Genomic DNA, 57,671 nt, shown 5'->3' with positions numbered 1-57,671 from the left:
AAACCGCTTCCTGTGCCAAAGCTAAAGCAAGAGGGTCCTGAGCAAAAGAACGCGGCGTATCGCGATGAATATTACGCGAAAACTGATCGAGCACGATGATTTCTGCCAACCGACCTTCAGGATCTTCCCGCCAGTCGAAACACTCACAGATCGACGCCTGCTCTAATACCTCTCCAAAACGCGCCTCAATGGTGCGATCCAACTCATCACTCTTCGCAAAGCACTGCTTTAACGTGAGTTCCTCAAACCAGAATGTCAGCACCTTTCTGTACATCGTCTCTCTCCCTGTTCCCATTCATTCCTTGTTTTCAGCTTCATAGGGTATAGCGCACAACTTTCAGTACGACTGTCTCCAAGACCGGATTATTTGAGTTTACTTCAAAGAGTGCCTGTTACTTAAAGAAAACGATTCTTATAAGCCCCAGAACGAGCCTCCGAAAAATATCAGAAAGCATAAGCTACTCCATCCGGTCTATCGAATCGAGAGCAATAAATCCCATCAAATTGGGTAAATGAATAAGGATATAAAATGGAAGTTGTTACCAGCTGGGCATCCCGCGTGCTTGAAATCAGCGCAGCGCTATTCGTCTTTCTGATCGGGTGCGGTGTCCTTGCACTCATCTATATCTACATTCGGGACATCACCCAAACCAAACAAGCCATTCGCCGTAACTATCCGGTGGTCGGCCGTTTCCGCTATTGGTTTGAACACATGGGCGAGTTTTTCCGCCAATATTTCTTCGCACAAGATCGCGACGAACTTCCTTTCAACCGAGCCCAACGAAGCTGGGTCTACCGCGCGGCGAAAAATGTCGACAGTACCATTGCGTTTGGTTCAACACGGGCACTCAACCAGCCTGGCGATATCATTTTTCTCAACTGCCCTTTCCCAACACTTTCTGAGGATGCCGTGCCAGCCAGCGCTGTCACCATTGGAGAAGGGGTAGCAAGAACGCCGTTTACCACATCAAGTTTTTTCAATATCTCCGGCATGAGCTTTGGCGCTTTGAGTGTGCCTGCCGTGCTGTCGCTTTCTAAGGGCGCAAAGAAAGCGGGAGTCTGGATGAATACCGGCGAAGGTGGCCTTTCCCCTTACCACCTTGAAGGGGGCGCAGATATCGTATTCCAGATTGGTACCGCCAAATACGGTGTGCGGGACGAAAACGGCAATCTGAGCGATGAAAAGCTCAAACAAATCGCCGCCCATGAACAAGTGCGGATGTTTGAAATCAAAATGAGTCAGGGCGCGAAGCCGGGTAAAGGCGGTATTCTGCCGAGCAACAAAGTGAACGCAGAAATCGCGGCTATTCGCGGTATTCCCGAAGGGAAGGACTCCATCAGCCCAAATGGACACACGGACATTCAAAGCATTGACGACCTGTTGGACATGATCGCCAGAATCCGAGAAGTCACAGGTAAACCTGTGGGTTTCAAAATGGTGCTGGGCGCTTACGGTTGGCTGGATAACCTGATGGAGGCCATTCATGCCCGTGGCATAGAATCTGCGCCGGATTTCATCACGCTCGACTCTGCAGATGGCGGCACTGGTGCAGCACCTCAATCGCTGATGGATTTTATGGGTTTGCCCATCAAACGCAGCCTGCCGATGTTGGTAGATGTATTGGAACGCTATGGCTTGAAGCAAAGAGTGAAAGTGATTGTTTCAGGCAAACTGGTCAACCCGGCCGAAGTGGCGTGGGCCATGTGTATCGGTGCAGATTTCGTGGTTTCCGCCCGAGGCTTCATGTTCTCGTTAGGCTGTATTCAGGCACTTCAGTGTAATAAAAACACCTGCCCAACCGGCATCACCACTCATGACCCTAAACTACAAAAAGGGTTAGTGGTCACCGACAAAGCCGAGCGTGTTGCCCACTATGCCAAGAGCATGATGTATGAAGTCGGTGTGATTGCCCATTCCTGTGGCGTGACTGAACCACGCAGACTGCGTCGGTTCCATGCCCAAATAATCAATGATCATGGCCTACCAAAAGCACTGGATGAAATCCATCCCCCAGCGGAGGTGAAACCAGAGTATCGGACAAACTATTAGAACGGATGTTGAAGGTGATAGCCCCAGTAGAGAGCAGGAAAGTTTTCACCGTGAGGACATGACGGAAAGATAAGGTTTAAGCCCGAATCCTGCCGGGCTTACCTCTGACGCAATCAGACAGTTGAAGATGCCTGCATCAGCTGCTGAGTCTCAGATTACTGGTGTTGCTTGAAAAAGCGCTCTGCATTAGCAAACAGTTTTTCACACAACTTCTTTTGCTGGTCATATTCTTCAGAGCCCGCAGTCATGGCTTCCAGTACGGCTTTTTCTTTGTGGTATTCGCTTACCATCTGCTCAAATCTGGCTTCATTGCCATTTTTCCATGCTTGTTTCTGAAGGTTTGCTCTTTTCTTTCTCATTGCTAGTTCCTTTTTTGAAACCCATGAAACTTGAAGGTTCTCGTGAGGGATTTTCACTTTGAACGGCGGAAATCAGGCTCGTAGAGAAAGCTACTAAATGGTCGATTAAGAAGAAGAATTTACTGAAGACGCAATGAATCGAATGGAAACTGAGAAAATACTTGGACTAAATGTTTCATTCATAGCTCTGACTCGAGAGCTCGCGACACTATACAGGTTGTTTGAGGAATAGATAGGCATTTCTTTGTATGATTTATTTTCGCCAATTTATTCAGCAAGTTAATGGGGTATCATTAACCTCTTAATTGGCCTTTGTTGCCATCCTTCTATGCTATTGATTCGAAGTCCTTAAGCGTTCTACTTGATGATGTTTAAAAGCCTGGTTATCCTCTTTTTCATCGGGAGTCATGTCTTGTCCGGTTTAAAAGCGCCCAGAGCGCAAGCTTTTTTGCTCTTGGTGCTGGAGCGTTTTGAGCAGAAACACTCCAGAGCAAACACCTGACACGAGCTAAGACAACTCAATTAGGCTGCCCGCTTAGTGATTGTCTTTTCGTTGCTCACCGACTACCTGTGCCATACACCAAGATAGATTTCTCGATCACCAAATCGCTCAGCTTCGATATCGACGAGGTAATAACCTTCGCGATCAAGTTCAAGCCATTTATTCATTAGCGATGGCCAGCTAGAAAATTGGTACAGGGCGTTCCCTGAACCTTTTTCCCACACTCCTGTGTAGTAGAGGCTATTTCCCGCTTGATAGACTTCAATATCGATTAAGCGTTGGCCTTCGAGGTTTAGCGCCTTCCATTTGTCGGTCAATGAGCGCCAATTACCGAAACGATACAGCGCACCACTGGTCGCGTCACCTTGCCAAACACCAACAAATGTTGTGTTGTCACCCACACTACTGACTTCCAAATCAATGAGCTTTTGATGACTCAGTGCATTCCATTTATTAACGAATGACTGCCAGCTACCAAAGGAATAAAGCGCCCCGCTCGGCGCACCCAACTGCCAGCTACCGGTATACCAAGTGGTATTTCCGACCTTGGAGATATCAATATCAATCAAGCGTTGGTTATCAAGCTCATTCCATTGATCAACGAACTCCGCCCAACTCGGGTATCGGAAAAGAGCGCCCCCTTTGCCGTCTCCGAGTTTCCAAGCACCTATATACCGATATTCACCATCCGAGGTGAACTTGATGATTTTAAAATCAATGAGCTGACCATCCAGGTTTTTCCATCGGTCAACCAAATCTGCCCACGAGGCAAACGCTTGTAAGTCGGAGTGCCGTTTTCCTGAGCTGTCGTGCGTCGCATGGACGCTAGTGATTGAAAGTATCAGCAAGAATGCGCTAGCACCGATTGATGCTATTAGTTGGCTTGGGATCTTCATTTTACCCTCCTATTTGCTTTGCAAACCGGATTGAGAGACTGAAGATATCACCGTGATGTCTGGCACTTATTACACTGCCTAAACCGCGTAACTCCCTTCAATGAAACGTGTTTTGGCGAAGAAGTGAGGGCTTATCGCATCCGTTGACGCCCTTTTTAGAGATCACCGTCCACTCGATACCTATGGCTTTACTTACCAAGTATGTGTCTACCTGCAGTTAACGGGCTGTATCATCGGTGGAAAATGGGGGAATGGATCTACGAATAGAGCCTTCGCCCATTGCCCTCAAAACACACTGTCTTGACGACAATCCGTCACCACAAGCAAGTTGGCAGTTTCTAACGCTTCATCACTTACCGTATCCTGCTCATCATCCACATATTCGACAGTGACAGCGCCGGAGCCAAGTAGCGGAGACAGCTCGCTGCAGTCGTGCGGTTGTTCAATGGTGATGTAATCAAGGCCGGATTGAGCAAGCGAGCCCCAGTTGCTGGCTGTTACATAGGAAAACACCACCGAGGCCGTCATATCAGACAAATCACCAAAAGATTGAATAGTGCTGTCTTCCACCGTGATTTGGGACAGGTAAGTGGCGTTTGTCAGTGGTGCCAGAGATTCAATATCACCGCCACTGAGTATCACCATATCCAGATAAGGAAACTGAGCCAGATCGTCTAGGCGAACCTTTGCGTTTTTGGGCAAATCACAGATAAACATTGTTATGCCATTCACACGTTCAACCCCGCTCGCATCCGCAGATTGTTTCATACACTCCGCTATCTTTGGCTCTAAGAAGGTGAGCTCTGATATCAACGGGGACGAGTCGTCTTCGTCATAGCCGTCCTCCTCTTCAAAGAAAGCATCACCCTCGCCTCCATTGAGCATCTCTGGCGGCAAATCAAATTCCCCTTCTTCATTCAACATCGCTTGACCAATCAGCGCATTGACGATGGCTCCTTCCACTTCGCCAAACTGCTCAATGACAGGAGCGGCATCCTGCGCGATACACATGTTTTGTATGGCGAACAGAGAAGGCACCGCAGCGACTAACACGCTATTGGCGGATATCGCCATCATGGCTTCATAGGCTTCACCTTCATCGCTGACTGACGCGTAATCCGTCACTGAATCGGCAAAGTCACGAAGCTTGCTGACTTCGGTTTGGTACTCGTCGACCATATTCGGCGTATAGCAGGCCGAGTTTTTATCAAGCTCACCGAGGAAATCGCGGTATTCGGCGATGTATTTATCCCCTAAAGCGGCGTTGTCGTTCGCAATCACCGACAGCTTGCTGAGATCGATGCTGGATACCGCGGCCTTGGCACTTTGAGTTCGCTCCAGCACATCACCAATCCCCTCAACCAGATCTGAGTAGGCAACGCCATTGTTTTGGGAGGCTTCCAACAAGGGCTCAGTACGCTGGCTGAACGCTTCGATGGCTTGCAGATTTTTATCCAGATCCGTGTCTGCCTGCGCGTAGAAAGAAAGCGTGGCAGTCAGCAGGGAAATGGCAAACGCCCCCTGAATTGATAACTTTGACATGTTCATCCTGATACCTGGCTTTAGGGTCTGTTGAGGTGTTCAGAAAACATAATCGTGCAGGGTTTCTGGGTCGAGATGCCTAGTGTGTTATTCATTGGACTGGCCGTTAAATGAGAAAACACACCGTTCAAAAACAAAGCTTTTCGGGCACTTCGATGAAGAAATTAAATTAAAGATTTATAAAAAACGGAAATAATTCACCTTGTCTCACCAATGAAGCAATCACTGTTAAATAATCAATTTATTTCATGCCGAAGATATAGACATTTATAAAGACTTCATCGAATATTGCGCGCCTTTTATGCTCAGCAGACGAAATAAGCACCATTTTCCGATGTTGGGTTTATTTAGTTCCTTCCTCTTTCGGATCTAAAGACACATTTTTATGAAGTCGATTAAGCTAAAAATCAGTACGTTTACTGGTATTGCCACCCTTGCCGCGATCAGCGTGATGACGGCATTTTCGCTCTATTTCTCTACCCAGTTACAAACCCATTCAAACCAGCGTAACCAAACCTTGTTGTTGGAGATGTTCAACAATGGTCTGCAGGCAGAATTAAGCTCTGCCGCTGAAATGATCGCCGGCGAGCTATCGGACAGCTTCATTCAAACTTCCCTGATGGCAGAAAATTTCTCCCGCCAACAGAAAGCCAGCGATCAGGATACCCGCGATACCTTGCGCGCCAGCTTGAACCACCAACTGAAAGGGTTACTGGAAAGCAACCCTAACGCATTGGGTGTGTTCACGGCCTGGGAACCCAATGCTCTGGATAGTATGGATAGCCTTTACGCCAGCCAAACCGGTCATGACCGCAGCGGGCGCTTTATTCCTTATTGGAACCGTGATGCTGCTGGCCGTTTCCAACTGGAACCGCTGGCAGGCTATGCGGATGAAACCCGCACTGATGGCGGCGCGCGTGTCGGTGAATACTACCTTTGCTCCCGCGACAGTCGCCGAAATTGCCTGCTCGACCCTTACGTGTACCCCGTTAACGGCCAGAATGTGCTGCTGACTTCTGTGGTCTCCCCGGTCATGGTGGATGGTCAATTTGCAGGTATCACAGGTCTGGATATTTCACTGGCAGCCCTTTCGCACGTCGCGGAATCGCTCAGCCAACGTCTGTATCAAGGCCAAAGCCACGTCATGCTGGTGACGGATCGCGGCACCATTGCGGCAGACAGTGAAGACCGTTCGCTGGGTGACTCAGTCAAATCATTAGGTGGCGATGCAAATCTTTGGGCTAACCGTCTGGGCCGAGACGGCTATCAAAGCTTTACCAGTGCCGATGATCAACGCATCACGGCGATGATTCCGGTGAAGGCCAATGCCGATATCGCACCGTGGACACTGGTAGTGACACTCGACAAAGCCTTGGTGATAAAAAACGTTATCGCACTCCAGCAACAAGCACTGGAAGATCAGCGCGAACAAACCCTGATTTCCCTGCTAATGGGTGTGGTGGTATTGCTGGCAAACATTGCCCTGATTTGGGTGATTGCAGGCCGAATCGCTGCACCTATCCGCAGCACGTCTGAGTTTATGCTTCAGGTGGCCGACGGTGATTTTACCCGCCGTTTGGGCACTGAAGCAGACGCACCGGATGAAACCGGAGAGCTGGCGCGTGCTTGTAACACCTTCCTTGATCAGACTCAGGCGGTGATCAAGCAAGTGACTGCCACCAGCCATACGGTGTCTGACAACGCAGTGCAGTCTTCTGCGGTTTCCCAGCAAACGCTGGAAGGTGTCAGCCGCCAAATGCAGATGGTGAATCAAGTGGCGACAGCAGCTACCGAGATGAGCACCACCGCACAAACCGTGGCCCAACACGCAGAGAGCGCCGCGAACGCCGCAACATCGACCCAGAACGCCGCCGCTCGCGGTCAGCAAATGCTGAACGAGGTACAACAGGCGATCGAGAAGCTGGAAAGCGAAGTGTCGGAAGCGTCTAACGTCATTACCCGCCTTGGCGAAAACAGCCAGAACGTGCATGGCATTATTGATGTCATCAAAGGCATTGCAGACCAGACCAACCTGCTGGCTTTGAATGCCGCCATTGAAGCCGCCCGCGCTGGCGAATATGGCCGTGGTTTTGCCGTGGTGGCTGACGAAGTGCGGTCTCTTTCGCTTCGCACCCAATCTTCTACCCAACAAATCTACGATTTGATTAACCAGTTGCAGGTTGATGCGGAAAGCGCGGTCGAAGTGATGGATGCCGGCAGTCAGAGTGCGCAGGCTTGTGTTGAATTGGCAAACGATGCGGCTGCGCAGCTCACCCAGATGACAGATGAAGTGGACAACATTTCGATGCTGAATACTGAAGTCGCCAGTATCGCAATGCAGCAAAGCATGGTGTCAGAGCAAGTCAGTCAAGATCTAGTGGAGATCAGCCAGGTGGTGACCGAACTATCCAGCGCGGCAAGCCAATCACAAAGCAGTAGCCAACAGCTGAAAGAAACCGCCGAATCTCTCGATAAAATGGTCAGCCATTTCACCGTCTAACCTCGGATTAACAAAGTGCTGATGGGCAAGACATCTATCACCAAACTGGTTGAACAAGGTAATACAAGAATCGATGGTAACGTGAAAGCACTGACCGACATCGTGGGAATGCTGGATAACTTCTAATTTTGGTTCAATATTATCGAGCCAAGAGTTCAGAAGTGATCGTCACACACTGACATGCAAAAGAGCCTCAATTGAGGCTCTTTTTTTATTGAAATTCGCAACCCAATTGGCGGTGTGTTTCGGCTGGATTGTGCCCCAAAGTTTGTTAGGGGCTCTTTATGAAACAATATATTAATGGTCGCCAACATATTATTCGTTGGCGACCACTCAATAAGTTACGTCATCTATTTTAGTGTCGAGAATCTTGCCTGATAAGGCGTCAATTCATTCCCTTCCATCGTTAAGGGAGCGTATAAATTAGGTCTACGACCTCTGATCCAGCGTCTGCCTGTACACATATTTAGATCTTTCGCATTGAGATCAGCAATAACCATATCATTATCGACACAGTCAGTTTCAGCGATAATTTCGCCGTAGGGATTGAGCACCATCGCATTCCCCGTTCTAACTTCATCCATATCAACCCCAACACCGTTACTAAAGATCAGGAACATGCCATTATCATGGGCACGCGCGGGTAGCCAACGCATTAACCATTTTCTTCCTTTAGAACCTTGCATTTCAGAACGAATCGAATCTGGATTCTGTTTACGATTATACCAAAGCTCGGGATCAATCAACCCCATCGCATTGGGGCTGCGAGAGTTCGTGCCGCCTGTTTGATGAGGCGCGACTAGGATATCAGCCCCTTTTAATGCTGTTATTCGAACATTCTCGACTAAATTATTATCCCAGCAAATCAGGATCCCTACGCGGCATCCATGTGGCGTATCAAATACAGTGTATTCATTACCACTTCTCATGTGTTCGCTGACAAACGTATGCAGCTTTCTGTGTTTGGCTATCTGGCCATCAGGCATGGCCATTATGTAAGAATTATAGAAATTTCCGTCCTTGTCCTTTTCAATTAAACCTGCTCCTATGCTGAGTTGGTATTGTTCAGACATTTTTAGCAAGCGTTGAGATGTTTCCCCTTGTGGGATGAACTCGGACAAATCATTGATCTCTGATTTTTTAAGTTTCGAAACATGCCAATAACCAGTCACACACATTTCAGGGAATGCGATGATTTTTACCCCTTGTTTAGCCGCCTTTTCTACGTAACTTTGAATGACCGATAAGTTGTAGTTTTTATCGTTCGCATGGTGGTTAAATTGGACAGTCGCAACACGGATATCTTTCATAATTGTTCCCTTTACTTGGTGAATATCAACCATTTTAAAAAGGTCGTTTGATTCCGTATAATGAATAAAATTCCTATATTTAATGAGCTTATGGAATGGATTTTATCGATTTACGCGCATTCTGCCAGTTAGCGTTAGATGGTAACTATCGAGTAGCTTCAGAGCACTTACACATCACTCAGTCAGCTTTAACTAAGAAGATTCAGCGCCTTGAAGCTTTTTGTGGAGTAGTTTTATTTGAGAGAGGAAGACAAGGAGCCAGTCTTACTGCGGCAGGCGTAGCTCTTTTACCTGAAGCGCAACGAATTGTATCGAGTTTTGAATCTTATAAATCTCTAACTCAACGAGTCGCCAAGGGAATTGCAGGAACTCTTAATATAGGTTTTGGTATATCTTCCTACCACCTTGCACCAGATTACATAGCTAAGTTTAAAAAACACTACCCAGAGATCCACATTACACTTAACGATATACCATCTCAAAAGCAGTCAGAGTTCCTACTTCTGGGGGATCTTCATCTTAGCTTTAGTCGACTACCAGCTGTAGCTCCGCTGACGGGCGTGAAGCTCTGTACAGATCAATTAGTGCTTGCGATACATAGAAGCCAAATCATAGACAAAAACAAATTATGGTCTTCGTTAGATTCAATCGATTATTTACAGCTTAACCCTGAGCGAGGTAAGGGGCTAAGCCAACAAATTAACATGCTATTAGAGGAGCATGAGAAAAAACTTAATGTAGTTCAGGAGGCCGATGATATTCAAACATTGTTGGCACTAGTATCAGCAAATTTGGGCTTCACTATTGTTCCAGCAAGTGTAAAGCATATTGCGAATGAGCACGTCGTTTTTTGGGAACTGCCCGGGGAAAGTAGCTCATGGGATGTCGGCCTAATTTGGAATAAGCAGTTAGAGAGCTTTGCAAAAGATAATTTCATTCAATTTGTTGAGAAGATGCAAATTGAACGTAGTTGATTCTATAGGTGAATGGCCACCGAACTCGTAGGCTGTAGTAACCTAGATTTTCCCCTACCCCAGTTCATCTGATCTGTATGACTTAGAGTTCCGACTCTAAGCCATTTTTGTCCAAAACCAATTTAGCTCAAAGGCGTGGGGGCAAGACTCTTCCAATTCTGGTTCAACATCATCGAACAAAAAGTGCAGAAATAACCGTCACACACTGATATGCAATTGAGCCTCAATGGAGGCTCTTTTTTTCGACTCGTCTATCAATCCTTCTGACAAAACCCTTTCTAAATTCAATACCGCAATTTTTGTCAGATGCTCTCTTTTTGCTTGCGACACAATAAGTTGCAATAAATCACAGGGAGACGAGTTATGAAAAGAATACCTGCGCTCGATAGCCTGCGCGGTTTGCTGCTGGTTTTAATGACCATTAACCATCTGATATGGCTCAGTGGCGGTAGAAGCCTGCTCCAATATTTCACCCTTCAACCCCTTGGTCAGTTTGGTGCGGCGGAAGGCTTTGTGATGATTTCCGGGCTGCTGGCAGGCGCGGTTTATAGCCGCACTGAGCTTCCAGACAGGGAGGCCACAGGTAAAATCCTGCGACGTGCTTTTACCATCTACAAATACCATATGGTCAGCCTGCTTCTGGTAATGGTGTGGTTCTCTTACTGCGCGTTTGCGTTGCCTACCGTCGCGCAATCCCTCGGCAGCAGCTTTAACAATCTCGGGGAAGCGCCACTGGCCACCATTTTGTTGAGCGCCCTGCTGATCAACAAACCGGATTACCTTGAGATACTTCCTCTGTATGTCATTTTTATGCTGATTTTGCCCATCGCGCTATACGCGTTCCGTCGGGGGTTGATGTGGCTGGTGCTGGCAATCAGTGTCGGGGTTTGGGCAGTCAGCACACAGATTAACGCCAGCCTCCTTTCCTCACTGTTTGAGACAAATGTTCAGGTCGGCTACTTCGACCCGTTTGCGTGGCAGTTGCTGTTTATTGGTGGTGCAGCCATTGGCTTTTCCAATGCCAAAGGCAAGCTGCGTTGGTATCACCCGGCCGCTGCCACGGTGTGTCTGGCTATCGCTGCGTTGCTATTTGCTGCTCACCACGGCGCGTTTCTTTCCATGGGTATCCATCAGGGCGTGTTGTATTCCTTTGCTGATAAGCCCGAGCTGGGTTGGCTGCGCATGCTGAACCTGATGGTTTGGGTGTACCTTGTCGCGACAGTCATCCGTAAGTGGCCTTCAGCACTGGTTTTCCGCCCATTGAGCTACATTGGTAAAAACTCACTTCAGGTTTTCACTTGGCACGCTGTTCTGATTTACTTTACCGCACCTTTCCTGAGCGAAACCGTTCTCAGTGGTTATTTCACCCTGTTGGTGCTGCTTCTGACGGCGACATTGTGGATGTCATCCTGGCTTCAGGAGTGCCGTAAGCAGGCTGGCAAGACCTTGATTCCGGTTACGGCTCTGGCGTCTGTTTTTGTTGTGGTATTAAGTGCCAGTTTAATCAGCAAGCAGCCCAAAGAAGTTCCGACATTCGCACAGGGTGAATCCTATCCGCTGACGATTAAAATCACGGACATTCGTGTGGAAGAAGCGGGTGTGGTTGTGTTGGTTTACAGCGAAACAGACAACCTGATGGGAGGCGCGCCAACTGCTCATGCCAACCATTACACATCAGACGAAGCCCGCGAGGGCATCACATTGGAAGCTCTGCCATCAGGTTTTTACGGCATCATGGCTTATCAGGATGTGGATGGTAACAACACGCTGTCGTTCGGTGCGAATGGGATCCCTTCTGAAGGATTTGGTTTTTCAAACAACCCTGCGCCGCAAGGGCCGCCCTCTATGGCACTGATTAAGTTCGCCCACCATGAAGCACAAGACCAAACCATTCACTTATTGAACTTATATTGATTCCCAAACAGGCATTTCGGCTCAAGACTGAGTCGAAGTGCCTTATTTTCACCCTCTAATTTATACACCTCCGACCACAAACCATGTGAAAACGTGATAGAAATCACGCCGCGCTATAGATTCCATAAATATGAGACCACGGAAAAGTGATTATTTTTAACATTGATTCAGCCGGACATATCCATCCCTTGCTGAAAAACAACGCTTTCGACCAAGGCATTGCCCTTTACTTTAACGATGGAAAAACCAATCGCCGCGTAAAAAGCTGTCGTGAAATTCATGAAGATTTTGAGGGGAATGGCATGTTCACCAGTGTGTTCATGGGCTTTCGTCTTTCCTTTACTGACGGTCAGGAACTGCATATAGAGGCTGATACCAATCGACCAGCCCGACTGCTGGGCCAGCCTTATCAAGTGAACAACGTCAGATCAAAAGATCTAGTGGATTGGGTGGCAGGTTAAACACCCATTCCTACAAACAATCAGCAAAGCCACCAGAGCATTTATCTGGCGGCTTTTTCTTTTCATAAGCCAAGCAGATGAAGTGCTGACCTTGATTAAGAAGAAGTATTGAAAATTTGATTCCTTCTAATAAGTAATGCTTATTATCGACATCACCACACCTACTTAGAAAACCTGCCCTCCCCTCCGTAGACTTGCAGTCAAAGATAAGGAATCACAACGAGTTATACACTCGATGCAAGGATGCTCTCGCTGATTGAAACTTACTAAGAGAGCAAATTTATGAAAAAGACTGTAATCGCACTTTCGCTTGCTGGCCTGTTTTCTGCTGGCGCAATGGCAAACTCTATCAATATTGATATCGACAACAGCGTGCCTGGTGTATCTGACCGTCCTACGCCAGATTATTCGGTACCTGATCGCAATGGACCAACGGTTGACCGTCCAAGTCCAGACGCAAATGTACCAGACCGAAATGGTCCTACCGTTGACCGCCCAATGCCGGACAATACACCCGACCGTGATGGCCCAGTTGTTGACCGTCCAACACCAGATGGCACACCGGACCGTCCTGAGCCAGTAGATCCGGACTTTGGTTTTACTCCTGAAGCAGACGTGCCTGACCGTGAGCCTGTTGACCCGTCATTCGGTGTAACACCTACATCAGAGCGCGAACTCATTGCTGACCTTCAGCAACAAATGAACGAGCGCTTTGCCGAGATGGACGAACAAATGGATGGTGTTCGTGCTGGTATGCACGCTATTACTAACGCACGTCCATTTGTGACCGAAGGTGAATTTGCAATCGGTGCCGGTGTCGGCTTCTCCGGCAGCAAAGAGGCCCTGGCTATCGGTGGTGCTTATGGCTTCAACGAGAAGATCAGTGTTTCAGGCACCTTCCACTACGAGACATCTGGCAAGGTGTCTGGTTCAGAAGTTGCTGGCGGCGTCGGCATCCAATACAAGTTTTAAGTTCTCTCAGCGAACTTAGGCCCCGGAGACGGGGCCGCTTTGTTTTCAAAAACATCAGTCTATCTAACCTGATATTTTTGAATGAGTTCCCCGGTTTCGTTGCCCTCTCGATTACCATTCGCGTCAGTACGGATGTAGTCAAATACGTCATCTTGATTGATCGAGACTTCCATTCCTGCGCGCAGACTCTCGATAAAGTAAGGCTCATTTTTTAACAGACCTTTGATTTCAGAGTTAGACCAAGCCAAAACCTCCACCCACATCCATTCAACGCCCTCATCATCTGTATCGAATGGAGCCTTAAGTTGAATATATTCTCCTGGCGCTAGTCCTTCATTAAAATCCTTCTTAAGGGAGGGAAGCTTTTCCCGAGCTCTCTTGCTAGCTTCTTTGATGAGTTGGTTATGTCTAACATAAGCGATATCGTCTTCCCAACCAAAAAGTGCATGTACAAAGTTACTTTGTTTCTCTGAGAGAGAACTACCTTCAATATGGTCGAATGTAAGCTCAATAAGGTAATTGTTTGGATCACCAGACTCCCATTTACCTTCCCTGTAGCCAACATCAATTCTTTGAACAGCATTTTCCTTCAAAGAATTTTTCACCCTTGTTTTGAATTCACCATCACGCAATTTATCAATATCAACTCTTATGAAACTGTCAGTGACTTCTGTACCCTCAAATATCGACTGGGCCACCACGTTTATTACGCTCCCGACCTCTCCATTCAGCGACCATGAAAACTTGTCAACAACAATATCAGGAAGGCCAAACTTACTCATGCCAAGCGTTATTGCTCTTACACCTTCCCCGGCCTGATATGCATGGATCACTATTTGGTCTTCGATAACTGGAAAGCCTGACTTATCCCAGCTAGAAATACGCTTTTCCTTCCAGGCAATTGGAGAGAAGAGCTCTCTTGTTTCAGAATCCCAAATCAGCCCATGTTCCTGATTAGCGAATCGAAATACTGCATTATTCAAACCATATACATTTTTAATTGCTGTCGAGATTGGAAACATTGCATCAATAACAACTGCCAACTTTGATCCCTGAATGCTCTCAGCTTCTGCCTTAGTTACCCCCCTACCGAAGTAAGCGAGATAACTCATGTCTGGCACAGGATAACTTTCGTCAAAATTCTTGATGACTTCATAGGTATAAAGGGGGGTGTTGTTTTCTGTTTTCTCAGGAAACTCGCTGACGAAATCGAAGTCCTTAAATGCCAGCTTCAGCTCATCCTCTCCAACAATCCTGTCGTCAGGGTAGAAGTAAACAATCGACCGCCAGTAAATCGGAGGCTCATTTTCCGAGGAGTGAACTTTAGTACTAACAAGGAAAAGCAACATAGCCAGAAGCAGAATTAGAAATTGCAATTGGCCAAGTCCGAAACGAAATGTCCAAGAATAATCTCTTAGACTTTCAGGGTATTTGACGGTCAAAACTCATATCCTTAATCAGTATGATGACAGCAAGCTGGGTAATTGCCTGACTGGCACCCAGCGTTATACATTCCATCCCATGGTTTGTAGAGCAACTAGATGCTGTACTGCAGCATCTAGTTCTCTATATTTGCAAGCGTAACTCAGCGGACAAAATATTTATGTTTCATTAGTGAAGTGAATCTAAAGGGATAGGAAGTCTTTGATACTCTAATCACCGAAACACAGTTTCCACTTCCCTCAATTTTCACGCCATAATGCTAGCTTGACCCGACTATAAGATCAGGGTTCACGATGCCTGTTCTTTCAGCCAAACGGTGTGCTTATGTTAACGGTGACCCAACTTGCTCGGGAGTTTGATATCTCCCGCGCCACCATTCTTTATTACGAAAGAGAAGGCCTCCTAACGCCTGCCTGTCGAAGTGATAATGGCTATCGCTGGTACGGAAAAAAGGAAGTTGAAAAGTTAAGGAATATCGCGGCTTATCGTGCTTATGGGTTACCGGTTTCCAGCATTCGGACATTGCTTGAGCAGAAAGATAAGGATCAGGCTCAAATCCTCAAAGCGCATTTCCATGCACTTGAGAAAGAAATCCAGAGCCTGAAAGCACAGCAGAAAGCGATTGTCGCGCTGCTGCATGCACCCCATCTTTTGGAGGAAAACATCGTGAACAAAGAACGTTGGACGCAGATTATAGCCGCTGCCGGATTTTCAGAAAATGATATGGTCAAGTGGCATCAGAAATTCGAAGAAATGGAGCCAGCAGAACACCAGAAGTTTTTGGAATCACTTGGCATTGGGCCGGATGAAATAACCCGAATCCGCGCATTATAGGTGAATAACAAAACCCGCCTTGCTGGCGGGTTTTCATTTTACTCGGTATTCCGACCGGCATAAAAAACGAATTCAAGCGGAATGACCCTCGCCTTTTCACCGGCAGACCAAAAAGTTTCAATCTGCTCATAAGCAGCATCAAGAAATGCCTCGCCATGTTCCTCAATGCACCGTCGGGTGGCAGAGAACGTCTTAATAAAATCGAAGAATTGATCGAGGTCCCATTCAACCTTCATCTCAAATTTTGGTGAACTCAGTCCTTCAAAAGGAAACTCCACATCCTTGTAGTGACCGGTCAGAAGTGAATTTTGGGTCGCCCAGTAAGGCGCAATCACATTGAGAATTTGTTCGTGGAAAATTCTCTCTATTTCATCTGGTAACACTGGCCATGTATATCCCCAAGCAGCGAATACACCATCAGGCTTCAATACACGTTTAACTTCCGGCCAGAAAACGGGGAAATCGAACCAATGGACAGCCTGAGCCACACATACCAAATCAAAGCTATCGTCAGGGAAATCTGTACTTTCCGATGGCATAACACGGTAGATGACGTTGTCGAATGGCTTTGCATTCGCAATCTGCTGTTCGCTGACATCCGTCGCGATCACACCTTCAAAATAATGCGACAGCCCTTCTGACACCTGTCCGTTTCCACAAGCACAATCCCATGCTTTGAGATTCGATGGAGAGATACTTACCAGATACCGATAAATCTCATCGGGATAGACGGGCCTCGCTTTCTCGTAAAGATCTGACTTATCGTTAAACAGGCTGTGTATCTTCATTTCCCCACTCCTTTAGCGATAGATGTCCAAGTTGGTACCTTTCAATTCACTCGCTGCAACCACGGACTTCCGCTTCGCCAAATTCCTTAAATATCGACCTAAATGCTCAAAGCTCAACGGTGGTTTATCAAAATCGCTGGCCCAATGGGCGAACATGAACAGGAAGAAGTCGCACATACTGATTCGGTTTCCCGCCAGAAAGTTTTTGCCTTCCAGCTCACGATCAATCAAAGCAAACATGTCTGTCACGCGGGCTTCTTGGGCTCGTTTGATGGCTGTCGCTTCATCGGGGTTTTCTGTGTGGCGTTGCGGGTAGAAATAGACCATCAGCTCTGACTGTAACGACGAAGTCAGGTAGAACAGCCATTGAAAAAATATCGGCCTTTCAAGGCTTCCCATGTCGGGAATCAGGCCAGAATCAGGGTGATTTTCGCAAAGGTGGAGCCCAATAGCTGCGCTTTCATGAATGACCAATTCTCCATCAACAAGCACAGGAATACGGCCAGTGGGATTGAGTTTCAGATAGCTTTCGGATTTCTGGGCGTTGGACTTCCTGTCGACCAAAATCAGCTCGTGTCGCAGTCCCATTTCCACCATCATCATATGAGGTGCCCAACTTGCGTTGCGTGGGTAGTAAAACAGTTGATACAAGGCTATCTCCTCCGAATCCATTTCAACGGAATATTAGCATTAGGTCTTCAGGTAATAGCCGAATGGGCTTGGGAAGATTCGTCCGAATTCACAAACACAAAAGGCAGGTGCTGACACCTGCCTTTCTTTATTGATGATGATTACTCTACTGTTATTGCTATATAGTTGGTGACAAAAGGGACGATGTTCACTTCACCCGTCGCATAGTATTCTGTACGCGTATCGTCTGATTCAAACTTTGCGTAGTACTTTCCTGCAGCAATGGAGTAAGTTTTATCGTCATAAACAAGAATACTGTCTTCCACCAGCCAACCTTCAGCGGTCACTTCGAACATCCACCCTTCGCAATCGACAGAACCAATCCTTTGGTGAACACAACTTTCAACAAAAATTTCTGTTCTCCCTTTTGGATTTTTCTTTGTCTTAGCGACTTTAATCTCACCATAGTCTCGACGGGTTCTTTCAGGTCTATGAGGCCAGACTTCCTCTTCCTCAACACTGAATCCGCCATCGCTATTTTTGACTACGGTGCCATTCCCTACACCGACTGAACCAAGCACACCGTCGATAGCGCCGTTTACGCCGTCATTAACCACTTCGCCGAAGTCTTTGTTCGCACAACCTGATACCAATGCAGCCATTGCCAAAGCCATGATGAGTTTTTTCATTATTTGTCCCTTTTAGTGCTTTTATTTTCAAGCCATCTTTCGGGAGATTAACACCGCTATAACGATCGAAGATGTCTCAAAATAAAGCCTCAAGACCATCAGCCTCACGTCAGATCACAGAAGCCTCTTCTTGGCTGAGGGAAAACTAATCATTCATAAAGGGCACAAACAAAAAGAGCCACACAATGTGGCTCCTTTATCAAAGTCATTAGCATTAATGATGGCTACCATGCCCACAGCCAAACAATGAGAGTTCTGACATTTCCCAGCCATGCATCCAATGCGCATCAAATGCATAGGCGGTGCCCATCAAACCAAACAATACCAAAGCAGCAATCGCTAATTTTTTCATTGAGTTATTCCTTCTTATTCATGCTCAACAATACGCGCAAGTATCGTGATTTTTTCTGGAAAAAGAAGGCGCTTTACTTAGCTTTACCTTGCTTTACGCTTGGTCAAATTGAAGGAATTGCTTCGCCGTTTGGGAAGGCGCTTCAATCATCGGAAGATGCCCCATATCCTTCATCACGTGCACTTCCGACTGAGGGACTAATTTGCCAAGGATGTCTGCACCGGCAACATGCAGGACTCGGTCCTTATCACCCCAGGTAATCAGTGTTGGTCGCTCGAAGCCTTCGAGCACGGTATCCAGTGGCACAGTGAAATGGACTTGCCCGTCATTGAGGTGGTGGATCTGTTGGAAGATTTGGCTATTCAGCGGAAAGCTGGCTTCTGCCCGTTTAGCGAGTTCTTTGATCATCACCCCAGGGATAAATGGTGGTTTATGAAACGCAAACGCCAAAAGTTCTCTGTATTGTTCGGCATCGCCTACCAACACAGCGGGGCGTTCTTGCTGGCGTAACATGGCAAACATCTCGCTGTCTGGCGAGGTTGCGACGCCTAACGGGTTAAGAAGCCACAAACTTAACACTTGATCAGGGTGTTCCACCGCGTAATTTCCCGCAATGTAACCTCCCATAGAATTACCGCCAATGTGAAACTTCGACAAGCCAATAGACTCTGCAAAAGCTTTAAGGCGTGCCACCTGAGCAGGCACATCATAGTTTAAGTCAGGCTGTTTGAAGCTTTCTCCAAACCCCGGCAGGTCCGGCGCAATCACCCGGTACTTGCCAGTGAGGTGCTTCGCCATTCTCACCCAGTTGTCTTTGTCTGCACCGAAGCCGTGAAGCAACAGAAGTGGCGTCCCCGACCCACCTTCTAGATAGGCAATTTCGCCTTCTTCGATATTCGATGTCTTTAAGGTCAAACCCGATATTCTTCGCTCAGCAGAAATGCCAAGTTCGAACAGCTTTTCCGGTGGGGTCATTCGGTAAGCGACAAACCCAATCAGTATCAGTATTCCGATGAAATAAAGCATGGTGAACCCTTCCCTGTAGAGAGTGGCAGACCGGTATTTCCATCCCGATCTTATTTAAAGCCTGAAAATGAGGGCCAGCATCAAGCCAACCGATATGCAGGAAACAACAGTCCTGAACTGATTCCAACGGTTCCAGTTGGGTTCAAATGTCTCCCTTGCGTCGCGTAATTCGTTTGCTTCCATTGTGTCCAGATTTAGACGTTGAATCCGGTTGTTGAGAGGTATATTGAAACGGATTGTTGGTAGTTGAACACCGAGTAGATATAAGAGTGTGGCCGCCAAAAGCAATAGCTGGCTTAATCCCGACGTATTCCCTATTCCCAGAGCCAGAGTCGCCACAACTGCCAAAATAGAACCGACCCATACGAACATAAACAAGGGTTGGTTGTTTTGAATCACACCGTCCATCACCTTAAATGTACGCAGGAATTCTCTGTCTTCCAGTCGACGGATTCCAGGCATCACCACCACCGCAAAACCGAGTACCAAACCTGCAACGAGGGCGCAAAGCAAGGTTGCGGAAAAGAGAGAAAGTTGAAATAAAAACGGTGTGGTCATCCCTGCCTCAAGGTCAGTTTATTGTTGTGTTCCTCAGTCATAGTAAGTTGCAATGTACAACTTTTATACCGAGAAACCCGCAAAAACCAACGATAGTCAGGATAATCCACACCGATTTAGGAGGGGGTATTACTCGACTTGGTCTAAGTAATCTCCGAAGCCTTCAGCTTCCATTTCTGTTTTTGGAATGAAACGCAGGGAAGCGGAATTAATGCAGTAACGTAAGCCACCCTTATCTTTAGGACCGTCCGTAAAAACATGGCCTAGATGGCTGTCACCATGTTTCGAACGCACTTCTACACGTCGCATTCCGTGACTGGTATCGAAATGTTCTGTGACGTTATCTTTGACGATGGGTTTGGAGAAAGACGGCCATCCACAGCCAGAACTAAACTTTGCTGAGGACGAAAATAAAGGCTCACCAGACACAATATCTACATAAATGCCTGATTCAAAATGGCGATTGTACTCCCCTGTAAACGGGCGCTCCGTGCCGTTTTCTTGTGTGACACGATATTGTTCCTCGGTGAGGTTTTCTATCGCAGTCTGGTCTTTTGAGTAGGTCGTCATTTAAGCATCCAATAAATTAGCAAATTACGAATATGTTAATTATCAGATAAGTTCACATCACGCATCCAAATTGACAGAACTCTAACATTACTTGAGCCAATATGTGACGCCAGTGAGCATATCAGGCCTTTCCTGTCATAAATTTAACTCACTGATAACACATATTTTTTATGCGGCTTTTTGCAATAAGATCAACAATGAAAGACATCTATCATCAAGCTGTTATTTTTACCACTTCATGCCTAATTTCCTAGCGCTTTGTGCCGATTTTATGTTCACACTTCCTGAAAGACATTAGATGTCAGGCTCTTACTGGTTTTATCCCTGATATTTATCTGAATAGACGCGATTATTGCGTGTACCCATCAGTACGGGCGTTAAACCCGGAAGGACGGTATTTCGTTGAAGAAACGATTCAGGGACGGTTCAAAAAGACGGAGCTTTAGCGGCGAACCTTATAGGTTTTCAGCGCGCTCTCAATCTGACTTTCTGGCGTTGTTTCTGAAAATAGGAAATAGCTTGGGGCAAGGATTCTGGCGCTGGATGTTATCTTCACTTCAAAGATATTTTTGATAGGGTAGCGTTCATCTGCCAGCTTACGAAGTGCTGCTAAATAGCCCGTCCATTCTGTGCTTTCAGGTACAATCACTCGCGCTATTCCCTTCACTTTGAAACCTCGTTGCTCAAAGACTTCCACAAAGGAAACACACACCTTATTGTTCGACAGAATATTCTTTTCACTGACGGGGGAAGCGACGTTGGCAATCAGTAGCGTGTCATCATCAAGCACGGTAAAAAGCTCTTTGGGGGAAACATTCGGCACTAAATCTTCGTCAACTGTCGCCAGCCAGCAAAGCACGCTTTTCTCTGCGTATTCTTTCATCGTCATTTGAACCTCCTAATTCCTATCGCTGACATCCTATAAAGGTTTACCCTCTTTTCTACGACCATTCTCTTGCATGTACGGCTGAGAGAAACGCTCCATTTATTTGAATTAAATGAAAAAATTGTCATGGTGACAATTGGGCAGCGCACTATTGGACAGGGAGCTATTGGGCCCGAAACCGCTTAGGCGTGGTTCCCGAATGCTTTTTAAAGGTGAGCGTAAAAGCACGTTCTGATTCATAACCCACCTGCTCGGCAACCTCATAGATCGGCAACAGAGATTCGCGCAGTAACTCCTGTGCTTTTTGCATACGGAGGTTGGTGAGATAGCCAAACATAGGTTGACCGACTAACGAGGAAAAGCGGTTGGCAAATGCTGCGCGGGACATGCCGATTTGGCTGGCGACGGATTCCAACGTCCAGCTGAGCTCAGGGTTATCGTGAAGAAGCTGCAGCGCTCTGGAAATCCGCTTGTCGTTCAACGCATCCAAAAACGGGCTGGATTGCTCGCGCCCAAAGTTAATGCGGATAAGTTCAACCAGAATGATCTCCGTGAGCTTATTGACGATAAGTTCAGAACCCGGCCCTTGCGACATATATTCCGCGCTTAGCTGATCAAAAGTGCTGCGCAGCCAAGGGTGATTGGCAAAGTCTTTGTCGCGCACAATCGTCATGCGGGGGAACACATCCATCAGCGGTGTTGTCGCGGTACGTGAAAAACTGAATGAGCCGCATAGCAGCAAGGTGGTGTCATTCAGATCTGGCTTTCCGTTAACAGGAGACAGGCTAGAAAGTTCGTGATTTTGTCCCGGACCGAGGAAGATCAGATCCCCCGCTTCCAACATTTCAATCTGCCCATCAATGTTCGCCCAGCAGGCTCCACGACGAATCATGTGGAAGCTGGCGTAATCCAAATCCTGAAAGGTTTTCGTCCACGGCGCTTCTACCTGACTGCAGAAATACACACTGCCTACCACCCGAATGGCGCGGAGAATATCGCTCATCACTTCCACTGATAGCCCACCTATACGATCGATGTATTTAATCAAGATTATTATGCATAGATAGTCCCGACCGCAACACCTAAAGTAAAGCCATACACAAACACAACGGAGCACGACCATGCCGAAGATTGAAATTTACACCAAGAGCTATTGCCCACACTGCCGAGCAGCGAAAAAGGCACTGAGACTCAGAGGACTCGATTTTCTGGAAATTGAAGTCAGTGATGATGCTGCGCTGCTTGACGAAATGAAAACGCGCAGCCAACGCCGCACGGTGCCGCAGGTTTTTGTCGGAGACGTGCATGTCGGCGGTAATGACGACTTACAACGAGCCATCAGAAACGGGCAATTCGAAAAAATTCTGGAAAGCCAAACCAACGCGGTTTAATCCAAACAAATACGACGACATAAAAGTTTAAGGAGAAGCATCATGACGACGATTAACAATGTACACGGCCGAATCAACAACCAACGCGCTAGCTGGGTTTATACACTCGATAATATTGCGGACAACGCAGTGCGATTCTCTATCGTTATCGTGCTGGCATGGATTGGTGCCATGAAGTTTACCGGCTATGAAGCGGGCGCGATTCAAGGTCTTGTTGCATCAAGTCCACTTACAAGCTGGTTGTATAGTGTATTTAGCCTGCAAGGTGCTTCTAACCTGATTGGTACGGTTGAAATCGCTACGGCTGTTGCTCTGCTGCTGGCGCCGTTAAATCGCACTATTGCCATTGTGGGTGCAGTGGGTGCGACCGTGACATTCGCGGTAACCACCAGCTTCTTGTTCACCGCGCCGATCGCTGAAGCTAGCTTAGGTGGTTTCCCTGCTATCTCCGTGGTGCCAGGACAATTCCTGCTGAAAGATATCGTTTTGTTGTCAGCAGCGGTTTCCCTGCTTGCCAAAGCGCTGTTGAGGGATGAATAATCGCAAACGAGAGGAGAGGCTAGTTGCCTCTCCTTCCGTTTAGCGCTAGTTCAGATCAAAACGGATATTCCGCCGCTGGGAAACATCAACCAATATATTCTCAGACGCTTTATTGAGGTTTACCTTAAAACCAAGCACCTCTGCTTCGATGTAGCATCCACTTTTCCCTGCAACTAACTGGCTCTGATTTAGATTGAAAATCTCGGTCAGGCTCTTGTTGTAGACGCCATTTAGATCTCCCTCAGACGGATGACCACCTTTGACCTCTACCGTATTTCCGCTATAACAGAAAAACGTTGGACCCAGCAAAGTATATGAGTGGTCAGCCTCTGGAGACCATCTCAAGTCAATAACTTCATTAGAAAGCGTTCCCTGTAAAACAAAGGGCGTCGGAATATCATTTTGACTAAAAGTGAAAGCATTTGAGTAAGAGCCCTGTTCACGGACAAAGGTGAGTGTGTATTCAGGATAATTATCCCGAGACACTAACGAATAATATTCTCCACCAAACGACCCAGAGCCCTCGATAATTTCATCTTTTGTTAATTTTAGACTTTGCGTTTCATCGTTTGCTGTTAGTACAACACTGTCTCCCGCGCCGAGTGGAATAAAGCTTTCTCCGGTCGATGTATGGACATAGGCATTCACTTTTGCCGTACCGTCGCCCAGCACATTAAAACTGACGTTGACCCTTATCTGTTCAGCGGGAAAATCCGAAGAAACTTTCACCTGATTCGGTGTGGGATTATCTCCCCCACCACCTCCGCCACCGCATCCTGCCAGTAACATGGTGAGAGCGAAAAATGAGTACTTTTGCATACATCCGTGTCCTTACCGCTTCGTCCAAGACTTCCTTTCACCTACACATGGCAGGATAAGCAACTTATTGCACTTTACGATAAATGGACGCCTCTAAATCGACCCAACATTGAGACAGAAAGAGAGTTTGTATTTAACACCCGGGGCGGAAAGCCAAGCGTTTTAGCCCATCCCCAAACATTGCCCTTTTTCCGCCACAATTGATCATCAGTCTGCCCTCCTGTGAGTGACTTCCTTTGGTTTAATGGCATTCACTAAATCCATTAATACCTCACTCATTACCAAGGAAGCATCATGATTGAATTCTTCGCAGGGATAGTCATCCTCGTTATTCTCGCCGTATTCGGCTTTGGCGCTTTCGCGCTGATCAAAAGCGGAGTAAGCCGCTTTGGCGGCAATATTGAAAGTCCCGTTATAAAAGCCAAAAGTTCGCTGTTTCTCAAAGGCGTGCTCGCTGCCATTCTCTGTGTATTGATAATCGCGCCACTGACCCTGGTGCAGGATATGGCGTGGGAAAGAGAAAGCCTTTATCGCGACGTGGTCAATGAGATTGGTGAGTCCTGGGGCAGCGAACAATTACTGGCAGGCCCAGTGTTAGCATTGCCCTACAGTTACGTGGTGATCACCGAAGAAACCAACGATGACGGTGAACGAAAAGAGCGACGAACGGTGATGCAGGATGAGTTGATCATCCTCCCCAAAACCCTCGATATCAACGCCCAGCTCAACCACGATTTCCGTGACCGTGGCATTTACCACTCGCTTGTTTACCAAAGCACGATTGAAGGTCAAGCCTGGTTCGATTTCGAGCTTCCTAACATTAACAACGTAGAGCACGTCTATTTTGGTTCGGCGCGTCTGGTGTTCGGCCTTTCAGCAAATAAAGCGATTGATGGCGTTGATCGGTTTGAAGTGACAGGTGAAGGGTTGGAACCTCAAGCGAACCTGATGTCTGGCACTGGCGTGACCACAGAGGCACTTCGACGCGGCTTTCACCGCCCGGTGACTCTGGCTGACAACCCCGCTCCTTTCACACTGGATTTTAAAATCCGCCTGCGCGGATCGCAGGGTATCGGCTTTTTGCCTCTGGGCGAAACTTCCACCTTCAATCTCACAACAGATTGGCCACACCCAAGCTTCAGCGGCATGTTGCCCACAGAAAGAAACATCTCAGATTCAGGCTTTTCAGCGACCTGGGAAATCAGTCATCTCAGCCGCAACTACCCGCAAATTTTTAAGGAAACACGCGGCGCAAATCTGGTCGAAGCACAAGCCCACACCCAGCTTTTTGAGCCTGTGACCCATTATGGAAAAGTCGAACGCTCCCTCAAATATGGTCTGCTGTTTGTCGCGCTGACGTTTATTGTGCTGCTGATGTTCGAGCTCAGTCAGGGTCACAGCCTTTCAATGCTGCAATACGTGATGGTGGGCGCGGCAATGACCCTATTCTATCTGGTGTTGCTGGCACTTTCTGAACACTTGGGTTTCACGATGGCATATGGTGCGGCAGCTATTATGCCGATACTCAGCATCCCCGCATATGTCGGCAGCGCGACTGGAAGCCGACGTGCTGGATTGCTGATGTTCTCTATGTTGCTTGGCCTCTACATCCTGCTTTATTCCATCCTGCGTCTTGAGGACTATGCCTTGTTGATGGGAAGCGGATTACTGGTTGCCGTGCTGCTCACCCTGATGTTTTTAACCAGAAAGCAGGCGAGGAAAACTGAAGAAGTGTCGCCGCAATAGCGAGGTCACCACACAAAAAGAAAGGCGCTTTTCAGCGCCTTTCTCGTGCAGATTGGGTTGACGTTTTTCGTCGTGCCCGTGGTTTTCTTGCCCTTGGCTGCTCGTCCTCTAAGTAGGTTGGGAAATCTGCCAAGGTATCCAGCACAGCATCCGGCGCGGCATAGCGGATATCCACGCCATAGTTGTAGCCATAGCTGACACAAACCGCCCCGCAACCTGCTGCCCTTGCCGCGTTAACATCGTTAACACTGCCTCCCACCATCACTATCTGGTCAGGGTTGATGTGTAAGAGTAATGCTGCTTCCAGCAGACCATCAGGCGAGGGTTTCGGCTCTTGTAACGCATCTTTACCCAGCACCAACGCGAAGTGATTTCTGATCCCCAGTTGGGTCAATAAGTCATTAGCCAATGACGTTGCCTGATTGGTGACCACCACCATCGGCACTTTTTTTCTTGTTAGCTGACGCAAGCACGCTTCAACACCGGGGTAGAGTGCGGCGCTGGCATGGTTCCGTCTTTGGTAAGCTTTGAGGAAAAGCGCACTGCCGAGCCGGAAAACCGGATCTGGCACTGAGCCATCTATTTTTCGCGAAAGAATACGGTGAATGAGCTTGTCTGTGCCATCGCCCAACCAGTCGCTCACATGCTCGACGTTCAGGCTGGGGAGTTTAAGATCTGCCAGCATTTCTTCCGCTGCGTAACGGACATCTGCTGCTGTGTTCACCAAGGTACCATCTAATTCAAAAACGACTGCTTTTACCTCTGTTGCTGGCAACATAGGTCACTCCATGTTTTTCTTATGATAAGAGCCCGGTTATTGACTCCAGAGTTCGCCAGAGCCACTGCTGGCGCGCGTTTTTGGTGTCAGCCTTTTCAGTTCCATAAAGGCGGGGAGGATCGAGAATGCACTGTTCTTGTTTGCTAACCCTGACGACGTATGACTGCAAAATGGAAGGCGGCAGTGAGTACAAAATGACGTCGTATTTCTAATTTAGCAGAGTCGTGGGAAAAGCAAATCAGACTGCTTTTCCGTACGTTGTCTATGTTGTTGATCTTTGACAGCACAACAGAAAAAACCAACCTACCCACCTGTTTTTAAAAGAGATTAATTTTTTAAAAATTATTCAATTTGTCTCATTTCAGCGCATCATCCCACCAAGATCCCTAGATACCCAAACAACCCGAAGATGTTCGTATTCAGCGGTCACCAAAAAAAGAAGCCTGCTTACACAGGCCTAAGATAGAAGATCAAAGAGAAACAATGGCAGTGAAACAGAACGGACAGTTATTTGCGCAAAGGCCTCACCCTGCTGTTTTGAGCATCACCGGGGAAGCGTTCAACTGTGTTGGCTGAATTTAGGGTTTTGTTAGCTTGCTCTGCTTTGTTGGTTTGCTCTGCATAGATGTCACCGACATCTTTCCAATAGGTATCGCTTAAGGAAACCATGTAATACCGGTTGTTTTTGATATCAGCGATAAGGGCGCGGCCATAGTTCATCAATTCACAATGAACATCATGGATGAACTCACTGCGCACCGACTGACGGCTGGTGAGCTCTGTAATGTCGTTTCGTGTCAACCACACATTCGAATGGGATTCGAAGCGCTCCATCAACCATGCCGCGAACTCTTTGGCGCTTTTCATGGTGTCCTCCTTTGATTCGAGGAATTACACTTCCACTTATTTGAAGTGATATGTCTAAAGCCTAATTTGATCTTCATCACATCATGTATCGTTTATGCAACTTCACTTATAAAGCTCCACGACATCTACGTAATCAATTGATTAGCAAGCGCTAACATTTGCTATGGATTTCTCAGTCAGCACTCAGGCAGAAACCCATCTGTCTCTCTTGCTATCGTGATGTATTGACGTAAACTAGCCCGCTTTTTTGACGCTGGAGATCTCCGATGTTTATCGGCTTCGACTACGGAACTGCTAACTGTTCTGTCGCCATGATGGAAAACGGCACACCGCGCCTGTTAACCCTTGAAGGCAATAGCCCATTTATTCCTTCCACCCTCTGCGCGCCTACCCGTGAAGCAGTGAGTGAATACCTTTGGCGTCACTTCAACATCAAACCAACCGATCAGGTTGGCGAGCAACTCCTGCGTCGTGCGGTCAGTTTTAACCGCGAAGAAGGTATTGATGTCGAGCCGGGTGATCTCCGTTTTGGCCGATCAGCACTCGATACTTACCTCGAGGATCCGGAAGAGGTTTACTACGTTAAATCCCCCAAATCTTTCCTCGGTGCCACCGGACTGCGCGATGTGCAAATCAGCTTCTTTGAGGATCTGGTCTGCGCCATGATGGCGAACATCAAGCAGCAAGCCGAAGCCGAAACTCAGCAGGACATCTTGCAGACCGTTATCGGCCGCCCTGTTAATTTCCAGGGTATCGGCGGCGACAAAGCCAATGAGCAAGCTGAATCTATTCTTACCCGTGCAGCAAAACGCGCGGGCTTCAAAGACATCATTTTTCAGTTCGAACCGGTCGCCGCTGGCCTTGAATACGAAAGCACGCTGGAAAAAGACAGTACCGTGCTGGTTGTCGATATTGGCGGCGGTACGACCGACTGCAGCTTGATTGAAATGGGACCAAGCTGGCGAAACCAAGACGATCGTCGCGCGTCATTGCTGGCACACTCAGGCTGCCGTGTGGGAGGTAACGACCTCGACATCCATCTGGCATTCGAACAGCTGATGCCTATGTTTGGTAAAGACTCGACCCTGCAACGCGGTATTGCGATGCCAGTAACCCAGTTCTGGAACCCAATTGCTATCAACAACGTGGTCGCACAATCTGATTTCTACGCCTCCGCTAACCGCGCTGTGCTGGAGCAACTGATGCGTGACGCAAGTGAGCCAGAGAAAATTGCACGCTTGCTACGTGTTCACCGCGAGACACTGGGTTATCAGATTGTCCGCTGCGCGGAAGAGCTGAAAATCTGCCTCTCTGAGCACGATAGCGCACACATTGATCTTCCGATTGTTCAGGAAGTTCTGAGCGCGAATGCGACGTCACAACAGTTAGCTGAAGCCATCGCCAATCCAGTGGCTAAAGTCAGTGAACTGGTCAACGATGCCTTAGCGCAATCAGCGACCAAACCCGACGCTATCTTTATGACTGGCGGCAGTGCTCGTTCGCCTATTTTGCGCGCGCTGTTAGAAAGTACATTGCCTGGCGTGCCTATCGTTGCGGGTGACTTCTTTGGCTCAGTCACCTCTGGCCTGGCACGTTACGCTGAGAAATCGTTCCGCTAGCATCAGCTCACAGATACAGAGTAAGGCGGGCATCTAGATGACCGCCTTTTTCATTTCAGCTCGCTACCGCGAAAGCATCTTCAAACGCTGGCTCATAAAATCCTTCTTGCCCAAGGGCTCGCCAAACTGGTAATTCGACCACACCATCACGGTTCTTCGTCCATTTAACTCATTGGTCATGTCCAAATTCAGCGGACGCCATCGCCCGTTGTCCGGCAAGGTGTAATCGGTCAGCAATAAGGTTTTCTCATGAACGCCGCGCCGGTTATAGAAATCCACTTTTTGCGCTCTGAATTCGTCTGTATCCACCCAGATCACCCGTTTGGTATACCCAGAATTTTCGTTTTTCGGGTAGGTTTCGATCACTTCACAGGTCATGTCACTGCCGGGGCAGGATTCGGTGCGCAGCCATTTGTAGGTGTATTCATCCACTTCCTGCTTTGCTAAATCCTCATACGAAAATTCAGACGAGACAAACTTACCGGACACGTTGGAGCTGGAGATGCGCTTGGTTCGCGCAGCAGCAGGAAGGTAGAGCCACTGGTTATCATCTTCCGGTTCCGTTTTGGCATGGGTTAACAACGCAATCCCCCGCATGTCTCCGGGCGATTCAAACACCAGCACATTGTATTCGCTGGGAATGTTACCCAAGTCTTCCAGCGTTAAGCTTCGAAACGATCGTTTCACTTCCCGGTTGCCCAAATAGAGGATCATTTCCCCATCGGCGCGGGACGTGCCATATCCGCTGTAGGATTGATCCATCTTCTCTGCAATTTCCCGCCCTTTCTCGGCATCATTCGCCATCACGCTGACTGATAATGGCATGAGCACTGAGAGCAGCATCCAAGGTAGACATTTCACCATCTCAAACCTCCTGTACGGTGTGTTGTCGCGACTTTCGATCGGCGGTGATCAACAGCGCGGGAACAAAAAGGAAATCGTAAAGCAACGCGGTGATCACCACGCCAAACGCCAACAAACCCAAGTTAGCGTTGATGGCAAAGCTGGATGTCGCCATCACGGCGAAGCCAAGGGCAATAACGACCGTGGTCACCAGCAGCGCCAAACCCACACCGGAATACACATCAGTGACCGCTTGCTCAACCGTGCTGCCTTTCCGCCTCGATTCTTGATACTTGGTCAGGATATACACAGTGTCATCCACCACGATCCCCATCACCATGGCACCAACCACGGACACCGCCAGATTGATTTCGCCAACGAAATACCCCCAAAGACCGAATACAATCAAAATAGGCAGTAAGTTCGGAACCAGGCTGAATAACCCCATCCTCCAAGACCGCCATGCCAGAGAAAGCAGGAATGAAATGGTAATGATGGTCACCAAATTCCCCATCAACATCGACTGGCTGTTGCGCTCTGACACGTAAGCAAATGCCAGCGACAGTCCTGTGCCTGCGGTTCCCGAGAGTAGAGGGGCGTTTTCCAGCATCCATTCGTTGGCTGCTTTTTCAATGGCAATGGTTTCTGCTGAAGACAGGTTGTCTGTCATGATCGATAAGCGGGACGAGGCATAATCCGGCGTCACCCGATCGCTCAGGCTGTGTCCATAGGGCGCAGAGATCTCGTAGGTTGTCAGCAACTGAGCGCTCAGATAGGGGTCGTCGGGGATGATGGCGGAAGGCGTGTTGTTAAATGCCTGATGCAGTCTGGCAAGATGATCAGGCAGGGCAATCACGGCGTTGACATGAGGTTGCTCTCGCAGCCAATCCGCAAACGCATCGAGCTGTTTGAGATAATCCGGATCAGCGACCGTTTTTCCTTCCGGCGCGTCAAACGAATACTCAATCAAGCCCATGCCACCCCAGTGATTCTGCACAAGATCGGTCTGCACACGGAAGCTGTTCCTGTTATCAAAATACTCGACGAAATTGTCGTTGAACTGGATAAGCTGTAGCCCCAGCAACGCGGTGACAGCCAGCGTCGAAAAGATAAACAAAAGCCAACGCGCATGACCGATAACCTTTGCCGCCAGCTGCCCAAACTGGATTTTCGGCAGCTTTGGCAGTGGCTTTTTCCTGCGACCTAACCAGGACTTCAACACCAAAGGCGTGATAGTGAGGTTCACGACAAGACTGGTTAACACCCCCAAGGCTGCAATGGTACCCAACTCACCGAAGGGTTCTACGTCAGAGAAGTTAAGGCTCATAAACCCAACGAATGTGGTCAGGTTGGTCAAAGAAAGGGGAACCACGTTATAGGCCATGGCACCCAACACCACGTCGAGAGGTTTGGCATTGGGCATGTTTTGTCTGAGGTGATAGGTTTTCGAAATAATATGGACGACGTTCGCTACCGCCAGTACCAGTATGATCAGCGGGGCAGCGCCGGAGGCGGTATTCAGCTGAAAGCCCATCCAGGCGACAGCACCAATCGCACCGATAATGCTGAGCAGGATCACCATCAACACGGTAAGCGAAGGCACGACGGCGCGAAATAAAACGCCGATGAGCACCAACACCAGCACAATCATCGCGGGTACTAGAGAACCTGAATCCGCATCGCTGGCTTCATTCAGGGCGTAATCAAGCATGACCAAGCCCGTGAGGTAGATTTGATAGCCGGGATAAGCGTCGAGGTATTTTTGCTGCAACTCGCGGGCATGAAGCGCCACTTTCTTCACGGCCAATAGATCTTCACTGGACATGGCAACGGTCAGAAACACCGTAGTGACTTCTCCGTTTTTGTCCGTCAGATTACCTTTTACATCAGGCCGTTCCCTGAAAAATTTTGCCAAAGTTTCCTGAGTTTCGAGTTTGGCTTCGTCCCCCGCCAGCACCAGATCATCCACAATCATTCCGACGCCATCGGCATCAGCGACTGGGTCAATAAAATTCACCAACGAGGTGACTTTTCGCGCATAAGGGGCCAACCAGAGTTCGTCGGTCAAGTTTCTGATCAACGCCAGAGTCTCAGGGCTCGACGCCGACTCACCCTCTGGCGGCACCACCACGAACATGACATTTTCATCTTTGGAATAATTGGCTTCCAACTCATCCAACGCGATTTTTTCCGGCGATCCGACGGCGAGAAAAACCCGCGCTGAGTTGTTCACTTCCAGCTTTGCCAGTCCACCCGCCAGCAGCAGTAATGCACCCAGCACAAGCAGTAACGTCAGTTTTGGACGAGCCAGTGCTGAAGAAACCAAACGCATGAGCCACTGCTCCATGCCCTGCGTTTTAGTCTGGTAATTACTCATTAAACACGCGTCCTTTCTTCTCGTTATACAACGCCATAAAGTGCGACTGACAAATACGGATTGTTGGCAGTAGCGCTTCGGCAAAGTCGAGCCCTTCGGCTTTCATGACCGTGATACTGGGGCGATCAAACATCCAGTTACGGCTGGCGATCTCTAAATTGGTGCGACAAAACGCATTGAACGCCCGCACGCGAGGCGACAGGCCGCGATAGTCGAGCGCATCATTGGTGGGTGCCCATTCCAGCGAATCGGGATGGCCTATATCGTTGAAAAGCAATGCCCAGAGCGCTTCCATGGTTGGGGCGTGTGAGGAATCGGATGCCAGGTTGATGATCCGGCTATGCCAAGGTTTTCTGAGGGTGAAACGCATGACTGCAATGACTGCGTCCTGATGGACAAAATTCATTCTCGCCTGCGGGCAGGCAAGACGCATCACATCGATATGGCCGGGCAGTAATCGCTTGGCGCCATCCCACAGTTGGTAAATGCCATAGCGTTTTCCGGCATAGTGACCGGTACGGCTGTCACCAATCACCACAGAAGGGCGCACGATCAGATAGTCGAGCCCGGACGTGGCGACCAGTTGTTCGGCTTTCCGCTTAGTTTGGGTATAGAAGGTGGGGTCATCCCCTTCATCCCCATATATCCGCTCTTCAATTTTCCCGTTGCTCACGGCAGGTGCAAACGCGGTGGAAATGTAGATGTGCTTCTCGATGCCTTTCGCTTTGCACTGCGCCAATATCCAGTCCGTGAGCGTGATATTGACGGCATTGAGGTTTTCTTCATTGAAGTATTCCACCGACCCAATGCAATTGATCACCATCTCGACCCCTTCAAGTTCCGGGGCATCAAACAGGTCATCATTAAACTGAGCCGCGGTGAATCCCAGGGTCGCATCACCGTCAATCTGCGGCATAGGTTCACCTGAAGCCTCAAGGGTGTCGCAGGCCAGCTTTGTAATGTCCTGCTTCAGTTCCTCAAAAGTTTCTGGATCCCGCGAAGCAATCACCAGTTCATGATGGGCTTCCATTAGCACCGATGCCGCCACAAGACGGCCGACATATCCATTTGCCCCGAGCACGAGAATTCGCATAGGCATCCTTCCTTGTTGACGCCGGACGAAGTCTTCACATCGTCCGGCTTTTCACCTTAGTGACAGCAGCGGTTGCCTGAGAGATCCGCTTTGTCTTTTGGTTGCCATTTGGAGGAATCATCATCCACCAGCGAAGAGAGCAAAGGCGCGACACGGTTTGGATCCAAACCGATGCGATCGATTTTTTCCATGTAGGTGTCAATGGCATCAATCCGCAGCTGATCCAAATCTTGCTCAATCACACCCAGAGAAACGGTGGAGCATTTGATGCTGAGTTGGTCACAGAGGCTGAAGCAGTTGTAGTTCACCATGCTCATCATGGCGGGCATCACGGCCCTGTGTGCCAGCTCAAACGCGCGATGCACCTCTTCGGCATCGTTGTCGAGCATGCGGTGAATTTCATCGACGCCATGTTGAAGGTGCGCCACTTCCTCGGCATAGATACTGGCAGCGAGACTGGTGGTGTGCTTATCGGTGTTACGTTGCAGGGCGGTGTAGGCCACGGTAGCAAAGGTTTCCACCATGATGTCCTGCGCGATAATGCAGGAGGTTAAATCGCCTTCACGCGCACGGTCTTTGACGAAGCGACCGATCTCTTTCCATTGCGGTTCAACCATGGTTTTCATGGTGGGAAAGTTGATGTGCTGACCAAGTTTGGTCAGGGCATTGATGTGTCCGCCTTCGTCTCTCGCCTGTTTCACCACATGAATTTTTTCATCCACATCCTCGATAAGCGGCACCATGGTGGTGTAGTTGTTCACCGCCATGATTTCACCGGAAATGGTGTTGGTGACGACGTAGGCAAGCAGGTCTTTGTAAGCTTGGTTTTCAACACGTTGTGTTTCTGTCATTAAGTTTGACACGTCTTTTCTCCTTCATATCCACTGAACAGTGACGTTGATAGGGAAAGCCGGCGACAAAGAAGCAGAGACGGTGCAGTGCTTCTTGAAATTCCGTTCTATGGACGCGCGGTTCTGACTACTTAGGCCGCCTCCATCATTCGCCTTAATCGCCACATTAATTTCTTTGATCCTCGGGTAACCCTCTGGCCCCTTATAAACCGTGATTTGCGCATCGGTTACGATGCACTCCTGCTCTGTTTTGGCGCCATGAAAGCGCATGTGCTCCAGCAAAGAAGCTGACAGGCAATGCCCAACCGCGCTTCCCAGTAGCGCCGGGGTTGAAGGGCCGCTGTTGTTGCCAACAGGATCAGGTTCGTCACTCAAATAAGGCTCGCCCGCCTGATTGCCATGCTCACTGGCGACATTTTTAAACTGGTAGTCCGATTGGTAGGTCAGCTGCACATCGAACAGCCGGGTATCTTTCGATTTCAGTTCCATACGCTTTCATTCCTTGCCATGGAGGGGTTGAGAGCAACAGCATCCTGGTTCTCTGTCGCCGAGGGTAAGTGGTTACAAGCTTGAATCGCGGTGACGACGCCCTCTTTCATGTCCACTCTTGCGGTGCATGCTTCCAGACATCCATCCAAACGGTGGGATGCCATCAAGATTGTCGTGCCAGCCTGCTGACGTTCCAGCAGGATTTGATTCACCTTTTGAGCATTGGCTTCGTCGAGTGCTGACAAGGGTTCGTCCATCAGCAATAAATCCGGGTCGCCCACCAGCGCTCGGGCAATGGATACCCGCTGTTGCTGGCCACCGGACAGCTCCGGCGGATAACGATGGGCAAACTTGGCGATACCCAGCTCTTCCATCACCAACAACGCCTTCTGGTGCTTTTCGTGAAGGCAACGTTTCTCGCGGCACTCGAAGCCCATGCAGATGTTTTCCAGTGCGGTTAGCTGATCAAACAGAGCCGGCGTTTGGAACACAGTGCCTGTTCGGGTGCCGGGACAGCACTCCCATTTGCGGCACCAGCAATCGACAGGCACCCCAAATTTCAGCGCCTGTCCGCCGCTCAGTGGCGTGAGGTTATTGAGCACACTCAGCAAGGTAGATTTCCCGCAGCCGCTTGGCCCAACCAACATGTACCAGGCACCGGTAGGCACAGTCAGATTGACGCCATTGAGCACCGATACTGAGTCCTGACTGGATGATTGGCCGAACCAATCACCGAAAAAGCCGGATGTTTCACCAGACCCAACGTTGACCTTGGCTTCCTGAAGCACCAACGCGGGCAGCGAAAGGTTGGGCACTGGTGAGGGTTGGCGTGAAAACATATCTGTTTCTCCCATTAGCCTTGCGGCCAAACCTCAATGCGGTTTTCAAGCGGCATTGGGGTTTCGCTGTCCGGGCCAAACCAGCGGTTATAGATAGTGAGGTATTCGCCGCTTGATTCGATTTCCTGCAACGCGCGGTTCACGGCATCACGCATCTTGCTGTCGTTTTCAATCACCCCGAGACCGTCTTGTTTCATCCCGATGGCTTCACCGGTCAATACTGTGAGTTCGGGGTTAGGTTTGGCGTAACTGACCAAGACTTCCGCATCTTCCGCCCAACCGGCAATCTTGCCTGAGAGCACCGCATTCATGGCGATTTGCTTATTACCAAACTCGATGATGTCTTCTTCGTTGACCGGGTGGCCGTTTTTCTCTAGCCAATGCTTCCAGTTGCCAATCGAGTGACTACCACGGTTCATGCCCACCTTTTTACCCACCAGATCTTCCAGTGATTTGGCGCCGTCCTTTCTCACCAGAAAGGTTTGGGCCGACCAAAAGTAAGTCTGGGAAAAGTCCACAGCATCATCACGCTTCCAGGTATGGCTCATGGATGCTGCAGCCATGTCTATTTTGCCGTTTTGCAGGTAGGTGATGCGGGTAATTTCATCCACGGGAATGCGCTTCATTTTCACGCCAAGCTTATCGGCCACGGCGCTGGCGATATCGACATCAAACCCCACCCAATCACCCGCTTCATTGATGAAAGAGTGAGGAGGGTTATCCTGACGGATACCGACGACGAGCTCTCCACGTTCTTTCACCCTGTCGATCACAGAGCCTTTTTCATCTGCCTGGGCTGGGGAAAATACAAGGGTCATCCAAGCACAAATAAACAAACCCAATTTGCGGAACATAAACTCTCCTTAGTTGATGCTTCTTGTCATCCGGTGCGTTGACCGGAAAACAGTGTGGCGCAACCTGTCACCCACAAGGTTCAAGAGCTGCACGTTGAAGAAATACAGGGCAGAGCAAATAGCGAAGATGGTCAGCCAATCGGAAAGGCGGTAAGCCCGGCTAGCGAGCAAGTTGGTTAATGCACTCAGTTCAAGCAGCCCGATCAGGATGACGATACTGGTGTCCTTAAACAGTGAAACGAAGTGGGTGTGCATGGCAGGAAAGCTCTTTTTGAACACCCAATGCGCCCGAAGACGGGCATAACGTGCCAAAAGCCCTAACTTCAGCACGTTTTCCACCCGATCCAGATTTTCCGGGTACAGGTGGATGTATTTGGCAAAGATGGGAACCAGATGAGACATGGAGTACACCGTCAATGCCAGAATGCCTTTGGTAAAGGTTTCAAGTGGAAGAAAAAAGTCGATCGTAAAAATGATCACCAGCGGTGGAATCGCCCTCAACAGCGCAAAACTGGCCCCGGATGCCACCTGAAACCAATGGCGCTTGCTGCATAGGCATACCAAGAGATAAGAAAGGGGAACAGACAGGGCGATAGTGGTGACAAACAGGCACCAAGTCAGTACCAATCCACCCGGTTGCGCATGGGGCAAGCCAAATAACATCTTTTGCGCTAATGCTAAGCTGCCTTCCATCCACCGAAGCCTCCTGCCCCTGACCCAAATTCCACGATGTGATTCATCATGTTAAGAATTCCATACATTCATTATATCTAGATATACTGATATGTTGATATCAAATATGAGAAAAGTGGTAATGGTGCTTAACATCAATGGGTTATAGAACTGTGTGATTTTTGTGGCAGCATGTTAGTATTCACTTAGCCACACGTCCGATGTGTTGATAAAATTGAAAGCAACACCACGCATCGAACGTATGTAACTTATGGGGCCTGGATAGGGTCTGATTATTTTAAAAAACAAAACCCTATAACTATGAATTCTGAAGAATCCGCAAAAATATTTTCCGCACTAGCGCAGGAAACAAGATTGGACGTGTTTCGTCTCCTCATTAAGGCAGGAGATAAGGGACTCTCTTCAGGAGAGATCGCTGAAAGACTGAATATCCGTCAAAACACCATGTCTACCAACCTCTCCATTTTGCACAACGCAAAGCTGGTTCGCCGAAAGCGCGAAGGCAGAATGATCCATTACTCGGTCAATATGGAGACCATCGGACATCTTCTCACTTTCTTACTTGAGCATTGCTGTGGCGGCGAGAGTGATATGGTCAGTGAATTGGTCAGCAACCTGCAATCAGGCTTTAACCAGTCAAAGTAACCGTTTCACCAAGATCGGTCGGTCTGCGCTGCAATCGCTTCACCAAGCTATTCCCCATCATGTGAATGCAGGAGCCCAGGATCACAAACAACAGGGTGGCAACCACCAGATAAGGGATCACCAACGCAGTCTCGATGACCCCTGTCCTCATGGCAGCAAAAATACCAGTTATAGGGAACATGGAGATAAAGGCTGTGTTGTGAAGGTGATGAACCAAGCGCGCAGACACCGTTGGGATCAGCGCAGGCGCACATTCTAAAAAGGTCAGCTTGATTTTGAGCCATACACCGGGGTGTAAGGTTGACATGTAGTCCAGCGTGTCGAATTTGATCGTCGAGATTGCCGCTTCGATAATTTTCGCTAGATGCCCTGAACTGGAAAATGCCAGGCCAACAACAATAAACGTTGCCGCGACACTGAAACCCCACGAAACACCGGGAATCACCCCTTCCAAATCCAAGCCGGAAAAATAGGGAGCCAAGCCAAGATTCCCCATTAAGAGCACAAATACCACAGTAGGAACACCGCGGGAAATCTCTATCAGCAACCCTGCGAAACCACGAATCAATACGTGCCGACTCCTTGTGCACAGCACGTAAATCACTGCCATGACGAGACTCAGCATGGCAGAAGACAAAAAGAAGATTGCTGTAGTCAGGGTTGGCTGTAGAAAAGACACCAACAACTCGCTCAGATCACTTCCCACCAAAGTCTCCTTGCTCTAAGCCCAAAGTTGGTAGATCAGCCCCCAAGCGAATGACCCTACCAGCGCAAAGCCGACGTAAAACATCACCACCTGAATACGGGCAACCGCCACGACGGCAATCATGGCAGGGATGGAGGTGATACCACCCGCGATGAGAAACGCCATACCCGCACCAGGCTGCATGCCTTTGTTAATCAACTCAGCGATTAAAGGCACAGCCACATAGCCGTTGATATAGGCAGGCACACCGATGATCGTCGCCCATAGAATAGGTGATTGAGTATCACCGCCAAACGAGGACGCCACCCATTCAGTCGGCACATAAGCCACCAGTAGGCTTTCCAGCAGGAAAGCAAGCGCCAACCACTTCAGCAGCAACAGCATAATGTTGGTGGTTTTTTCTATAAAAACGGCTTTACGCGGAGCTTCTTCCCAAAAACGCCAGACTGGCTTATCCACCTGACTCAGTGTGGTGGCATCCCCGGTGACAGAAGGTTTCAGCGGATCTATCAGGTAACCAGCCTGCTGAGCAAGATACACTGCCCACCCCGCGGTTAACCCAAGCACAATGGCGCCAAGCGCTTTGGCCGTAGCAAACTCCCAGCTGACGATACCGGCCGTTAACAGGTACATGACGGGGTCGATAATTGGGCTAGCAATCCAAAACGCCATCACAGGTGCCAGCGGCACTCCCATGGCTAGCATCGCTGCGATCAGCGGGATAACCCCACAAGAACAGAAAGGCGACAGCGCACCGAACATCGCCGCAGTGAGAATCACTACACCTTGTCTACCCTGCAACGCACTGGCAATCAGGCTGTCTGCCTGCGTGGCGGAGACATAGGCATAAATCAGCGATGAAGCCAGGATGAAGGGGATGATCAGGACGAAGGTATCACCCATAAACTTGAGTGAGACCGGTAACTGCTGAGGATCGAATACCGCGATAGAGAGCAGCGCCAGCAAAAATACCGTCCAAACGGGTTCAAGGAAGGTTCGGTTGTAGCCAAAGTTAATCAGCCCAGAAACGATACTGGTCATGGATTCCCTCTCCTGTGGGTTCACTTTTCATTTCCCAATGCCTATCATTCAATATATCAGCAATTCTCGATATGTTATGGATGGCGACATGTTTTTAATGAAGGCGCTCAGTTTTGAGATGATTCGGCGGCAGGCTTTCGTTACTTGGTTATCGGCTGGCTGTTTGACGGTTTCATCGCTTTGCGTCCCTTTCACTTTCGCCGCTGCACCGACTGGAGAGATCTCGCTGGGCTACACACACTTTTGGGAACACCCCGAAGATGTCGCGTCCTACCAGACCAACATGGCCGTTATCCCCCGCTTCTCGTCTGATATTGCCGATTCCTCCACCCTCATCATCGAGCCAGCCTTAAGGGCAAGAAGCGATAACGATGACTCTCCTTTTCTCGACCCGTACAAGAGCCGGTGGCTGAGTGACTTCGATGATTGGGAGCTGGTAGCGGGCTACGACATTGTGTTCTTGGGCGCGACAGAAGGCGCCCAAATTTTGGATGTGTTGAATCAAAAAGATTTGGGCGCAGCATTCGACGGTGGCATCAAACTGGGTCAACCTATGCTCAATCTTTCTGGGTATGTCGGAGAAGGGCTGGCAAGCTTTTATTACCTTCCTTACACCCCCAAACGCCGATTTCGTGAATACGAAGAACGACTGTCAGCCGGCTTTGTTATTGATGGCGACAGCGAACGCTGGAAAAACAGCCATCAGGCTTACTATCCGGGCTTTGCCGCACGATACGTCTATTCGTTCGACAGCATTGATGTCGCACTGTTTGGCTTTCATGGCATTAACCGCGAACCGGCATTTTTATTTGAAGCCGGTCGATTGATACCAGAATATGCGGCGGCAACCCAAGTTGGCGTCGACATTCAATGGGTGATGGGGAATATGCTCACTAAACTGGAAGCGCTGAATGTATCGAACGCGCCGACTCTCAACGGCGAGTTCAACGAGACCACACAATATGTGGTCGCTGGTGAATACAGCATGTTTGATCTGTTTAACAGTGGTATCGATTTACGATGGGTTGGAGAGTATAGCGGCAATTCAATGGGAGACATGCTGCTATCGCTTTACCAGCACGATGTCTTGCTCGCTTTGCACACCGCATTTAATGACGTGGATGACACCCAGCTGAGCATTTCTTTGCTTCATGATCTGGATTATCACAGCAACATTCTGGAAGTCACTCTGACCCGGCGTTTTAACCAGAACATTGAACTGGCATTGTCGCTGTTCGACTTTTCAGCCTTGTCTCCCAGCGACTTTTTCTATGGATTGGAGCCAGACAGTTACGGCGAAATCATGATGACGTATTACTTTTAGGGGCTGTTGACCGCTTCAAGTCCCCAAGGAATATTCGAAACCACACGGTTAACCTGCCCGGCCATTGGTACCGCATTCGCTCCTTGCCAGTCCAGTAACATGATAGCGAGAACATTGCGGTGCTCTCCCTTCGCCAAATCCGTACTGCCAGAGACCGACGGCACCATGCCCTTATCGCGGTTAATCGCTTCCTGGATGATGTCCTGACTACGCGTGACAACCGGGTCGTTATCTAGCCCTGCCAGCAGGAAAGTAATACCGATCTCTGCAATCACGTCCTCTTTTGAACGCGCTGCAATTTCATCGAAATTGTCTCGGAAGTAGTCGTAAATCCACTGGAAGTCCGCTTCATTCACAGGCTTTCTGTAGTACTCGGAAGCCGCCAGAATGATGTGAGTCATTCCATACAGCTTGTTGTTGTATTGCTGGGTAGAGAGGTTTGCGTCTTCACTGTCCGGATATGTGTCGCGGAAGGCTTTGTCGAAGGCAGCAGTATGATCTGTCTCACCCAGCTGTTTCAGCCAGTAAACCTGATTGGCGAGTTGCGCAGCCCAGGCACGGATCATTTGTGGGTCCGTGGCATACTCGCTGAAATCATACCAACTGAGGATCTCATGCAGCTTTTCATCGTCGATATGCTCCAGCCCATACTCATTCGCACGCGCCATGCTGCTGATAAGCCCCGCCCCTAGAACAAGATACTCTTCGCGCCCCTGCGCTGCGGCGTGGCGAATTTCATCGCGCTCCGAGTCTCCAGAATCGTAGGCTTTCAGTCTTTTCTGACCCTGAGCCAACACATCTTCTTTACTGTGAATCGTGGCCGCGTACTCATTCAGCTTATCCGCTACCCGCGCCATATCAGTCCATACTGCTGCCTGATATTTATCATCTTGGGTCTGGCGATACATACGAAGACCATAATGGCCCAATTGGTAGGCAGACAACTCAGCCAGATGACTGTCATAAGTCTGTTTGATGACGTCAGCATCCTGTTTTTCCGTCGTCGGCTGCGCGCATCCACTCAATAGCAATGCCACGGTCAATAAACCGCTAACCACTCTTATCATTCGTTTTTTCAATTCACTGTTCTCGATTCGGGTCACACGACCGCTTTTTCGCCCACAAGCTAGCGCGACCTTGTCAGTAAACCAACAAGTCTATGCAAAGTTTTCTGACAAGGCATGGTCACGCTGACTTTCCGATAGCGAAGATATTGATGTGACCAATACAACAAAACGCAGCGTGCTTTTCTATATCGCAACAAGTCATTGATCTAAATCAATTTTACCGTCAGTGGTTTCTCTGGCAGCTTCTATACTGGTTGCATATCAGCGCATTGGAGAAAATCACCATGACAACAAAAAGGAAGGAAGAAGGATTTTTTGCGAAGTTTCATTCGGTCACCTACCAGCTGAAAGGGATCGTTTTGTTGGTTGCACTGGCGCTCTGTTTTATCGGCTACAAAGGCATTTCCGGGATGAACAGTGCAGCCCAATCGATGGACGATCTTTACTCACAAGGTATGCAGCACGCGATTCGCGCGGGAAATATCCTTGATGAACTGGGTGATGCTCGCAGCCACCTGTTGCTCGCCATGCAGCATGATCCGGCCAGTAAATTTGCAAACCTGCATGATCACCCCATTGATCTTCACTACGCACAAATCAGTGAAGCGCTGGATACCTTGCATCAAACTGTTGATAACGAGATTGTTCCTTCCGAGCTGAACAGTGAAGAACGCCGTGAAGTGAACCGTATAGTCGAAATTTTGGATACCATTACAGACCGTGGTTTTGTGCCCGCGGTGGATGCGCTGAAAGCCGGTCAGTTTGAAACCGCCAATCTGGTGCTGCTCAACACCATCAACCCGCTGTTTGAGGATATTTCAGCCGAAGCCGAAGCTTTCCTAAACCTTCAAAATCAGGAAGGCCGCACAAACTACCAGCTAGCGCTGGAAAATGTCAGCCATTTTCTTTGGGTCGTCGGCACCACCATCGTGCTTTCACTGATTGTTTTGGGGGCGCTTTTTACCAAGATCATCTCCCGCATGAATCGGGCTATTTCAGAGCTTGAATCCACTTCCAAGGCGATTACGCGTGGGGATCTTACCCGACGTGTCGATATCGAGGGGCGAGATGAATTTGCCCGAATCGCGGATTACGTCAACCGCCTGGTGGGCAGTTTCCAAAGCGTGGTGAAATCCACGCTCGACTCCACGGGATTGATCGCCACTTCTGCATCAGAAAGTGCAGTAGTCACTAACCAAACCCAGAAAAACGTATTGGATCAGCAAGCGCAAACCCAGATGATTGCCGCCGCCATCCATGAATTTACCGCCACTGTCCACGAGGTTGCCAACAACACTGCCTATGCAGCGACCGCCTCGCAAGAGGCTGACACCGCCGCCTCTGATGGTCAGAAAGTGGTGCTCCGCAGCATTGAAATGATTGAGCATCTTTCGCAAGACCTTAAAACCACCGTCGATGCCATGCAGTCACTTCAAAAACACACCGACGCCATTGGCAGTGTGGTCGATACCATTCAGGAGATCTCAGAACAAACCAATCTGCTTGCGCTAAATGCTGCCATTGAAGCCGCACGCGCTGGCGATCAGGGCCGTGGCTTTGCGGTCGTCGCCGACGAAGTGCGCTCTCTCGCGCAGCGTACCCAGTCTTCAACCATCGAAATTCAGCGCACGATTCAGCAGCTTCAGGAAGGCAGCAGAGACGCGATGTCACGCATGGAGAAAGGCAACGGACAGGCACAGGAAACCGTGCAAATGGCGCAGGAAGCTGGTGAAGCACTCACCCGCATTCTGAAGAGTGTCGATGAGATCAATGCCATGAACACACAAATCGCGACAGCCGCAGAGCAGCAAAGCTCGGTCACCGAGGAGATTAACAAGAACATCACAGTGATCAGTGGTATCTCGGATCAAACCGCGACGGGCGCAGAACAAAGCCGCATTGCTGCGAGTTCACTGCAAGAGCTGTCGGACGAAATGAAATCGAAGATCCAGAAATATACGGTGTGATGTAAGAGAAGAAAGAAGGAAGAAACCACCCGCGCTGAACCTATTTTCGTAGGGAGAAATGTCCAGCGTGGGTGTTCGCCAAGTATTGACGAAACCTCTCCCGTGCACCAAAGGACAACATATCAGTGACAAGAGAGTCATCAGCAAACAAAAGGCAGTGGATAGCTGATAGTTAAAAAGTACCTCAACGCATTCTGCTATTGAGATGGACATCATTTATGACACAAATTAAGTTAATTTGGAGCTCAATAGACCCTTAGTGCGGCGCACATCTACGTTGAGACAGCTTTCGCTCGTTCCAGTGCGACATCTTTCACATTATCTTTCTTAGATGATTAGTTGGTAATAGTTATCATTACCAAATTATATTCTGGCAATACCTCTAATCTCACTGCTAGACCAAACAAAACATTAGTTTGAGCCACAACTCAGTATCCTCAAGCAGCGGAAATACAAATTTCAAGACACACTAAAGTTCTAGAGATTTTCAATTCTTATCACTTAATTGTGTGTGCCAATAATTTAAAAAATTAAAAAACACAGCGCTTTATTTAACGACAAAGAACCCTATTTATTCCTAACCTTCTCATTCACAACTTGTATATAAATTCAACAATGAATATATCTGAACTATTCCCAGATCGATTAAAATAACCACAATTAATGCGATTTTAAAATACTTTCAATGCAATATATTGTAATTAAGCAAACCCTTAATGTGATATAAGTCGCATAGATTAAAACAAAAACAAACACGCAAGATTCCAATAAAACACTGTTTATTAAGGTTTTTTATTGACTCATTAGGTTTGAAATTGTAAATAATTGAAAAAATGTGATGTTGATTCTAAAAACACAGCTCTTATTATTCCTTCAGTTGGTTAGAAAATAATAGAGAAGTAAAAATGATCGAATTAAGTGTTGTTATTCCCACCTATAACAGAAGAGATCTTCTTTCACATACGTTAACGGCTTTATCTGAACAAACCCTTCCTAAAGAAACTTTTGAAGTTATTGTTGTTGACGATGGTGGAATGGATGACTCCGAATATATTGCGCTGTCTTTTTCAGACCGACTGAATATTAAGTACTTTTGGCAAGAGGACAAAGGCTTCAGAGCTGGAAAAGCCAGAAATGTAGGCACCGCTATTGCAGAAGGGAAGTACATCGTTTATCTCGACACTGGTGTCCTTCCAGGCACTGGCACCTTGGAAGAACATCTGTTCCGACATAAGGTTTCCACGCACCCTATCGCGATTGTTGGTTATGTTTACGGCTTTGATCTTGATGACGAAGGCATTAAGAAAATGGAATCTGTCATCACACCTACAAACGTTGACCAGATTCTCGCTGAGCTGGATTCTCAGGGCGCTTACGATATCCGCCAATCTCAGTACGATGACCTTGGCCACAACATCTGCGACTGGCCTGCGCCTTTTGACTTATTCTGGACTTGCCATGTTTCGGCAGAGCGCGAGCAACTGATCAAGGCAGGTCTGTTTGACGAGGGGTTTAATAGCTGGGGGGGCGAAGATGTTGACTTGGGCGTTCGCCTTTTTATCAACAACAACATGTTTATCGTTGATAAAGCGATGTCTTCCTTCCATTGGCCGCATCCAAAAGAAGTGAAAGATACCGGTGAAAGCTCTCGCAGTGCTGCTGAGCGTATTCACAACAAATACAATATCTGGCAAACCAGCTATTACGGCTTGGATCATGAGATTAACGATCTCCCTTTAAACAAGCTGATCAAAGTGCTGAAAAGCAGCCCTAATCATCCTATGGCTGATCCCTCTTTGTATAAACCACAACCTAAAACCCAGCCAATCTTAGAGCAGGAATAAGATCAGATTTATGCCGTGTGTTTATGAAAATATCTTCCCCGTTTCTGAAGGACGAACAACGGAAGATGTCAGAACTCTTTTTCGCGAACAGATAGCTCTGGATGAGGATGCCACTTTTATCGGTGCCCCCCATATCGCATTTACACTCGCAAGGGATTCCGATAACTACGCCCGAGATGCTCAGTACTCGCTGATTGATGCGCAGGATTTCACCGAAAGCATTTCCATCGGTAAAGGAACGGTTTTGTACTCCGAGGACAATCTAGCCTTCGAAAACCGCGCAGTACGTCTCACGGTTGTGAAGGTAAATAGCAATCAGTCTGGCAAAATTTCTATTGGTGAAGGTTGTGTCATGCAAGGCACAGCAATTGTTTCTTACGACGAAGTAGAAATTGGCGACAAAGTATTGTTTGGACCAAAAGTCACCATTATGGACAGCAGTGGTCATCCGGTAACAGGGCGTTGGAGTGATGATGAAGCAGCGCGCACGCGCGTTGCCAAAGTCACCATCAAAGACAATGCCTGGATTGGGATGGGAGCCACGATCCTCAAAGGCGTGACCATTGGTGAAAATGCCGTCGTTGGCGCCAACAGCGTCGTCTACCAAGATGTGCCAGACAACTGTATAGCAATAGGAAACCCCGCAACCATCGTTAAACAGTTGGACGCAGTTTCCTAACCTTTTCGCAGATCCTTCATTCTTCAAACTGAAGTCATTAAGCCCTCGAAAAGCTCGAAGGATCTGCTTTTTCCGGATACTCCTATGTCAAAAACTCACGCCTTGTCTTCAAGACTTCTGGCGAATGGACCTTTGTTCGCTCTCGCCTTACCCGTCGCTCTCCAAACCGCAGTATTCTCCAGTAAGAGTGTCGTTGACACCTTGATGCTTGGCGGAATTGGAGAGCTAGAAATAGCCGCTGTCGGCCTCGCTGCCAAAGCGCAAATGATCATCAGTTTCTTCATCATTGGTTTGAGCATTGGTGGCGGTCAGGTGGCTGCGCAATGCTTTGGCGAAAAGGGAGCAAGCGGCGAGAAAAAGCTCCTCAACACCGTTTTAATCACTCTGTTGCTAAGCCTGGCGACAGCAGCATGTTTCTTTGTTCTGCTGTTCATTTTCCCGGAAGCCCTCATGGCATTGGGCACCCAGTCGCCTGATGTTATTGCGAAAGGTGCCGATTACCTCAAGCCGATCGCATTCACCCTTTTCTGCTTTGCAATAACATCATCTCTGGCATGCGGCCTGCGCGCCATGCACCAACCCGGCATCGCCACTAAAGTGAGCCTTATTGGCGTCGTCCTCAATCTGTTCCTGAATTGGGTTCTGATCTTTGGTCACTGGGGAATGCCAGCCATGGGAATTAAAGGCGCGGCTATCGGCACATTGATCAGTGCCGTTGTTGAGTGTCTGCTGCTCATTGGCTACCTAAAACTCACCAAGCACCCTCTCGCTATCATTCGCCCTTCCCAATTCACCACATTGAAAGTCAGCGACATTCGAATAGTAGGTAAGCTTTCAATGACTGCCGCGATTAATAGTGTGGTTTGGGCTGCTGGCCTTTTCGCCTTTCATGCAATTCTTGGATACAGAGATGCGGATCTTCTGGTTGCGCTTTCCGTATTAGCACCGATTGAAGCCTTAGCCATGTCCCTATTGATTGGATTGGCAACGGCAGGTTCGATTCTGGTAGGAAATAAAGTGGGCGCAGAACAGCAAGGCGAGCTTTCCGATACTGTGCGTGCCAATCTCGTTACTAGCTTGGTGGTTGGGGTATGTTCAGCGGTGTTATTGATGTTGTTCAAAGCGCCCTTGGTATCACTGTTCTTCCACAATGACGTTCCTTCAAATGCAGAAGCTTTGGCGCTCACCCTTTATGACATTATGGCGTTTTCATTGGTCATAAAGAGTCTTTCTATGATGCTTATCGTGGGTGTACTCAGGGCTGGCGGAGATGCCTCGTTTTGCCTGTTTACCGATATTTTCGCCCAATGGATTGTGCTGTTACCCTGCGCCTTTTTGCTGACTCACTGGCTCCAATGGCCCGCTGTTTATCTGTTTGGCTTAGTACTTGTAGAAGAAAGCTTAAAGCTGGTTGTGTGCTTCTGGCGACTCAAATCAGGAAGGTGGATTCGTAACCTTGCCGCTGCGATGAGTTGATCAAAAAAGGAGCCAGTTTGGCTCCTTTTTTAATGTGGATTATTTCGTCCCTTTCAGACTCAGTGTTGCCCAAGGATTGGCGCGTTCTTCGCCTGATGATTTGCGTTCACCACGTTGCTTAGATTGCGGCTTTCTTGATGGTTTTCTATCCTGCTTTGGCTTGCTGTTTTTCGCAGACTTTTCGCCGCCCGCTTTTGGCTCTCGCTTATTCTTCGGCACGTAATTCAGAATAGAAATAGGCACGGGTTTTCTTGGGGCAAAGCCCTCGATTTCACGTCGTTCAATCAAATGCCCCAGACGGCTTTCAATCATGCAAAGGTTCTTGAAGTCATCTTTTGAAAGAAAGGAAACTGCTTCGCCTTTTGCCCCCGCACGGCCCGTACGGCCAATGCGGTGAATGTAATCATCGGCTGGGAATGGCAGGTCATAGTTGATCACGCGCTTCAGTTCTTCAATATCGATACCACGCGCTGCAACGCCGGTGGCAACCAAGAATTGCAGCTTGCCAGATTTGAAATCTTCCAGTAACTGCTCGCGCATTGCCTGGCTGCGACCACTATGGAAAGACTCTGCTTCAACACCGCGCTTACCCAGTTGCTCCACCAGCTTGGCGGCGCCATGTTTGGTTTCAATAAAGATCAGCGCCTGATCCCAACCATTTTCGGTGATGAGATGCGCTAAAAGCGACGATTTCTTGTCTTTGTCTACGGTTGTCAGCCATTGCTCGATGTCTGCTTTACTGTTCCCTTCTGAACTGATTTCAACCGGGTTAGGCACGGCGGTTTTGGCAAGAAAACGAACCTTGTCTGACAAGGTTGCAGAGAACAGCAGGTTCTGGCGTTCAGCAGGCAGGCGCTCGATGATTTTGTTGATGTCTTCAATAAAGCCCATGTCCAACATGCGATCGGCTTCGTCCAACACCAGACATTCCAGCTCATCAAAATGCACAGCGCGCTGGGACATCATGTCCAAGAGGCGACCTGGCGTTGCCACCAAAATATCGACGCCTTCAATCAAGCGTTGCTTCTGTGTTGCTGAGTCCGTACCGCCATACATCGCAAGTGTTTTCAGCGATAGATGCTTGCCATATTCGTTAGCATTCTTCTCCACCTGACCTGCGAGTTCACGGGTCGGCGCCAAAACCAGTGCCCGCACACGCTTTTTACGACGGGTTTCACCCTGACTCAGCATTTCCACTAGTGGCAGAAGGAAGCTGGCTGTTTTGCCCGTACCTGTCTGCGCCGTCGCCAGCAGGTTCTCGCCACGCAAAATCACAGGAATGGCTTTTTCCTGAATAGCAGTAGGATGTTGGTAACCCAACTCCGTCACGGCGGATACGATAGGTTGGCTCAAGCCCAGTTTGGAGAATGACATGAGAAATCTCGGCATTGTAGGAAGACAAAGTATGGCAGAACCACAATAAGTGCGGCTGACCAAAGGGCGCGCATTCTACCATGCGGAAGACGAAATGACAGTATTCGCTGAAAGGCTAGCCTTTGATTTTGGCGATAAGTTGCTTGCACTCGCCGAGAGAGAGATAGTGCGGCACAGGATAATTCCAGTTCGCCTCATGAATGGCATTTTTGGCTATCTGGGTGATATCTTCCGGTTTGATGTCTGGCAGGGTACGCGGCATGTTCATGGATTCCTGCAACGACACTACGTAATTCACAAACGCACTGGCATTGGTTTGGTCGTCCCAGCTTTCGTCACCAACATCGACCATTTTCGCCATGTTAGCAATACGCACTTTGGCAGACGGAACAGACGCTTCCAGTACATGGGGTAGTGCCAACGCATTTGCTGCACCATGCGGCGTGCCATACTTTGCTCCAAGGTGGTGAGCAATCGCATGGGTGTAACCCAAACTGGCTTTGGTAAATGCGAGACCTGCGTAATAGGACGCCATTGCCATGTTGAATCTGACTTTCAATGAGTGACCGTCTTTATAGGCCGCAATCAGGTTGGCATGGATAAGCTTTAATGCCGCTGTCGCGTACGCATCGGTTTCTTTGGTGGCGTTAAGTGAAAGATAGGCTTCAACGGCATGGGTCAATGCATCCATGCCCGTTGCGGCAGTGATGTGGGGAGGCAAACCTGTCATTAAATTTGGGTCCAGCGCTGCCATCAAAGGCACCAACTTCGGATCCATCAACGGGGTTTTCTGATGACTAGCAGGATCTGAAATCACTGCGGCGACCGTGACTTCCGACCCTGTGCCTGCCGTGGTTGGAATCACAAACAAAGGAGCGGGTGTACGCCAGACCTTCAACAATCCTGCGAGCTTTTTGATTGCCTTGTTGTTGGTGACACATGCAGCAATGACTTTGGCACAATCAATCGGTGAACCGCCGCCCACTGCGAGAATACCTTTACAGTTTTCCCGTTTATAAACCGCCAATCCTTCTTCTGCCTGAGGGTAAGTTGGGTCAGGCGTCACTTTGTCAAACCTTGCAAAATCGACCCCATGCCGATGCAGATAGCTTTCAATCTGGTCAACGATCCCCACTTCCACTAAGGCTTCGTCGGTCACAATCAGAAGTTTGCCGAGATTCATCAGGCTGATGGCTTCACAAAGTTGCTCTGCACTTTCCGCCCCGGTAAACAACGTCGGCCGCGGAATAGGAATGACACGCGCTGCGACTTTCAACGCTTTCATGTAGCTTTTGTGGGCTGCTTTCACCAGCATGGGTAGAATCTCCTTTCTTGTCATTTCAGACTAGGCAAGCATTGAAGCGCCCACTAGAAATTTTCCATAAAAAACAGCGATTCATCACGCAGAACTCATATTTTGGTAAGAGACAGATCTCAATAGGGCAGAGGGGATTGGTCATTAGTTCGCCGGGTGTTATGTTGGTTAAACTTCAGCCACAAGGACGGAAAGAGAGTAATGGGACAAACCACCAAATCACTCAGCGACAAACAAATCAGCTTTATCGAGCAGCAGAAAATCTATTTCGTCGGCACAGCAGCTGACTCCGGCACGGTTAATATCTCTCCGAAAGGTGGCGACTCCTTACGCGTGATTAACAACAAAACGTTGGCATGGCTGAACCTGACAGGCAGCGGAAATGAGTCAGCGGCACATGTGCTGAAAGACACGCGAATGACGGTGATGTGGTGTGCGTTTGAAGGCTCACCGTTGATCCTTCGAGCCTATTGTCAGGCGCGGGCGCTACACCGTAACGACCCAGAATGGGAAATCTATGTTTCACTGTTTCCTGAAAGCATCGCTTCCCGTCAGATTTTCTTGCTGGACATTGATATGGTGCAGGCGTCTTGTGGAATGTCTGTTCCCTTCTTTAGCTATGAAGGCGACAGGAACGAACTGGCGAAGTGGTCTGAGCGACAGGGAGCGGAAGGCATTCAAAAATACTGGTTGAAGAAGAATCAGGTGAGCCTTGATGGTTTTGAAACCGACATCGCCGCTAAAGCTGGTATTAGCATCGACGAATAGCCATCTCGAGCGCGGCAAATGCCGCGTTCTCACTCCGCCTTTTTGTCCAAAAAATTGGCTTTTAGGACTAATTTTGCATATTTATTAGTTCTTCCTTGAGTAAAGGCATATACCTTACTCATGCTTGCTGCTGAATATTGAACGGAATCACAATATTAAGTCAATTCACAGACGGTGGTGTACCGCAAGCCGTCATAGAATATAGGAAGTTTTCCTGCCGGATATTCACAATGACAACAAAAATTATTCTAGACACTGATCCGGGCATCGACGATGCCATGGCCATCCTCTTTGCCGAGGCGAGCCCTGCGATCGAGTTGGTTGGCTTAACCACAGTCTATGGCAATGCAGACATCGACATCAGCACACGCAACGCGCTGTATCTCAAACAACGTTTTGGCTTTCAATGTGATGTCGCGAAAGGTGCATCAAAGCCACTCCAGCGTCCACCTGTTGGTGCCAGCGTGGCGGTTCATGGAGAAAATGGCTTTGGTGATGTGGCCATTGAGGCCCCGACCATCAGCGCCGATCCACGACCCGCCCACCAATACATCATCGACACAGTGACAGCCTCACCAGGTGAAGTCACACTCGTCGCTGTTGGCCCCCTGACTAACCTGGCAATGGCACTCAAGCAAGCGCCGGAGATCACCAAGCTGGTTAAAGAGGTGGTGATCATGGGTGGCGCGTTTGGAACAAACGGTCACACAGGTAACGTCACTCCCTTTGCGGAAGCCAATGTCCATGATGACCCCCATGCTGCCGATATCGTTTTCACCGCTGACTGGCCCGTAACGGTTATTGGTCTGGATGTCACCCACGAAGCCTTTTTCTCTAATGACTACATCGACACGTTGCGGGAGACTTGCGGAGAGGTTGGTGAGTTTATGTGGGATATCAGCCGCTTCTACCTCGATTTCTACAAATCACGTATGGGCGTTGATGGCTGTTTTGTGCATGACCCTTCCGCGATTGCGTATGTGATTGACCCGAGCCTGTTCGAGGTGCGCCAAGGCGCTATTCGTGTGGTCTGTGACGGCCCAGCGGAAGGTTTAACGTTACAGAAATACAAAGACACGAAACACAAAACCGACGATTGGGCAGATTTCCGTGCACAGAGTGTGGCAGTGAAAGTGAACGATCAGGCGCTATTGGATTTGTATCTCGATACCATCACCAGCTACAGCGATTGATTCGTTACCCATAAGATGCCAATGGAGTCTGTTATTACCTACAGGCTCCATTGTTCTCGCGAATACACATATCTTATTTCTTCATCCCGAGGGATCTGCATAAGCACTCAAAAGAGAAACTGGTAGGCCGTGCGATGCCGATAAGGTTGCTTGGCCTGACAGACGCCACTTTTCTCGCCCCATTCTGGGTGGTTGGGCCCATCCGGTAAGTATTGGGTTTCAAGCGCCAGACCATCAAAATTCTCATAGTCACCATGTTCACCGGGCGCTCCTTGAAGGAAATTGCCTGAGTAGAACTGGATAGCCGGTTTTGTCGTACTCACTTTCATGATGATAGATCGATCCGGCGCCAACAAAGATACCGCCAATGCCTCGCCATCACACACGTCCGGGTCGAGAACAAAGGCATGATCGTACCCGCCCGCGATTTTCTGGTCTTCATCGCTCAGAAAATCACGTCCAATGACTTTGGGTTCGGAAAAGTCGAAGGCGGTTTCGCTGACGGGATTCCACGCACCGGTCGGAATGAGATCTTTTCGCGTAGGAAGGTAATGACCGGCTTCCATCATCAGTATGTGGTCAAGGCTTTTGACACCTGACCCTACACCAGCGAGGTTAAAATACGCATGGTTAGTCAGGTTGATGGGACAGGCTTTATCACACTCAGCCTGATACTGAATCTCAACACGGTTATCTTCATCCAGCAGGTAGGTCACATTGGCAGAAATATTTCCCGGAAATCCCTGATCACCGTCTTCTGAATCGAGATGAAATGTCACGGCGGTATGACTCTGCGTAGCGATCGTCCAACGGCGTTTATCAAACCCCTCTTTGCCGCCGTGAAGAGTGTTTTTTCCTTCGTTACTGCAAAGAGAATACGTACGCTCACCGAGAGAAAACTGGCTGGCATCAATACGGTTGGCATAACGCCCAACGATCGCACCAAAATAGGCAGTTTGCTTACGGTGGGCTGCCATGTCGGGGGCATGCAATAACACTTCACGGAAACCCGAAGTCAGAGGCAATCGGCAACTTAGCCAAGTTGCGCCTACGTCCATCAGGGATAGGGTCATACCATGGCTGTTTTTGAGATGGACCAATGTCGCGGGCAATCCATCATATGATGGCGTGGAAGTGAACGCCTGTTCCAGCCTTTTCAAGTCAGCCTCGTTACTCATGACATCACCAATCACTCTATGACTTCACCCGCGCCAGCCTTTGCCTGACAGACATAGATATCCGCGTTCAACCCAGTCAAAGCGTGATACCTTTCTGCGACTACAGTCCGAACCGCCTCCACGTCATCAGGCGCGACCAGCGCCACAATACAGCCCCCAAAACCACCGCCAGTCATGCGTACGCCGCCTTCATTTCCGATAACAGACTTAACCATCTCCACCAGCGCATCGATCTCCGAGACGGTGATTTCAAAATCATCCCGCATCGAGGCGTGAGACGCCGCCATCAAAGCCCCCATCGCTTTCAAATCCCCTTGTTGCAGCGCAGTGGCAGCGGCAAGGGTTCTTTCGTTTTCCGTGATCACATGACGCGCCCGTTTCCCCACTGTTTCGTCTAGTTCGTCGGCTGCTCGCTCGAAAGTTTCCAAAGAAACATCGCGAAGGGCAGCCACATCGAAAAAGCGTGCCGCTTCTTCACATTGTTCGCGTCTGGTGTTGTATTCGCTGTCCACTAACCCGCGCTTTTTGTTGGAGTTGATGATGACCACTGCCATATCCTGGGGCATAGAAACTGGGGTGGTTTGCAGCGTTCGACAATCAATCAACAAAGCGTGATCTTCCATCCCTTTGGCGGAAATCAACTGATCCATAATGCCGCAGTTACAGCCCACAAACTCGTTCTCCGCTTGCTGGCCGTTCAGTGCGATGTCCGACTGGGAAATATCCAGTTGGTAGAGGGTCTTGAAAGTTTGCCCAATCACTACTTCAAGGGCAGCAGATGAACTCAATCCGGCTCCCTGCGGAACGTTACCACTCACGGCCAGATCTGCGCCTTTGAACGGATAGCCACGTTGCTTGAGACACACAACAACGCCCCGAATGTAATTGGCCCACATTTTCTCGGTCAGAAAAGCAATATCTTCATCAAGTGAGAATTCATCCGTCGCATTGTCGTAGTCAGCCGCTACCACACGGATGATATTGTCCTGACGCGGAGAAGCCGCCACAACCGTCTGATAGTTGATCGCACAAGGCAGCACAAAGCCATCGTTATAGTCGGTGTGCTCCCCAATCAGGTTCACACGTCCGGGCGCCTGAACCAGATATTCAGCCTTGTATTCAAACTTTGTGTGGAATGCCTGTTGCACAGTGTGGATGAGGTTATTCATTGGCCATTCCCTGCCTGTTCGGCGCATTCTTTATAATGGACATCGCTGACGGCGCGAAGACGTTCAGCGGCTTGTTCCGGTGTCAGGTCTCGTTGGGTTTCTGCCAACATCTCATATCCCACCATGAACTTTCGCACCGTGGCACTACGAAGCAGAGGCGGATAAAAATGCGCATGTAACTGCCAATGATCAATGTCCGTTCCTTCCTCATAAAAAGGCGCGTAGTGCCACCCCATCGAATAGGGGAAAGGGCATTGGAACAAGTTGTCATAACGGCTGGTGAGCTTTTTCAGTGCCAACGCCAAATCGTCACGTTGTTCGTCATTCAACTCCCCCATTCGCCGTATCAATACTTTCGGCATCAGCAGGGTTTCAAAGGGCCATGCAGCCCAAAAGGGAACCACCGCCAGCCAGTGCTGGGTTTCCACCACGGTGCGGGAGCCGTCCGCCAATTCTGCCTTCGCGTAATCGAGCAACAAGTTCGAACCTTGCTCTTGGTGATAAGCCCTTAGAAAGGTTTCCTTCCGGGCGATTTCATTTGGTAGAAAACTGTTGGCCCAGATCTGGCCGTGTGGATGGGGTTGCGAGCATCCCATGGCTTCGCCTTTGTTCTCAAATGCCTGTACCCAAAGATAGGTTTTACCGAGCGCTTCTATTTGCTCAGACCAAGTATCAATCACGGCGCGAATGGTGGTAGCGGGAAGTTCCGGCAGGGTTTTACTGTGATCAGGCGAGAAACAAATCACCCTACTGAGCCCCCTCGCCCCTTCCATTTTGAATAGCGGATTATCTGCTTTCGGCGCATCCGGGGTGTCTGGCATCAGTGCAGCAAAGTCATTGTCGAACACATAAGCACCCTCGTATTGAGGGTTCTGATCACCGGATACGCGCACGTTGCCAGGACACAGAAAACAATGCTCTTCATAGTCAGGCAACGCCGAATCAACAGGCTTCTCATCTTGCCCACTCCACGGACGTTTTGCGCGGTGTGGAGACACCAACACCCAGTGTCCAGTCAAGGGATTGTAGCGTCGGTGAGGATGATCAACCGGGTTAAACACAAGATTTGACATGGCTTTCCCTAGAACTACTTAAAAAATCCGTTTCAAAACCAATAAGACAATTTGCTAATTACCGTTTCCATCTCTGGCTCTATTGACCTTTGGTATTCTCAAAGACTTCCTCACCGTAATCCAAATAGAAGGTTTACGGCGAGCTAGTAAAATGGAAACGTTTACATTAAATGTTAGCGTATTTGTGCCAGAACACAATTCCATTACATCCTCCTACTTGGGAAGGGCAATTCTTCTGTCTAACCACCATCAGGAGTCTGCCTAAACGTCGTCCAGAAAAGCGTGATTTCTAGCAGAACTGATACGAGCCATAAACATACCAGCGATATCACTATTTGCTCAGTCATAAAAAACGCACTCCTATCTCGTCATTTTGAAAGAAAATTGGCTGATAACCCCTTCGATTTTTCCCTCACTCAACTTTCATACTGGCTCAGTCTTCTATCAATTTTTACAGTGATTTTCAGCCATCGAGTCATTTGATTCCTTGTGAAAAATCAACGCATTAAACCCTAGTGAAAACTGACTTTCCTGTTGTCCTCCTCCGTCTAATTGAACAGTATTTTTTATGTGCCGCGCAGGCCAACTTAGCCTGCTGCTCTCTACCCAAAAGGAAGGGCACATAGAGAAAGGACCGCAGGCCGTTGGATCGTCATTCCAACGATTTGCAAAAACAGGGCTCGGATTAGCAGTACGAGACAACGAAAAGAAAACGTGAATAACATTCACGACAAAAGGGGAAATTTAAAATGGGATTTTTCGCAAATCTATTTAGTGGAATCGGTGAGGCAATTTCTAAAGTCGGCGAAGCGATTGCAGAAGTCACAACGGGCATTGCGAACGTTGTAAGTACAGCAGTCAGCGCTATTGATGAAGGCCTGAGCTGGGTTGGAGACAAAATTGCGGAAGCCACCGCGGACATACCCATAATCAATGGTATAACCGCTGCCGTTGCTACCGTGATTGATGGCGTCACTGACGCGGCAGAAATTGTGACGCACCACTTTATGATGAACGTTGCGCAAGTTGGCCAAACCGTGGGGGAAGTTCTCGATACCACCGGTGAAGTGATTGAAGCGGTTGCTGAAGGTCATGGGGAGTGTGTACCGGAAATTATCAAAGAAGGTGTGGGTGAAATCGTTGAAACTGCGGAAGAACACTTCGCCACGCATATTCAGCACGACATTGAACTTTTGAAAATTCCGGTTCAGGTTGTGTCAGAAGCGACCAGTGAACTACTCACAGGCATTATCGGCGAAAACCATATTTCTCAAGCGCCTTTGCTGCTTGATGATGCGCAGAGCTTTGTGTTCGACGACGTAATCCATGACGGTATTTTCGCTCCAGCGATTGAAGGTTGGGAGCACTTGAACAACGAAGTATTCGGCAACACAGTCGATGGTCTTTCCCACTCAGAAATGGGCATGGGTTGGTTGACTGGTGAACATGATGGTCATGGCTCAGGCGAACACGGCTCTGGTGAGCATGGCGGCCATGGTGAAACAGCATGTGGTTGCGGTACGACTGAACCAATGCCTCCTATGCCAGCAGCAGATGATGAGTTTATGTGGGTGTAATTCACCTTCAGGCAAAGAAAACGCGAGTCAGAAGACTCGCGTTTTTATTTCTGAACCACCCATTGCTTTCGCCATTCCGGCGCTTCAAACGGGTCTGGCCAATACTCTGTCTGTCGACAGATTTTGCCATCTCTGACGGTATGGAAGGTTATATACCCAAATAACCTGAAGATGCCGGATTCAGCGAGTTTGACTGGCGTTGTGATCGCGGCGTTCCTTT

General features: G+C 48.7%; 54 protein-coding genes and 1 pseudogene (1 of these 55 running past the window's edge). 20 read left to right on the top strand and 35 right to left on the bottom strand.

Going from position 1 to position 57,671, the window contains the following annotated elements; genetic code table 11:
* On the bottom strand, positions 1–274 hold the 5' portion of the coding sequence (locus D515_RS09895; protein ID WP_002538160.1) for a DUF924 family protein. The gene continues 263 nt to the left of window position 1, outside the view; only the first 274 of its 537 coding nucleotides appear in the window; it begins with the start codon at positions 272–274; its stop codon lies beyond the left edge, outside the window.
* Between the two features lie 255 nt (positions 275–529).
* Here D515_RS09895 and D515_RS09890 point away from each other — a divergent pair, with 255 nt between their 5' ends.
* Positions 530–2,050, top strand: a complete 1,521-nt coding sequence (locus tag D515_RS09890; RefSeq protein ID WP_002538159.1) for an FMN-binding glutamate synthase family protein — start codon at positions 530–532, stop codon at positions 2,048–2,050.
* Positions 2,051–2,205: 155 nt separating this feature from the next.
* On the opposite strand, the gene D515_RS09885 is transcribed toward D515_RS09890, so the two are convergent.
* The 3 genes from D515_RS09885 to D515_RS09875 form a co-directional block, all read right to left on the bottom strand.
* Positions 2,206–2,409, bottom strand: a complete 204-nt coding sequence (locus D515_RS09885) for a hypothetical protein (protein WP_002538157.1) — start codon at positions 2,407–2,409, stop codon at positions 2,206–2,208.
* A 564-nt stretch (positions 2,410–2,973) separates the two neighbouring features.
* The gene (locus tag D515_RS09880) at positions 2,974–3,807 is read right to left on the bottom strand and encodes a hypothetical protein (protein ID WP_002538155.1); all 834 of its coding nucleotides are present in this window, start codon (positions 3,805–3,807) and stop codon (positions 2,974–2,976) included.
* 285 nt (positions 3,808–4,092) lie between these two features.
* Positions 4,093–5,349 (bottom strand): hypothetical protein, encoded by a 1,257-nt coding sequence (locus D515_RS09875; RefSeq protein WP_002538154.1) that lies wholly within the window; start codon positions 5,347–5,349, stop codon positions 4,093–4,095.
* Between the two features lie 385 nt (positions 5,350–5,734).
* Here D515_RS09875 and D515_RS09870 point away from each other — a divergent pair, with 385 nt between their 5' ends.
* Positions 5,735–7,849: a methyl-accepting chemotaxis protein gene (locus D515_RS09870; protein ID WP_002538153.1), complete on the top strand. Its 2,115-nt coding sequence runs from the start codon at positions 5,735–5,737 to the stop codon at positions 7,847–7,849.
* A 350-nt stretch (positions 7,850–8,199) separates the two neighbouring features.
* Here D515_RS09870 and D515_RS09865 read toward each other — a convergent pair whose 3' ends face one another.
* Positions 8,200–9,192, bottom strand: coding sequence for a nitrilase family protein (locus D515_RS09865; RefSeq protein WP_039849878.1), 993 nt, complete (start codon positions 9,190–9,192; stop codon positions 8,200–8,202).
* 62 nt (positions 9,193–9,254) lie between these two features.
* On the opposite strand from D515_RS09865, the gene D515_RS09860 reads away from it, so the two are divergent.
* From D515_RS09860 to D515_RS09845, 4 genes are all read left to right on the top strand, one after another.
* Positions 9,255–10,133, top strand: coding sequence for a LysR family transcriptional regulator (locus D515_RS09860; RefSeq protein ID WP_002538149.1), 879 nt, complete (start codon positions 9,255–9,257; stop codon positions 10,131–10,133).
* A 363-nt stretch (positions 10,134–10,496) separates the two neighbouring features.
* Positions 10,497–12,047: an OpgC domain-containing protein gene (gene opgC / locus D515_RS09855; protein WP_002538148.1), complete on the top strand. Its 1,551-nt coding sequence runs from the start codon at positions 10,497–10,499 to the stop codon at positions 12,045–12,047.
* Between the two features lie 146 nt (positions 12,048–12,193).
* On the top strand, positions 12,194–12,508 hold the full coding sequence (locus D515_RS09850) for a hypothetical protein (RefSeq protein WP_002538147.1): 315 nt from the start codon (positions 12,194–12,196) through the stop codon (positions 12,506–12,508).
* A 282-nt stretch (positions 12,509–12,790) separates the two neighbouring features.
* Positions 12,791–13,480, top strand: coding sequence for a YadA C-terminal domain-containing protein (locus D515_RS09845; protein WP_002538146.1), 690 nt, complete (start codon positions 12,791–12,793; stop codon positions 13,478–13,480).
* Positions 13,481–13,539: 59 nt separating this feature from the next.
* Here the strand turns inward: D515_RS09845 and D515_RS09840 are convergent, their stop codons facing one another.
* On the bottom strand, positions 13,540–14,922 hold the full coding sequence (locus tag D515_RS09840) for a DUF2314 domain-containing protein (protein WP_002538145.1): 1,383 nt from the start codon (positions 14,920–14,922) through the stop codon (positions 13,540–13,542).
* A 325-nt stretch (positions 14,923–15,247) separates the two neighbouring features.
* Between D515_RS09840 and D515_RS09835 the strand changes: the two genes are divergently transcribed.
* Positions 15,248–15,757, top strand: coding sequence for a MerR family transcriptional regulator (locus D515_RS09835; protein WP_002538143.1), 510 nt, complete (start codon positions 15,248–15,250; stop codon positions 15,755–15,757).
* Between the two features lie 38 nt (positions 15,758–15,795).
* On the opposite strand, the gene D515_RS09830 is transcribed toward D515_RS09835, so the two are convergent.
* The 9 genes from D515_RS09830 to D515_RS09795 all read right to left on the bottom strand — a co-directional run bounded on the left by D515_RS09830 (position 15,796) and on the right by D515_RS09795 (position 22,268).
* On the bottom strand, positions 15,796–16,545 hold the full coding sequence (locus D515_RS09830; protein ID WP_002538142.1) for a class I SAM-dependent methyltransferase: 750 nt from the start codon (positions 16,543–16,545) through the stop codon (positions 15,796–15,798).
* Between the two features lie 12 nt (positions 16,546–16,557).
* Positions 16,558–17,196: a glutathione S-transferase family protein gene (locus tag D515_RS09825; RefSeq protein WP_002538141.1), complete on the bottom strand. Its 639-nt coding sequence runs from the start codon at positions 17,194–17,196 to the stop codon at positions 16,558–16,560.
* A gap of 140 nt (positions 17,197–17,336) precedes the next feature.
* Complete coding sequence (locus D515_RS09820) at positions 17,337–17,864, bottom strand: hypothetical protein (protein ID WP_002538139.1); 528 nt, start codon at positions 17,862–17,864, stop codon at positions 17,337–17,339.
* 214 nt (positions 17,865–18,078) lie between these two features.
* Positions 18,079–18,216 carry a hypothetical protein gene (locus D515_RS26005; RefSeq protein WP_002538138.1) on the bottom strand — a complete coding sequence of 46 codons (138 nt, stop codon included), beginning with the start codon at positions 18,214–18,216 and terminating at the stop codon, positions 18,079–18,081.
* Positions 18,217–18,309: 93 nt separating this feature from the next.
* Entirely contained in the window at positions 18,310–19,242 is a 933-nt protein-coding gene (locus D515_RS09815) for an alpha/beta fold hydrolase (RefSeq protein WP_002538136.1), read from the bottom strand.
* 54 nt (positions 19,243–19,296) lie between these two features.
* Complete coding sequence (locus tag D515_RS09810) at positions 19,297–19,800, bottom strand: anthrone oxygenase family protein (RefSeq protein WP_002538135.1); 504 nt, start codon at positions 19,798–19,800, stop codon at positions 19,297–19,299.
* Positions 19,801–19,929: 129 nt separating this feature from the next.
* Positions 19,930–20,370 (bottom strand): peptide-methionine (R)-S-oxide reductase MsrB, encoded by a 441-nt coding sequence (gene msrB / locus D515_RS09805; RefSeq protein ID WP_002538134.1) that lies wholly within the window; start codon positions 20,368–20,370, stop codon positions 19,930–19,932.
* A gap of 442 nt (positions 20,371–20,812) precedes the next feature.
* Positions 20,813–21,259 carry a pyridoxamine 5'-phosphate oxidase family protein gene (locus D515_RS09800; protein ID WP_002538133.1) on the bottom strand — a complete coding sequence of 149 codons (447 nt, stop codon included), beginning with the start codon at positions 21,257–21,259 and terminating at the stop codon, positions 20,813–20,815.
* 160 nt (positions 21,260–21,419) lie between these two features.
* Entirely contained in the window at positions 21,420–22,268 is an 849-nt protein-coding gene (locus D515_RS09795; RefSeq protein WP_002538132.1) for an AraC family transcriptional regulator, read from the bottom strand.
* 109 nt (positions 22,269–22,377) lie between these two features.
* Here D515_RS09795 and grxC point away from each other — a divergent pair, with 109 nt between their 5' ends.
* Together grxC and D515_RS09785 are read left to right on the top strand one after the other, a co-directional pair.
* Complete coding sequence (gene grxC / locus D515_RS09790) at positions 22,378–22,647, top strand: glutaredoxin 3 (RefSeq protein WP_002538131.1); 270 nt, start codon at positions 22,378–22,380, stop codon at positions 22,645–22,647.
* A 42-nt stretch (positions 22,648–22,689) separates the two neighbouring features.
* Positions 22,690–23,187 (top strand): YkgB family protein, encoded by a 498-nt coding sequence (locus tag D515_RS09785; RefSeq protein WP_002538130.1) that lies wholly within the window; start codon positions 22,690–22,692, stop codon positions 23,185–23,187.
* 45 nt (positions 23,188–23,232) lie between these two features.
* Here the strand turns inward: D515_RS09785 and D515_RS09780 are convergent, their stop codons facing one another.
* Positions 23,233–24,006, bottom strand: coding sequence for a hypothetical protein (locus tag D515_RS09780; RefSeq protein WP_002538129.1), 774 nt, complete (start codon positions 24,004–24,006; stop codon positions 23,233–23,235).
* A gap of 294 nt (positions 24,007–24,300) precedes the next feature.
* Between D515_RS09780 and creD the strand changes: the two genes are divergently transcribed.
* Positions 24,301–25,752: a cell envelope integrity protein CreD gene (creD, locus tag D515_RS09775; RefSeq protein WP_002538128.1), complete on the top strand. Its 1,452-nt coding sequence runs from the start codon at positions 24,301–24,303 to the stop codon at positions 25,750–25,752.
* Between the two features lie 31 nt (positions 25,753–25,783).
* On the opposite strand, the gene D515_RS09770 is transcribed toward creD, so the two are convergent.
* Positions 25,784–26,530 (bottom strand): phosphoglycolate phosphatase, encoded by a 747-nt coding sequence (locus tag D515_RS09770; RefSeq protein WP_002538126.1) that lies wholly within the window; start codon positions 26,528–26,530, stop codon positions 25,784–25,786.
* Between the two features lie 507 nt (positions 26,531–27,037).
* A complete protein-coding gene (locus D515_RS25015) occupies positions 27,038–27,397 on the bottom strand; it encodes a hypothetical protein (protein ID WP_002538125.1) in 360 nt (119 codons plus the stop codon).
* Between the two features lie 266 nt (positions 27,398–27,663).
* Between D515_RS25015 and yegD the strand changes: the two genes are divergently transcribed.
* Positions 27,664–29,016, top strand: a complete 1,353-nt coding sequence (gene yegD, locus D515_RS09760) for a molecular chaperone (RefSeq protein WP_002538124.1) — start codon at positions 27,664–27,666, stop codon at positions 29,014–29,016.
* Between the two features lie 63 nt (positions 29,017–29,079).
* Here yegD and D515_RS09755 read toward each other — a convergent pair whose 3' ends face one another.
* The 8 genes from D515_RS09755 to D515_RS09720 are packed head-to-tail and all read right to left on the bottom strand — an operon-like array spanning position 29,080 to position 37,055.
* Complete coding sequence (locus D515_RS09755) at positions 29,080–29,880, bottom strand: outer membrane lipoprotein-sorting protein (RefSeq protein WP_002538123.1); 801 nt, start codon at positions 29,878–29,880, stop codon at positions 29,080–29,082.
* Position 29,881: 1 nt separating this feature from the next.
* The gene (locus D515_RS09750) at positions 29,882–32,236 is read right to left on the bottom strand and encodes an efflux RND transporter permease subunit (RefSeq protein WP_039849877.1); all 2,355 of its coding nucleotides are present in this window, start codon (positions 32,234–32,236) and stop codon (positions 29,882–29,884) included.
* Complete coding sequence (locus D515_RS09745; protein ID WP_002538121.1) at positions 32,229–33,329, bottom strand: NAD-dependent epimerase/dehydratase family protein; 1,101 nt, start codon at positions 33,327–33,329, stop codon at positions 32,229–32,231. The genes D515_RS09750 and D515_RS09745 overlap by 8 nt, the downstream gene beginning before the upstream one ends.
* A gap of 56 nt (positions 33,330–33,385) precedes the next feature.
* Complete coding sequence (locus D515_RS09740; protein WP_002538120.1) at positions 33,386–34,192, bottom strand: ferritin-like domain-containing protein; 807 nt, start codon at positions 34,190–34,192, stop codon at positions 33,386–33,388.
* 12 nt (positions 34,193–34,204) lie between these two features.
* Positions 34,205–34,669: an OsmC family protein gene (locus D515_RS09735; RefSeq protein WP_002538119.1), complete on the bottom strand. Its 465-nt coding sequence runs from the start codon at positions 34,667–34,669 to the stop codon at positions 34,205–34,207.
* Positions 34,660–35,508, bottom strand: coding sequence for an ATP-binding cassette domain-containing protein (locus tag D515_RS09730; RefSeq protein WP_002538118.1), 849 nt, complete (start codon positions 35,506–35,508; stop codon positions 34,660–34,662). Before D515_RS09730 ends, D515_RS09735 begins: the two co-directional genes overlap by 10 nt.
* A gap of 14 nt (positions 35,509–35,522) precedes the next feature.
* Positions 35,523–36,362 carry a transporter substrate-binding domain-containing protein gene (locus D515_RS09725; protein WP_002538117.1) on the bottom strand — a complete coding sequence of 280 codons (840 nt, stop codon included), beginning with the start codon at positions 36,360–36,362 and terminating at the stop codon, positions 35,523–35,525.
* A gap of 9 nt (positions 36,363–36,371) precedes the next feature.
* On the bottom strand, positions 36,372–37,055 hold the full coding sequence (locus D515_RS09720; protein ID WP_002538116.1) for a hypothetical protein: 684 nt from the start codon (positions 37,053–37,055) through the stop codon (positions 36,372–36,374).
* A gap of 300 nt (positions 37,056–37,355) precedes the next feature.
* On the opposite strand from D515_RS09720, the gene D515_RS09715 reads away from it, so the two are divergent.
* A complete protein-coding gene (locus D515_RS09715) occupies positions 37,356–37,700 on the top strand; it encodes an ArsR/SmtB family transcription factor (protein ID WP_039849875.1) in 345 nt (114 codons plus the stop codon).
* Here D515_RS09715 and D515_RS09710 read toward each other — a convergent pair.
* Complete coding sequence (locus tag D515_RS09710) at positions 37,684–38,406, bottom strand: hypothetical protein (RefSeq protein ID WP_039849874.1); 723 nt, start codon at positions 38,404–38,406, stop codon at positions 37,684–37,686. The two genes, D515_RS09715 and D515_RS09710, sit on opposite strands and share 17 nt — an antisense overlap.
* A 15-nt stretch (positions 38,407–38,421) precedes the next feature.
* Complete coding sequence (locus tag D515_RS09705) at positions 38,422–39,447, bottom strand: permease (RefSeq protein ID WP_002538113.1); 1,026 nt, start codon at positions 39,445–39,447, stop codon at positions 38,422–38,424.
* Between the two features lie 88 nt (positions 39,448–39,535).
* Here D515_RS09705 and D515_RS09700 point away from each other — a divergent pair, with 88 nt between their 5' ends.
* Positions 39,536–40,771 carry a hypothetical protein gene (locus tag D515_RS09700; RefSeq protein WP_002538112.1) on the top strand — a complete coding sequence of 412 codons (1,236 nt, stop codon included), beginning with the start codon at positions 39,536–39,538 and terminating at the stop codon, positions 40,769–40,771.
* Here D515_RS09700 and D515_RS09695 read toward each other — a convergent pair.
* Positions 40,768–41,838 (bottom strand): DUF3541 domain-containing protein, encoded by a 1,071-nt coding sequence (locus tag D515_RS09695; protein ID WP_051997493.1) that lies wholly within the window; start codon positions 41,836–41,838, stop codon positions 40,768–40,770. The genes D515_RS09700 and D515_RS09695 overlap by 4 nt on opposite strands.
* Before the next feature lie 284 nt (positions 41,839–42,122).
* Between D515_RS09695 and D515_RS09690 the strand changes: the two genes are divergently transcribed.
* The 4 genes from D515_RS09690 (at position 42,123) to D515_RS09675 (ending at position 47,804) form a co-directional block, all read left to right on the top strand.
* Positions 42,123–43,805 carry a methyl-accepting chemotaxis protein gene (locus D515_RS09690; protein WP_083939871.1) on the top strand — a complete coding sequence of 561 codons (1,683 nt, stop codon included), beginning with the start codon at positions 42,123–42,125 and terminating at the stop codon, positions 43,803–43,805.
* A gap of 905 nt (positions 43,806–44,710) precedes the next feature.
* Positions 44,711–45,649 (top strand): glycosyltransferase, encoded by a 939-nt coding sequence (locus D515_RS09685; protein WP_039849872.1) that lies wholly within the window; start codon positions 44,711–44,713, stop codon positions 45,647–45,649.
* A 10-nt stretch (positions 45,650–45,659) separates the two neighbouring features.
* Entirely contained in the window at positions 45,660–46,328 is a 669-nt protein-coding gene (locus D515_RS09680; protein ID WP_002538108.1) for an acyltransferase, read from the top strand.
* Positions 46,329–46,412: 84 nt separating this feature from the next.
* Positions 46,413–47,804, top strand: coding sequence for an MATE family efflux transporter (locus D515_RS09675; protein WP_002538107.1), 1,392 nt, complete (start codon positions 46,413–46,415; stop codon positions 47,802–47,804).
* A gap of 39 nt (positions 47,805–47,843) precedes the next feature.
* Here D515_RS09675 and D515_RS09670 read toward each other — a convergent pair whose 3' ends face one another.
* Both D515_RS09670 and D515_RS09665 read right to left on the bottom strand, forming a co-directional pair.
* On the bottom strand, positions 47,844–49,178 hold the full coding sequence (locus tag D515_RS09670) for a DEAD/DEAH box helicase (RefSeq protein ID WP_002538106.1): 1,335 nt from the start codon (positions 49,176–49,178) through the stop codon (positions 47,844–47,846).
* Between the two features lie 115 nt (positions 49,179–49,293).
* Entirely contained in the window at positions 49,294–50,493 is a 1,200-nt protein-coding gene (locus tag D515_RS09665; RefSeq protein WP_002538105.1) for an iron-containing alcohol dehydrogenase, read from the bottom strand.
* 201 nt (positions 50,494–50,694) lie between these two features.
* Here D515_RS09665 and D515_RS09660 point away from each other — a divergent pair, with 201 nt between their 5' ends.
* Both D515_RS09660 and D515_RS09655 read left to right on the top strand, forming a co-directional pair.
* The gene (locus D515_RS09660; RefSeq protein ID WP_002538104.1) at positions 50,695–51,261 is read left to right on the top strand and encodes a hypothetical protein; all 567 of its coding nucleotides are present in this window, start codon (positions 50,695–50,697) and stop codon (positions 51,259–51,261) included.
* A 230-nt stretch (positions 51,262–51,491) separates the two neighbouring features.
* Positions 51,492–52,454: a nucleoside hydrolase gene (locus tag D515_RS09655; RefSeq protein ID WP_002538103.1), complete on the top strand. Its 963-nt coding sequence runs from the start codon at positions 51,492–51,494 to the stop codon at positions 52,452–52,454.
* Between the two features lie 107 nt (positions 52,455–52,561).
* Here D515_RS09655 and galM read toward each other — a convergent pair whose 3' ends face one another.
* From galM to D515_RS09640, 3 genes are read right to left on the bottom strand one after another with little or no spacing between them, the layout of a single operon-like run.
* Positions 52,562–53,632 carry a galactose-1-epimerase gene (galM, locus tag D515_RS09650; protein ID WP_039849898.1) on the bottom strand — a complete coding sequence of 357 codons (1,071 nt, stop codon included), beginning with the start codon at positions 53,630–53,632 and terminating at the stop codon, positions 52,562–52,564.
* 11 nt (positions 53,633–53,643) lie between these two features.
* Positions 53,644–54,801: a galactokinase gene (gene galK / locus D515_RS09645; RefSeq protein ID WP_002538101.1), complete on the bottom strand. Its 1,158-nt coding sequence runs from the start codon at positions 54,799–54,801 to the stop codon at positions 53,644–53,646.
* Positions 54,798–55,874, bottom strand: a complete 1,077-nt coding sequence (locus D515_RS09640) for a UDP-glucose--hexose-1-phosphate uridylyltransferase (RefSeq protein WP_002538100.1) — start codon at positions 55,872–55,874, stop codon at positions 54,798–54,800. The genes galK and D515_RS09640 overlap by 4 nt, the downstream gene beginning before the upstream one ends.
* A gap of 749 nt (positions 55,875–56,623) precedes the next feature.
* On the opposite strand from D515_RS09640, the gene D515_RS09635 reads away from it, so the two are divergent.
* Positions 56,624–57,451 carry a phage tail family protein gene (locus D515_RS09635; RefSeq protein ID WP_002538098.1) on the top strand — a complete coding sequence of 276 codons (828 nt, stop codon included), beginning with the start codon at positions 56,624–56,626 and terminating at the stop codon, positions 57,449–57,451.
* A 44-nt stretch (positions 57,452–57,495) separates the two neighbouring features.
* Here the strand turns inward: D515_RS09635 and D515_RS26000 are convergent.
* Positions 57,496–57,603, bottom strand: a pseudogene (locus D515_RS26000) (nuclear transport factor 2 family protein); the annotation flags it as partial.
* Between the last annotated feature and the right edge of the window lie 68 nt (positions 57,604–57,671).

Origin of the sequence: Grimontia indica, assembly GCF_000333895.2 — a bacterium.
Taxonomy (GTDB): domain Bacteria; phylum Pseudomonadota; class Gammaproteobacteria; order Enterobacterales; family Vibrionaceae; genus Enterovibrio; species Enterovibrio indicus.
This window is presented reverse-complemented; position numbering and strand designations above follow the sequence as displayed.

Excerpts from the sequence above, each read along its gene's own strand:
- D515_RS26005 (WP_002538138.1), bottom strand. The coding sequence starts at position 18,216 with ATGAAAAAATTAGCGATTGCTGCTTTGGTATTGTTTGGTTTGATGGGC.
- D515_RS09820 (WP_002538139.1), bottom strand. The coding sequence starts at position 17,864 with ATGAAAAAACTCATCATGGCTTTGGCAATGGCTGCATTGGTATCAGGT.
- D515_RS09800 (WP_002538133.1), bottom strand. The coding sequence starts at position 21,259 with ATGACGATGAAAGAATACGCAGAGAAAAGCGTGCTTTGCTGGCTGGCG.
- D515_RS09890 (WP_002538159.1), top strand. The coding sequence starts at position 530 with ATGGAAGTTGTTACCAGCTGGGCATCCCGCGTGCTTGAAATCAGCGCA.
- D515_RS09845 (WP_002538146.1), top strand. The coding sequence starts at position 12,791 with ATGAAAAAGACTGTAATCGCACTTTCGCTTGCTGGCCTGTTTTCTGCT.
- D515_RS09830 (WP_002538142.1), bottom strand. The coding sequence starts at position 16,545 with ATGAAGATACACAGCCTGTTTAACGATAAGTCAGATCTTTACGAGAAA.
- D515_RS09705 (WP_002538113.1), bottom strand. The coding sequence starts at position 39,447 with ATGACCAGTATCGTTTCTGGGCTGATTAACTTTGGCTACAACCGAACC.
- opgC (WP_002538148.1), top strand. The coding sequence starts at position 10,497 with ATGAAAAGAATACCTGCGCTCGATAGCCTGCGCGGTTTGCTGCTGGTT.
- D515_RS09640 (WP_002538100.1), bottom strand. The coding sequence starts at position 55,874 with ATGTCAAATCTTGTGTTTAACCCGGTTGATCATCCTCACCGACGCTAC.
- galK (WP_002538101.1), bottom strand. The coding sequence starts at position 54,801 with ATGAATAACCTCATCCACACTGTGCAACAGGCATTCCACACAAAGTTT.
- D515_RS09860 (WP_002538149.1), top strand. The coding sequence starts at position 9,255 with ATGGATTTTATCGATTTACGCGCATTCTGCCAGTTAGCGTTAGATGGT.
- D515_RS09685 (WP_039849872.1), top strand. The coding sequence starts at position 44,711 with ATGATCGAATTAAGTGTTGTTATTCCCACCTATAACAGAAGAGATCTT.
- D515_RS09655 (WP_002538103.1), top strand. The coding sequence starts at position 51,492 with ATGACAACAAAAATTATTCTAGACACTGATCCGGGCATCGACGATGCC.
- D515_RS09665 (WP_002538105.1), bottom strand. The coding sequence starts at position 50,493 with ATGCTGGTGAAAGCAGCCCACAAAAGCTACATGAAAGCGTTGAAAGTC.
- D515_RS09660 (WP_002538104.1), top strand. The coding sequence starts at position 50,695 with ATGGGACAAACCACCAAATCACTCAGCGACAAACAAATCAGCTTTATC.
- D515_RS09635 (WP_002538098.1), top strand. The coding sequence starts at position 56,624 with ATGGGATTTTTCGCAAATCTATTTAGTGGAATCGGTGAGGCAATTTCT.
- D515_RS09725 (WP_002538117.1), bottom strand. The coding sequence starts at position 36,362 with ATGTTCCGCAAATTGGGTTTGTTTATTTGTGCTTGGATGACCCTTGTA.
- D515_RS09670 (WP_002538106.1), bottom strand. The coding sequence starts at position 49,178 with ATGTCATTCTCCAAACTGGGCTTGAGCCAACCTATCGTATCCGCCGTG.
- D515_RS09835 (WP_002538143.1), top strand. The coding sequence starts at position 15,248 with ATGTTAACGGTGACCCAACTTGCTCGGGAGTTTGATATCTCCCGCGCC.
- msrB (WP_002538134.1), bottom strand. The coding sequence starts at position 20,370 with ATGACGACCTACTCAAAAGACCAGACTGCGATAGAAAACCTCACCGAG.
- D515_RS09715 (WP_039849875.1), top strand. The coding sequence starts at position 37,356 with ATGAATTCTGAAGAATCCGCAAAAATATTTTCCGCACTAGCGCAGGAA.
- D515_RS09875 (WP_002538154.1), bottom strand. The coding sequence starts at position 5,349 with ATGTCAAAGTTATCAATTCAGGGGGCGTTTGCCATTTCCCTGCTGACT.
- D515_RS09815 (WP_002538136.1), bottom strand. The coding sequence starts at position 19,242 with ATGCTTTATTTCATCGGAATACTGATACTGATTGGGTTTGTCGCTTAC.
- D515_RS09745 (WP_002538121.1), bottom strand. The coding sequence starts at position 33,329 with ATGCGAATTCTCGTGCTCGGGGCAAATGGATATGTCGGCCGTCTTGTG.
- D515_RS09720 (WP_002538116.1), bottom strand. The coding sequence starts at position 37,055 with ATGGAAGGCAGCTTAGCATTAGCGCAAAAGATGTTATTTGGCTTGCCC.
- D515_RS25015 (WP_002538125.1), bottom strand. The coding sequence starts at position 27,397 with ATGAAAAGCGCCAAAGAGTTCGCGGCATGGTTGATGGAGCGCTTCGAA.
- D515_RS09870 (WP_002538153.1), top strand. The coding sequence starts at position 5,735 with ATGAAGTCGATTAAGCTAAAAATCAGTACGTTTACTGGTATTGCCACC.
- yegD (WP_002538124.1), top strand. The coding sequence starts at position 27,664 with ATGTTTATCGGCTTCGACTACGGAACTGCTAACTGTTCTGTCGCCATG.
- D515_RS09785 (WP_002538130.1), top strand. The coding sequence starts at position 22,690 with ATGACGACGATTAACAATGTACACGGCCGAATCAACAACCAACGCGCT.
- galM (WP_039849898.1), bottom strand. The coding sequence starts at position 53,632 with ATGAGTAACGAGGCTGACTTGAAAAGGCTGGAACAGGCGTTCACTTCC.
- D515_RS09770 (WP_002538126.1), bottom strand. The coding sequence starts at position 26,530 with ATGTTGCCAGCAACAGAGGTAAAAGCAGTCGTTTTTGAATTAGATGGT.
- D515_RS09885 (WP_002538157.1), bottom strand. The coding sequence starts at position 2,409 with ATGAGAAAGAAAAGAGCAAACCTTCAGAAACAAGCATGGAAAAATGGC.
- D515_RS09750 (WP_039849877.1), bottom strand. The coding sequence starts at position 32,236 with ATGAGTAATTACCAGACTAAAACGCAGGGCATGGAGCAGTGGCTCATG.
- D515_RS09810 (WP_002538135.1), bottom strand. The coding sequence starts at position 19,800 with ATGACCACACCGTTTTTATTTCAACTTTCTCTCTTTTCCGCAACCTTG.
- D515_RS09695 (WP_051997493.1), bottom strand. The coding sequence starts at position 41,838 with ATGATAAGAGTGGTTAGCGGTTTATTGACCGTGGCATTGCTATTGAGT.
- D515_RS09755 (WP_002538123.1), bottom strand. The coding sequence starts at position 29,880 with ATGGTGAAATGTCTACCTTGGATGCTGCTCTCAGTGCTCATGCCATTA.
- creD (WP_002538128.1), top strand. The coding sequence starts at position 24,301 with ATGATTGAATTCTTCGCAGGGATAGTCATCCTCGTTATTCTCGCCGTA.
- D515_RS09675 (WP_002538107.1), top strand. The coding sequence starts at position 46,413 with ATGTCAAAAACTCACGCCTTGTCTTCAAGACTTCTGGCGAATGGACCT.
- D515_RS09735 (WP_002538119.1), bottom strand. The coding sequence starts at position 34,669 with ATGGAACTGAAATCGAAAGATACCCGGCTGTTCGATGTGCAGCTGACC.
- D515_RS09780 (WP_002538129.1), bottom strand. The coding sequence starts at position 24,006 with ATGCAAAAGTACTCATTTTTCGCTCTCACCATGTTACTGGCAGGATGC.
- D515_RS09700 (WP_002538112.1), top strand. The coding sequence starts at position 39,536 with ATGTTTTTAATGAAGGCGCTCAGTTTTGAGATGATTCGGCGGCAGGCT.
- D515_RS09690 (WP_083939871.1), top strand. The coding sequence starts at position 42,123 with ATGACAACAAAAAGGAAGGAAGAAGGATTTTTTGCGAAGTTTCATTCG.
- D515_RS09865 (WP_039849878.1), bottom strand. The coding sequence starts at position 9,192 with ATGGTTGATATTCACCAAGTAAAGGGAACAATTATGAAAGATATCCGT.
- D515_RS09880 (WP_002538155.1), bottom strand. The coding sequence starts at position 3,807 with ATGAAGATCCCAAGCCAACTAATAGCATCAATCGGTGCTAGCGCATTC.
- grxC (WP_002538131.1), top strand. The coding sequence starts at position 22,378 with ATGCCGAAGATTGAAATTTACACCAAGAGCTATTGCCCACACTGCCGA.
- D515_RS09680 (WP_002538108.1), top strand. The coding sequence starts at position 45,660 with ATGCCGTGTGTTTATGAAAATATCTTCCCCGTTTCTGAAGGACGAACA.
- D515_RS09730 (WP_002538118.1), bottom strand. The coding sequence starts at position 35,508 with ATGTTTTCACGCCAACCCTCACCAGTGCCCAACCTTTCGCTGCCCGCG.